This window comes from Pseudomonas sp. AC247 (genome assembly GCF_979258015.1).
In genome coordinates this window covers 1244793-1297500 of sequence record NZ_OZ409829.1, presented here as the reverse complement: position 1 = coordinate 1297500, position 52708 = coordinate 1244793, and the positions used below count along the sequence as shown (strand labels likewise).

General features: G+C 61.2%; 45 protein-coding genes (2 of these 45 only partly in view). 27 read left to right on the top strand and 18 right to left on the bottom strand.

The window, feature by feature from the left end; translation table 11 throughout:
- Both rhtA and ACZZ0B_RS06160 read left to right on the top strand, forming a co-directional pair.
- Nucleotides 1-99: the end of a threonine/homoserine exporter RhtA gene (rhtA, locus tag ACZZ0B_RS06165; protein ID WP_440096389.1), read on the top strand. The gene continues 789 nt to the left of window position 1, outside the view; the window shows 99 of its 888 coding nt (coding positions 790-888); its start codon lies off the left edge, out of view; the stop codon is at nt 97-99.
- Between the two features lie 168 nt (nt 100-267).
- Nucleotides 268-549, top strand: coding sequence for a hypothetical protein (locus tag ACZZ0B_RS06160; RefSeq protein WP_158833364.1), 282 nt, complete (start codon nt 268-270; stop codon nt 547-549).
- A gap of 1 nt (nt 550) precedes the next feature.
- Here ACZZ0B_RS06160 and ACZZ0B_RS06155 read toward each other — a convergent pair whose 3' ends face one another.
- Nucleotides 551-1114, bottom strand: coding sequence for a TetR/AcrR family transcriptional regulator (locus ACZZ0B_RS06155; protein WP_008079357.1), 564 nt, complete (start codon nt 1112-1114; stop codon nt 551-553).
- A gap of 92 nt (nt 1115-1206) precedes the next feature.
- Here ACZZ0B_RS06155 and ACZZ0B_RS06150 point away from each other — a divergent pair, with 92 nt between their 5' ends.
- Both ACZZ0B_RS06150 and ACZZ0B_RS06145 read left to right on the top strand, forming a co-directional pair.
- Entirely contained in the window at nt 1207-1935 is a 729-nt protein-coding gene (locus tag ACZZ0B_RS06150) for an SDR family oxidoreductase (protein ID WP_008079355.1), read from the top strand.
- Between the two features lie 39 nt (nt 1936-1974).
- Nucleotides 1975-2571 (top strand): 2-hydroxychromene-2-carboxylate isomerase, encoded by a 597-nt coding sequence (locus tag ACZZ0B_RS06145; RefSeq protein WP_440096392.1) that lies wholly within the window; start codon nt 1975-1977, stop codon nt 2569-2571.
- Between the two features lie 49 nt (nt 2572-2620).
- Here ACZZ0B_RS06145 and ACZZ0B_RS06140 read toward each other — a convergent pair whose 3' ends face one another.
- The 4 genes from ACZZ0B_RS06140 to ACZZ0B_RS06125 form a co-directional block, all read right to left on the bottom strand.
- Nucleotides 2621-4429 (bottom strand): aminopeptidase P family protein, encoded by a 1809-nt coding sequence (locus ACZZ0B_RS06140; protein ID WP_463544609.1) that lies wholly within the window; start codon nt 4427-4429, stop codon nt 2621-2623.
- 55 nt (nt 4430-4484) lie between these two features.
- Nucleotides 4485-5651, bottom strand: coding sequence for an aminotransferase class V-fold PLP-dependent enzyme (locus ACZZ0B_RS06135; protein WP_463544608.1), 1167 nt, complete (start codon nt 5649-5651; stop codon nt 4485-4487).
- Nucleotides 5652-5856: 205 nt separating this feature from the next.
- Complete coding sequence (locus ACZZ0B_RS06130) at nt 5857-6471, bottom strand: LysE family translocator (RefSeq protein ID WP_008079348.1); 615 nt, start codon at nt 6469-6471, stop codon at nt 5857-5859.
- Nucleotides 6472-6572: 101 nt separating this feature from the next.
- Nucleotides 6573-6830, bottom strand: coding sequence for a hypothetical protein (locus ACZZ0B_RS06125; protein ID WP_463544607.1), 258 nt, complete (start codon nt 6828-6830; stop codon nt 6573-6575).
- A 388-nt stretch (nt 6831-7218) separates the two neighbouring features.
- Here ACZZ0B_RS06125 and msuE point away from each other — a divergent pair, with 388 nt between their 5' ends.
- From msuE to ACZZ0B_RS06105, 4 genes are all read left to right on the top strand, one after another.
- Nucleotides 7219-7782: an FMN reductase gene (msuE, locus tag ACZZ0B_RS06120; RefSeq protein WP_008079345.1), complete on the top strand. Its 564-nt coding sequence runs from the start codon at nt 7219-7221 to the stop codon at nt 7780-7782.
- Nucleotides 7783-7792: 10 nt separating this feature from the next.
- Nucleotides 7793-8938, top strand: coding sequence for an FMNH2-dependent alkanesulfonate monooxygenase (gene ssuD / locus ACZZ0B_RS06115; RefSeq protein WP_008079343.1), 1146 nt, complete (start codon nt 7793-7795; stop codon nt 8936-8938).
- A gap of 124 nt (nt 8939-9062) precedes the next feature.
- Nucleotides 9063-10250, top strand: a complete 1188-nt coding sequence (locus tag ACZZ0B_RS06110; RefSeq protein ID WP_045123338.1) for an acyl-CoA dehydrogenase family protein — start codon at nt 9063-9065, stop codon at nt 10248-10250.
- Nucleotides 10251-10274: 24 nt separating this feature from the next.
- Complete coding sequence (locus ACZZ0B_RS06105) at nt 10275-11378, top strand: sigma-54 interaction domain-containing protein (protein ID WP_440096398.1); 1104 nt, start codon at nt 10275-10277, stop codon at nt 11376-11378.
- Here ACZZ0B_RS06105 and ACZZ0B_RS06100 read toward each other — a convergent pair.
- Entirely contained in the window at nt 11375-11740 is a 366-nt protein-coding gene (locus ACZZ0B_RS06100) for an antibiotic biosynthesis monooxygenase (protein WP_008088129.1), read from the bottom strand. The two genes, ACZZ0B_RS06105 and ACZZ0B_RS06100, sit on opposite strands and share 4 nt — an antisense overlap.
- Before the next feature lie 93 nt (nt 11741-11833).
- Between ACZZ0B_RS06100 and soxR the strand changes: the two genes are divergently transcribed.
- The 4 genes from soxR to ACZZ0B_RS06080 all read left to right on the top strand — a co-directional run bounded on the left by soxR (nt 11834) and on the right by ACZZ0B_RS06080 (nt 14957).
- Nucleotides 11834-12286, top strand: coding sequence for a redox-sensitive transcriptional activator SoxR (gene soxR, locus ACZZ0B_RS06095; protein WP_463544606.1), 453 nt, complete (start codon nt 11834-11836; stop codon nt 12284-12286).
- A 154-nt stretch (nt 12287-12440) separates the two neighbouring features.
- On the top strand, nt 12441-12899 hold the full coding sequence (locus ACZZ0B_RS06090) for a VOC family protein (protein ID WP_463544605.1): 459 nt from the start codon (nt 12441-12443) through the stop codon (nt 12897-12899).
- Nucleotides 12900-13113: 214 nt separating this feature from the next.
- The gene (locus ACZZ0B_RS06085) at nt 13114-13989 is read left to right on the top strand and encodes an alpha/beta fold hydrolase (RefSeq protein WP_463544604.1); all 876 of its coding nucleotides are present in this window, start codon (nt 13114-13116) and stop codon (nt 13987-13989) included.
- A 17-nt stretch (nt 13990-14006) separates the two neighbouring features.
- Nucleotides 14007-14957, top strand: coding sequence for a LysR substrate-binding domain-containing protein (locus ACZZ0B_RS06080; RefSeq protein WP_463544603.1), 951 nt, complete (start codon nt 14007-14009; stop codon nt 14955-14957).
- Nucleotides 14958-15083: 126 nt separating this feature from the next.
- Here ACZZ0B_RS06080 and leuD read toward each other — a convergent pair whose 3' ends face one another.
- Together leuD and leuC are read right to left on the bottom strand one after the other, a co-directional pair.
- Nucleotides 15084-15698, bottom strand: coding sequence for a 3-isopropylmalate dehydratase small subunit (gene leuD, locus ACZZ0B_RS06075; protein ID WP_463544602.1), 615 nt, complete (start codon nt 15696-15698; stop codon nt 15084-15086).
- Nucleotides 15695-17113 carry a 3-isopropylmalate dehydratase large subunit gene (leuC, locus tag ACZZ0B_RS06070; RefSeq protein WP_463544601.1) on the bottom strand — a complete coding sequence of 473 codons (1419 nt, stop codon included), beginning with the start codon at nt 17111-17113 and terminating at the stop codon, nt 15695-15697. The genes leuD and leuC overlap by 4 nt, the downstream gene beginning before the upstream one ends.
- Before the next feature lie 370 nt (nt 17114-17483).
- Between leuC and ACZZ0B_RS06065 the strand changes: the two genes are divergently transcribed.
- The 8 genes from ACZZ0B_RS06065 to ACZZ0B_RS06030 are packed head-to-tail and all read left to right on the top strand — an operon-like array spanning nt 17484 to nt 23747.
- Entirely contained in the window at nt 17484-18683 is a 1200-nt protein-coding gene (locus ACZZ0B_RS06065) for a PepSY-associated TM helix domain-containing protein (RefSeq protein WP_008088143.1), read from the top strand.
- On the top strand, nt 18680-19222 hold the full coding sequence (locus tag ACZZ0B_RS06060; protein WP_008088145.1) for a hypothetical protein: 543 nt from the start codon (nt 18680-18682) through the stop codon (nt 19220-19222). The genes ACZZ0B_RS06065 and ACZZ0B_RS06060 overlap by 4 nt, the downstream gene beginning before the upstream one ends.
- Entirely contained in the window at nt 19219-19560 is a 342-nt protein-coding gene (locus ACZZ0B_RS06055) for a hypothetical protein (RefSeq protein WP_008088147.1), read from the top strand. Before ACZZ0B_RS06060 ends, ACZZ0B_RS06055 begins: the two co-directional genes overlap by 4 nt.
- Nucleotides 19557-20132 (top strand): DUF6162 family protein, encoded by a 576-nt coding sequence (locus ACZZ0B_RS06050; RefSeq protein WP_463544600.1) that lies wholly within the window; start codon nt 19557-19559, stop codon nt 20130-20132. Before ACZZ0B_RS06055 ends, ACZZ0B_RS06050 begins: the two co-directional genes overlap by 4 nt.
- A 35-nt stretch (nt 20133-20167) precedes the next feature.
- Entirely contained in the window at nt 20168-21097 is a 930-nt protein-coding gene (locus ACZZ0B_RS06045) for a metal ABC transporter substrate-binding protein (RefSeq protein ID WP_463544599.1), read from the top strand.
- Complete coding sequence (locus ACZZ0B_RS06040; protein WP_463544598.1) at nt 21094-21942, top strand: metal ABC transporter ATP-binding protein; 849 nt, start codon at nt 21094-21096, stop codon at nt 21940-21942. The genes ACZZ0B_RS06045 and ACZZ0B_RS06040 overlap by 4 nt, the downstream gene beginning before the upstream one ends.
- Entirely contained in the window at nt 21942-22841 is a 900-nt protein-coding gene (locus ACZZ0B_RS06035; RefSeq protein WP_007917717.1) for a metal ABC transporter permease, read from the top strand. The genes ACZZ0B_RS06040 and ACZZ0B_RS06035 overlap by 1 nt, the downstream gene beginning before the upstream one ends.
- A complete protein-coding gene (locus tag ACZZ0B_RS06030) occupies nt 22842-23747 on the top strand; it encodes a metal ABC transporter substrate-binding protein (RefSeq protein ID WP_463544597.1) in 906 nt (301 codons plus the stop codon).
- 200 nt (nt 23748-23947) lie between these two features.
- Here ACZZ0B_RS06030 and ACZZ0B_RS06025 read toward each other — a convergent pair whose 3' ends face one another.
- From ACZZ0B_RS06025 to ACZZ0B_RS06005, 5 genes are all read right to left on the bottom strand, one after another.
- Nucleotides 23948-24172 carry an MbtH family protein gene (locus tag ACZZ0B_RS06025; RefSeq protein ID WP_008088166.1) on the bottom strand — a complete coding sequence of 75 codons (225 nt, stop codon included), beginning with the start codon at nt 24170-24172 and terminating at the stop codon, nt 23948-23950.
- Between the two features lie 83 nt (nt 24173-24255).
- Entirely contained in the window at nt 24256-25668 is a 1413-nt protein-coding gene (locus tag ACZZ0B_RS06020; protein WP_463544596.1) for a diaminobutyrate--2-oxoglutarate transaminase, read from the bottom strand.
- Between the two features lie 143 nt (nt 25669-25811).
- Nucleotides 25812-26297 (bottom strand): GNAT family N-acetyltransferase, encoded by a 486-nt coding sequence (locus ACZZ0B_RS06015; protein ID WP_463544595.1) that lies wholly within the window; start codon nt 26295-26297, stop codon nt 25812-25814.
- Nucleotides 26298-26496: 199 nt separating this feature from the next.
- Entirely contained in the window at nt 26497-27819 is a 1323-nt protein-coding gene (locus tag ACZZ0B_RS06010; protein WP_463544594.1) for an ATP-binding protein, read from the bottom strand.
- Nucleotides 27819-28499, bottom strand: coding sequence for a response regulator (locus ACZZ0B_RS06005; RefSeq protein ID WP_007908710.1), 681 nt, complete (start codon nt 28497-28499; stop codon nt 27819-27821). Before ACZZ0B_RS06005 ends, ACZZ0B_RS06010 begins: the two co-directional genes overlap by 1 nt.
- 153 nt (nt 28500-28652) lie before the next feature.
- On the opposite strand from ACZZ0B_RS06005, the gene dsbD reads away from it, so the two are divergent.
- Genes dsbD through dsbG form a run of 3 tightly spaced genes read left to right on the top strand, consistent with a single transcriptional unit; the run spans nt 28653 to nt 32013 of the window.
- Complete coding sequence (dsbD, locus tag ACZZ0B_RS06000) at nt 28653-30386, top strand: protein-disulfide reductase DsbD (RefSeq protein ID WP_463544593.1); 1734 nt, start codon at nt 28653-28655, stop codon at nt 30384-30386.
- Nucleotides 30386-31267: a TlpA disulfide reductase family protein gene (locus ACZZ0B_RS05995; protein WP_158833315.1), complete on the top strand. Its 882-nt coding sequence runs from the start codon at nt 30386-30388 to the stop codon at nt 31265-31267. Before dsbD ends, ACZZ0B_RS05995 begins: the two co-directional genes overlap by 1 nt.
- Nucleotides 31243-32013 carry a thiol:disulfide interchange protein DsbG gene (gene dsbG / locus ACZZ0B_RS05990; protein ID WP_008088180.1) on the top strand — a complete coding sequence of 257 codons (771 nt, stop codon included), beginning with the start codon at nt 31243-31245 and terminating at the stop codon, nt 32011-32013. The genes ACZZ0B_RS05995 and dsbG overlap by 25 nt, the downstream gene beginning before the upstream one ends.
- Nucleotides 32014-32076: 63 nt before the next feature.
- On the opposite strand, the gene ACZZ0B_RS05985 is transcribed toward dsbG, so the two are convergent.
- Complete coding sequence (locus tag ACZZ0B_RS05985; RefSeq protein WP_463544592.1) at nt 32077-32889, bottom strand: alpha/beta fold hydrolase; 813 nt, start codon at nt 32887-32889, stop codon at nt 32077-32079.
- A 183-nt stretch (nt 32890-33072) separates the two neighbouring features.
- The gene (locus ACZZ0B_RS05980; protein ID WP_463544591.1) at nt 33073-46071 is read right to left on the bottom strand and encodes a non-ribosomal peptide synthetase; all 12999 of its coding nucleotides are present in this window, start codon (nt 46069-46071) and stop codon (nt 33073-33075) included.
- 370 nt (nt 46072-46441) lie between these two features.
- On the opposite strand from ACZZ0B_RS05980, the gene ACZZ0B_RS05975 reads away from it, so the two are divergent.
- Nucleotides 46442-46996 carry an RNA polymerase factor sigma-70 gene (locus tag ACZZ0B_RS05975; protein ID WP_008088195.1) on the top strand — a complete coding sequence of 185 codons (555 nt, stop codon included), beginning with the start codon at nt 46442-46444 and terminating at the stop codon, nt 46994-46996.
- Between the two features lie 93 nt (nt 46997-47089).
- On the opposite strand, the gene ACZZ0B_RS05970 is transcribed toward ACZZ0B_RS05975, so the two are convergent.
- From ACZZ0B_RS05970 to ACZZ0B_RS05960, 3 genes are all read right to left on the bottom strand, one after another.
- Nucleotides 47090-48103, bottom strand: coding sequence for a GNAT family N-acetyltransferase (locus ACZZ0B_RS05970; RefSeq protein WP_158833306.1), 1014 nt, complete (start codon nt 48101-48103; stop codon nt 47090-47092).
- Between the two features lie 87 nt (nt 48104-48190).
- Nucleotides 48191-48988 (bottom strand): substrate-binding periplasmic protein, encoded by a 798-nt coding sequence (locus ACZZ0B_RS05965; RefSeq protein ID WP_008088199.1) that lies wholly within the window; start codon nt 48986-48988, stop codon nt 48191-48193.
- Between the two features lie 92 nt (nt 48989-49080).
- Nucleotides 49081-49704, bottom strand: a complete 624-nt coding sequence (locus ACZZ0B_RS05960; protein WP_463544590.1) for a TetR/AcrR family transcriptional regulator — start codon at nt 49702-49704, stop codon at nt 49081-49083.
- Nucleotides 49705-49888: 184 nt separating this feature from the next.
- On the opposite strand from ACZZ0B_RS05960, the gene ACZZ0B_RS05955 reads away from it, so the two are divergent.
- The 3 genes in view from ACZZ0B_RS05955 to atuC are tightly spaced (at most 12 nt apart) and all read left to right on the top strand, a layout consistent with a single transcriptional unit that may run on beyond the window.
- The gene (locus ACZZ0B_RS05955; protein ID WP_463544589.1) at nt 49889-51673 is read left to right on the top strand and encodes an acyclic terpene utilization AtuA family protein; all 1785 of its coding nucleotides are present in this window, start codon (nt 49889-49891) and stop codon (nt 51671-51673) included.
- 12 nt (nt 51674-51685) lie between these two features.
- Nucleotides 51686-52555, top strand: a complete 870-nt coding sequence (locus tag ACZZ0B_RS05950) for an SDR family oxidoreductase (RefSeq protein WP_008088204.1) — start codon at nt 51686-51688, stop codon at nt 52553-52555.
- Between the two features lie 3 nt (nt 52556-52558).
- On the top strand, nt 52559-52708 hold the start of the coding sequence (gene atuC, locus ACZZ0B_RS05945; protein WP_463544588.1) for a geranyl-CoA carboxylase subunit beta. Its footprint extends 1467 nt past the window's final position; only the first 150 of its 1617 coding nucleotides appear in the window; the start codon lies at nt 52559-52561; the stop codon falls past the right edge of the window.

The following is a 52708-nucleotide window of genomic DNA, read 5'->3' as shown; positions in this document are numbered from 1 at the left end:
CTGTCACAATGGATGGCGATTCTGTGCATTATTCTGGCGTCCGTTGGAGCCACGCTGACCATGGGCAGTAGCGCCAAGCCTGCCATTGCGGCAGATTGAAACGGGATTTGACGAAGGTCTGGCAATTGGCGCTGATTTAGGCCATGTTTAAGCGTCTAACTCAGTGCCAGATATGGATTTTTTCGGACAGGGATTTCAGAACGCTTCAAGCGCGATCGAATGCAGGCAGACCCGAACGTCAGACTCGAGGCTGTCATAAGGACGGTAATGAAACGAATTTTGATAGTGATCGCCATACTGGCAGTAGCAGGTTGTGCGGCGACCTCGGAAACTCAGGTAAAACGCGGAAAAAAAGGGTTGCACATCAACTGCTCGGGGCTCTCGTCCTCCTGGGACAAGTGTTATGCCAGCGCTGCCAATTCCTGCGCGCCAAAGGGCTACAAGGTGATCGCCAAATCGGGTGACGCCGTGGAAGAACCCGGCGACTACCCGTTTGGCCTCAACCCTGCCGGCTATACCAGCCGCAGCATGATCGTCATCTGCAAATAGATCAGTGCGGCTGGGCGATCTGACGACCAATCTCTTCATGGCTGGACGTAAGCACCGCTCGCTGCATGTCCGGCGTGGCCAGCATGCGTGCGACGACCAGTGCACCAACACACTGGGACAGGACCGACCACGCCAGGCTGTCACTCTCAAGTATCTGCGCCCAACTCTGCTGCAGTCGACAGATCCACAGCTCGGCTTGCTCTCGCACTTGCAGGTCAGACCGGGCAATTTCTGCGCCCAACGCCGGCAACGCACACCCCGCCTCAGGCTGCTCGACATGGGCCATGCTCAGATAGTGTTTGAGGCAACGCTCCAGACGCTGGCGGTCCTGCACGCCCTGTCCACCCAAGCGTTCCAGACTCTGACCCAACTCCCGCTCGACAATGGCCGTGAACAGCGCGTCCTTTGACGAAAAATGGCTGTAGAACGCCGCGCCACTCAGACCGATCGCCTTCATCAAACCATCCACACCAACGGTGGAAAAACCGGATCGCTTGGCCGACAAAGCACTGCTTTCGAGCAACTTCTCGCGGGTTTCCAGCTTGTGACTGGCGGAGTAACGCATGTGTTTGGCCTCGACATTGACTCGCTTGACGTTGTCGAAATCCTAGCATAACGTTCGTTCACTTAACGATCGTTTACTAAAGGGATCTGCCCATGAATAACAAGAAGGTCGTATTGGTTGTCGGCGCTGGCGACGCCACGGGCGGGGCGATTGCAAAGCGCTTTGCCAAAGAAGGCTTCATCGCCTGCGTCACGCGGCGCAGCGCCGACAAGTTACAGCCGCTGGTGGAGGCCATTCAGGCCGACGGCGGCGAAGCGCATGGATTCGCCTGCGACGCGCGCAAAGAAGAAGACGTTATCGCGTTGATCGAAGACATCGAAACCCGCGTCGGCCCGATTGAAGCGTTTGTCTTCAACATTGGCGCCAACGTGCCCTGCAGTATTCTCGAAGAAACCGCGCGCAAATATTTCAAGATCTGGGAAATGGCCTGTTTCTCGGGTTTCCTCAATGCACGTGAAGTGGCCAAGCGCATGGTCGCCCGTCAGCGCGGCACGATTCTATTCACCGGCGCCACCGCCGGGCTTCGCGGTGCCTCCGGGTTCGCCGCGTTTGCCGGTGCCAAACACGGGATTCGCGCCTTGGCACAAAGCATGGCGCGAGAGCTGGGCCCAATGAACATCCACGTCGCCCACGTGGTGGTCGACGGCGCCATCGATACCGACTTCATTCGCAACAGTTTCCCCGAGAAGTACGCCACCAAGGATCAGGACGGTATTCTCAATCCTGAACACATCGCCGAAAACTATTGGTATCTGCACAGCCAGCCACGTGACGCCTGGACGTTCGAACTGGACCTGCGTCCATGGAATGAACGCTGGTAAGCCCTCCCCCTGCATAACAATAAAGAGAGTGCAGCAATAATGACGAAAACCGTGGAGTTCTATTTCGACCTCGGCAGCCCTGCCACGTATCTGGCCTACACCCAACTGCCGAAAATCTGCGCACAGACCGGCAGCGAGTTGATCTACATTCCAATGCTGCTGGGGGGCGTGTTCAAAGCGACCGGCAACGCATCACCGGCGATGATCCCGGCCAAGGGCCGCTACATGTTTGAGGATCTGGATCGCTACGCCAAGCGGTATGACGTACCGCTCACGTTCAATCCGCACTTCCCGATCAACACGTTGATGTTGATGCGCGCGGTCACCGGCATTCAATTGCATCATCCAGAACGCTTTCAGGCCTTTATCGATTGCCTGTTCCACGCTCTTTGGGTTGAAGGACGCAGCCTGGATGAACCCGAGACCGTCGCGGCAGTATTGACTGAACAAGGTTTTGACCCGCAGACCGTACTGGCATTGGCCAATGACGAATCAGTCAAAGCCGTGCTCAAGGAAAATACCGAAACAGCAGTTAAACGCGGCGTCTTCGGCGCCCCCAGCATGTTTGTCGGCCAGCAGTTGTTCTTTGGTCAGGATCGACTCGACTTCGTCGAACAGGCATTGCGCCAGAGCTAGAACGAAGCCACGATCCGGGCGCTGGCAACAGCGCCCGGGCGACAATCGCTTAAATAGCGGCAGTGCGGGTATTCAGCCACTCCAGCGCAGCGCCGTTGAGCAATGGACTCAAACGCTCACGCACTTGCGCGTGGTAGGCATTGAACCACTGCTTCTCCTCCTGACTCAGCAACGCCGGCAACAGGCACCGCGTGTCGATCGGGCAGAGGGTCAAGGTTTCAAACTTGAGGAAATCGCCAAACTCGCTGCTACCGGCCTCGCGGTTCATCGCCAGGTTCTCGATGCGCACACCCCAACGCCCAGGGCGATAGGTGCCCGGTTCGATCGAAGTGATCATCCCCGGCTGCATGGCGGTCTGCGGCGCCGGCGCTGCTTGATAGGCGATGACCTGCGGGCCCTCGTGAACATTGAGGAAATAGCCAACGCCGTGACCGGTGCCGTGACCGTAATCGACGTTATCCGCCCAGATCGGCGCTCGCGCGATGGCATCCAGTAGCGGCGACAGAATGCCTTTTGGGAAATGTGCTCGGGACAGGGCAATCACGCCCTTCAACACCCGTGTGCAATCGCGTTTCTGCTCTTCGGTCGGCGTACCGACCGGCACCATCCGCGTGATGTCGGTAGTGCCGCCGAGGTATTGGCCACCCGAGTCGATCAACAGCAGGCCATCGCCTTCGATCACCGCGTGTTCTTCTTCAGTGGCGTGATAATGCGGCATCGCGCCGTTGGCGTTGAACGCAGCGATGGTGTTGAAACTCAACGACACATAATCCGGACGACGCTCACGCGCTGCGGTGAGTTTTTCGTCGATGGTCAGCTCGGTGATGCGTTCGCGCCCCCAGGCCGATTCCAGCCAGGCGAAGAATTCGCACAGCGCCGCACCGTCCTGCTCCATCGCCTTACGGATGTGCTGAGCATCCGCTTCACTTTTTTGCGACTTGGCCAAGGTGGTCGGGTTCAGACCTTCGACCAGCGTTACTTCACTGTCGAGATTATCCAGCAGGCCACGGGTGACCCGCGCCGGATCCACCAGCAAGCTCTCGCCACTCGGTACCGCACCCAAGGCCTCTGCGACTTCGCTGTAATCACGCAGCGTCACGCCATCCTGTTCCAGCACCGCGCGCAAATCTGCATCAACCTTGCTCAACGCCACGAACAAAGTGGCTTGCTGTTGATTGATCAGCGCAAACGAAACAAACACCGGGTTGAACGAGACATCACCGCCGCGCAAGTTGAACAGCCAGGCGATGTCGTCCAGGGTCGCGATGAAATGCCAATCAGCGCCACGTTCCTGCAAGGTTTTGCGCAAGCTGGCGAGTTTTTCGCCACGGCTCACCGTCGCCTGCGGCGGCAGATGCTGATAGATCGCTGCGCTCGGCAGGCTCGGGCGATCACTCCAGACTTCATTCAGCAGATCGATGTCGGTACGCAAACGAGCGCCCCGCGCTTCCAGTTTGCTGCTCAACGTGCGGGCCGAGGCCACGGCCATCACCGCACCGTCCACCGCGACCACGCCACCTTCTGGCGTCTGTTCGGCCAACCAGTCCAGCGGGCTCGGTTGGCCCGGTTGCAACTTGACCAGTTCGATGCCGCTGCCGTTGAGCTCCTTGGTCGCCTGTTCCCAGTAACGACTGTCGGCCCAGACCCCGGCGAAATCGTCAGTGACAATCAACGTGCCGACCGAACCGTGGAAACCCGACAGCCACTGCCGGCCCTGCCAGTAACCCGGCAAATATTCCGACAAATGCGGGTCGGCGGACGGCACCAACAACGCATGAATGCCTTCGCGGCGCATCAACTCACGGGTGTGCGCCAGGCGCTGGGGCACCGATCCTTCGGTCGAGGTCTGGGTACTCATCATGTCTCCTGCTAATCACTTATTCGTTATTGTTCGTAGCCGTCAGGACGGCTGGTTAAAGCCCTGTCGCCCAGAATGCCGGAGCACTGGCGCAGGCGCTCTTGATCAGTTCGCAAGCCTTGTCGATGTCCTCGGCAGTGGTGAAACGGCCGAGACTCAGGCGAATGGTGCGCCCGGCCAGATGCGCGTCGTGGCCGAGTGCCAACAGCACGTGGGAAGGCGCGTTGCTCGCCGAGTTGCAGGCCGAGGTCGCGGAAAACGCAATCGAATGAATCAACGCAGCGCTGTTGAATTCGCCCTCGCTGAAAGTCAGGCTCAAGGTGTGCGGAATGCGCTGGCTGGCGCTGCCATTCAGGCGCACACCCGGCAGGCTCGACAGTTGTTCGAGCAAGCGTTCGCGCAACGCGACGATCGAAGCTTTTTCCTCATCGAACGCAGCAGCCGCCAAGGCAAACGCCGAACCCATTCCAGCAATCTGATGAGTTGCCAGCGTCCCGGAGCGCAATCCACCTTCGTGACCGCCGCCGTGAATCTGCGCCTGCAAACGCTGTTGCGCCCGCGGGCCGACGTACAACGCGCCAATACCTTTGGGGCCGTAGAGTTTGTGCGCCGAAAACGACATCAGGTCGACCGGCAACTGCGCCAGATCGATCGCCACTTTGCCGGCACCCTGCGCCGCATCGACATGAAACAGCGCCTCGCGGCTGCGCACGACCTCGCCAATCGCCTGAATGTCGTTGAGCGTACCGAGTTCGTTGTTAACCAGCATCAGTGACACCAGAAAGGTGTCCTCGCGCATCGCTTCGCTGACCGCCTGCGGCGTGATCAGCCCGTCGGCGTCCGGCACCAGATAGGTCACGGCGATGCCGCCGTCCTGCAACTGGCGGGCGGTATCGAGGATGGCCTTGTGTTCAATCTGGCTGGTAATGATGTGGCCGCCGGGCACACCGCGTGCCTGCGCTACACCTTTGAGGGCGAGGTTATTGGACTCGGTTGCACCGGAGGTCCAGACAATCTGCTCGGCATTCGCGCCGACCAGTTCGGCGACTTGCCGGCGGGCCTGCTCGACCGTGTGCCGGGCCTGCTGGCCGAAGGCGTGGGAGCTGGAGGCCGGGTTGCCGAAGTTACCGTGAAACCCCAGACATTCGATCATCACCTGGATGACCCGCTCGTCCACCGGGGTGGTGGCGGCGTAATCGAAATACAACGGACGTGTGTTCATAAAAGACTCGCAGAGCGTGTTCCGGGATCAGGAGGCTCGTGTCTGCAAACGGCACTGCGCAGCCTTGTGAGCTGCGCGTCGGTTCGAGAGCGTCATCAATACCTGATCGGATGCCGTTAAAGAAGAACAACTTCATTTAAAAGTGCGTAGGAACGCTCCTGAAGTCGAGCTTAACAGGCATCGGCCCGGCGGTTGAAGCAATGCATCAGCTAAAGCTTTCGAGAAGTAACGGATACAGCGAAATCACCAACAACACCGCCATGCCCCAGTTGAACACGCGCAACCAGCGCGGCTCCTTCAGGACATTGCGCAGCAAGGTGCCGCAGGCTGCCCAGAGGCCGACACTCGGCAGGTTGATGATGGCGAACACTGCTGCGATCACCAGCACATTGGTGAAATAACCCTGCATTGGCGTGTAAGTGCTGATAGCACCGATGGCCATGATCCACGCTTTCGGATTGACCCACTGAAACGCCGCAGCGCCGAGATAGCTGATCGGTTTCGCTTCGCCCTGCGCGCTGTCGCCGACCGGCCCGGAGTGGGCGATTTTCCACGCCAGATACAACAGGTACGCCGCGCCGACGTAACGCAGCACCGTGTAAAGAATGGGATATGTCTGGAATACCGCCCCGAGGCCGAAACCCACCGCCACAACCAATACGAAGAAGCCGCAGGTGATCCCGAGCATATGCGGAATGGTTCGGTTAAAGCCGAAGTTCACCCCAGATGCCAGCAACATGGTGTTGTTGGGCCCCGGTGTGATCGAGGTGACGAGGGCGAACAGGGCAAAGCCCAGCAACAAATCAAGCGAAAGGGTCATGGCAGACAATCCATCAGGGTCATTCAGGTGTTGACCCTATCCCACGCCGCCCGGCAAACCCACGGACAGTTGGGTAAAACTTCTGGCAGTACAGTTTGTTATCAGCTTGGCCGACCGTGCAGCTGTACGGCACGCTCAGCGCTCATTTCAGCTTTTTTGTCGAACTGTGTCTGACCGAGCAATCGGGCTTTCTTGGCGTGGTATTCGTCGAACGACAGACCGCTACGGTTCAACGCCTCCATCGCCAGCTCCTGGGATTCTTCGGCGGTATAGGGCCGCAGTTCCGGGGAAACATGACCGGCACAACCGGCGAGTACGGAAACAGCGAGCATCAGCGAAATAGTCAGTAAATGATTCATGGGAGCGTCCTGGCGAGCAGTGTGGGTCGATGGAGAAAGGCTACGCCCGGGCACGCTCGCGCAGAAATCAACGCTTTCGATAGTGGCTATCGGGTTTTGCGCATCTAACGCCACATATTTCTAATCGATCTATAAATATCTAATAACAGTCTTTTGCGGAATAACAGCAAGCCTTTATAACTCCCTCGTATGCGCTCATCACTGTTGCTCCAGCAACTGTTGCCCAGGCAACAGTGGTTCAACAAAGCATCCTTAAATCTGCACAGCTGATCGCCCGCGCAATGCGCAAAGCCCCGTAAACCGGGCCCCACAGGAATTGGTACAGCGCTTGCTCAAGCCTAGTGACTTACTCACTGCTCGCTGAGCAACTGTTGAAAAGGAACTGATCATGTCGCGTCCCCTGAAAGTCGTCGCTGTGTCCGGCGGTACCTGGCGTCCATCGCGCACGCTGGTGCTGACCCAAGCCCTGCTGTCCGAACTGGGCGGACATTTACCGATCGAGAGCCACCTGATCGAACTCGGCGACATAGCCCGTGCGCTGGGCGGCGCCCTCTCGCGTCAGGAACTGAGCGCTGAGGTCGAGGCCGAGCTGCAAGCCATCGAACAGGCCGATTTGCTGATCGTCGCCGCACCGGTTTATCGCGGTTCCTATCCGGGCCTGCTCAAGCACTTGTTCGACCTGATCGACCTCAATGCCTTGATCGACACCCCGGTGCTACTCGCCGCCACTGGGGGCAGCGAACGCCATGCGCTGGTGCTCGATCACCAGTTGCGACCGCTGTTGAGTTTCTTCCAGGCGATGACGTTGCCGATTGGCGTGTACGCCACCGAAGCCGATTTTGCTGATTACCAGATCACTAGCGAAGCGCTGAAAGCGCGCATCCGTCTGGCCGCTGAGCGCGCCGCGCCGCTATTCGCCAGCCAGATCAAACCGTTGCTGAAGATCGCTTAAGGAGCTGTTCATGGATGTTTTCTGGTTCTTGCCGACCCACGGCGACGGTCACTACCTGGGCACCACCCAAGGCGCGCGCCCGGTCACCCTCAATTATCTGAAACAAGTGGCGCAGGCCGCCGACAGCCTCGGTTACCACGGCGTGCTGATTCCCACCGGGCGCTCCTGCGAGGACTCGTGGGTGATTGCCTCGGCGCTGGTGCCTTTGACGGAACGCTTGCGGTACCTGGTAGCGATTCGTCCGGGGATTATTTCGCCGACGGTTTCGGCGCGTATGGCGGCGACGCTGGACCGATTGTCCAACGGCCGCTTGTTGATCAACGTCGTGACCGGTGGCGATCCGGATGAAAACCGTGGCGACGGCAGCTTCCTCAGCCACAGCGAACGCTACGAAGTCACCGATGAATTCCTGAAAATCTGGCGCCGTGTATTGCAGGGCGAATCGGTGGATTTCGAGGGTAAACACCTGAAAGTGCAGAACGCCAAAGCGCTCTACCCGCCCGTGCAGAAGCCTTATCCGCCGCTGTACTTCGGCGGCTCGTCTGACGCTGCGCATGACTTGGCGGCCGAACAGGTCGATGTCTATCTGACCTGGGGTGAGCCACCGGCCGCCGTCGCGGAAAAACTCGCCGACGTGCGCGAGCGCGCGGCACGGCACGGGCGCACGGTGAAGTTCGGCATTCGCCTGCACGTGATCGTGCGTGAGACCGCCGAAGAGGCGTGGAAAGCCGCCGACAAATTGATCGAGCACATCAGCGACGAAACCATCGAGGCCGCACAAAAGTCGTTCTCGCGATTTGATTCCGAAGGCCAGCGGCGCATGGCCGCGTTGCACGATGGCCGCCGCGACAACCTCGAAATCGCCCCCAACCTGTGGGCCGGGGTCGGGCTGGTGCGCGGCGGTGCCGGCACCGCACTGGTCGGCGATCCGCAACAAGTGGCGGCGCGGATCAAGGAGTACGCGGACCTGGGCATCGAAAGCTTCATTTTCTCCGGCTACCCGCACCTCGAAGAGGCTTACCGCTTTGCCGAACTGGTGTTCCCGCTGCTGCCCGAACCGTACGCAAGCCTGGCCGGGCGCGGTGTGACCAACCTGACCGGACCGTTCGGCGAAATGATCGCCAACGACGTACTCCCCACAAAAGCCACGGCATAAACAAATCCCCTGTAGGAGCTGCCGCAGGCTGCGATCTTTTGATCTTTTTTTAAAAAAATCAAAGGCAAAAGATCGCAGCCTGCGGCAGCTCCTACAGGGGGTGTTTGAATTCAGGAGTGTTGGTGTGACTGCCAAACCGCAAAGTACGTTGCTATCCCCGTTGCAAACCGCCCGCCAACTGGCCGCCGAGTTTGCCCTCACCGCTGTCGAACGCGACGAACGCGGTGGCACGCCGAAAGCCGAGCGCGATGCCCTGCGCGACAGCGGCCTGCTGGCCCTGAGCATACCCACTCGCTACGGCGGCCTCGGCGCGAGCTGGAGCGAAACCCTGCAAATCGTCCGCGAGTTCGCCAAGGTCGACAGCTCGATCGCCCACGTCTTCGGTTTTCACCACCTGATGCTCGCCACCGTGCGCCTGTTTTCGCGGCCGGAACAATGGCAGCCGTGGTTCGAACAGACCGCCCGCCAGAACTGGTTCTGGGGTAACGCGCTCAACCCGCTGGACACCCGCACGGTGGTCAAGGATCTCGGTGGCTGGCGCGAGTTTTCCGGCAAGAAGAGTTTCTGCTCCGGCGCCAGCGACTCGCAGATGCTGATCGCCTCGGCGGTCGATGAAAGCGCCGGCGGCAAATTGCTCATCGCCGCGATCCCCAGCGGCCGCAGCGGCATCACCCTGCACAACGACTGGAACAACATCGGCCAGCGCCAGACCGACAGCGGCAGTGCGACGTTTGAACGGGTGCGGGTCGAAGAGTCGGAATTGCTTCTCGACCCCGGCCCGTTGAGCACGCCGTTCGCCTGCCTGCGACCGCTGATTGCGCAGCTGACATTCACCCATATGTTCCTCGGGATTGCCGAAGGTGCCTTCGAAGAAGCGCGCCAATACACCCTCAGTGAAACCCGCCTCTGGCACAAATCCTCGGCGCGCAGCGTGCGTGAAGACCCTTACGTGCTCGCGCATTACGGCGAGTTCTGGGTCGCCCTCGAAGGTATTCGCTTGTTGGTCGAACGCGCGGCGGCGCTGCTCGACGAGGCCTGGGCCAAAGGCCCGAACCTCAGCGCCGAAGAGCGCGGCCAGGTCGCCACGGCGATCGCCACCGCCAAAGTCGCCGCCAGCCGTCAGGGCCTGGACATCTGTAGCCGACTGTTCGAAGTGACTGGCGCGCGCTCGACCCACGCCTCGCTGCGCCTCGACCGGCACTGGCGCAACCTGCGCACGCAAACCCTGCACGATCCGCTGGATTACAAACTCCATGAGCTGGGCGACTGGGCGCTGAACCAGTCGCTGCCGGTGCCGACGTTCTATTCCTGATTCTTTCCTTTGTGGAGCGAGCCCATGCAACTGCTGACCCTACCGCCCTCACCCGCCCTGGCGACGTCGATCCGCGCCACTGCGCAGGTGTTCGAAGACCCGAAGTCCCAGGCCCTGCTCGCGCATCTGCAACAAGTCGCGCCGAGCGAAGCCAGCGTGTTGATCATCGGCGAGACCGGCACCGGCAAAGAGTTGGTCGCGCGGCATATCCACAACTTGAGCCATCGCCGCCATAGGCCTTTCATTGCGGTGAACTGCGGGGCATTCTCCGAATCGCTGGTGGAGGCAGAATTGTTCGGTCATGAAAAAGGCGCCTTCACGGGCGCCTTGAGTGCCAAGGCCGGCTGGTTCGAGGAAGCGGACGGCGGTACCTTGTTTCTCGATGAGATCGGCGATCTGCCGATGGCGATTCAGGTGAAGTTGCTGCGGGTCTTGCAGGAGCGCGAAGTGGTGCGGCTGGGCTCGCGCAAAAGCATTCCGATTGATGTGCGGGTATTGGCGGCGACCAACGTGCAACTGGAAAAAGCCATCAACGCAGGGAATTTCCGCGAGGATCTGTATTACCGACTGAACGTGGTCAATCTGGAGCTGAGCCCGTTGCGCGAACGCCCCGGCGATATCCTGCCGCTGACCCGGCATTTCATCGAAGCCTACAGTCAGCGCCTCGGGTACGGGCGGGTCAGCATCAGCCCCGGTGCCGAGCACAAACTGCGCGGCTACAGCTGGCCGGGCAACATCCGCGAGCTGGAAAACGTCATCCATCACACTCTGTTGATCTGCCGCAACGGCGTGATCGAGCGTGATGATTTACGCCTGTCCAATCTGCGCATCGAACGCCCGGACGACCAGCACGCCAGTGTTGATGACTCTCCGGAAGCACTGCTTGAGCAAGCCTTTCAAAAACTCTTCGCGCAGCAGGCCGGTGCGCTGCACGAAAAGGTTGAAGACGCTTTGCTGCGCGCCGCTTATCGTTTCTGCCATTACAACCAGGTACACACCGCCGCGCTGCTCGGGCTGAGCCGCAACGTCACGCGCACGCGACTGATCAAGATCGGCGAACTGGCGGTGAACAAACGGCGCCTCACGGAAAACCTGCACGGCGAGCGTTTGATTCAACTGTCGATCTAACCGACCAGGTTGCAGTGCAGCGCATCGTCGTGACTGCGGGCGATGCTGCTCAGCACCTGGAAGGAATTGAAGGTGATGGTTTTCGCCTGATGCGTGTGAATCAGTTGCCAGAAATCCTGCTCACCGCTTTCAAAGCTGCGTAACGCCGCCTCCCCCGCTTCGCGGGTCTGCCATTGCAGAAAGCTCAATACGCGGCGGCCGTCATCGCTGGCCTGCACGCTGGCACTGACAAAGCCCTCATAACGCTGGGCCAGACGCTCTGACTGTACAGACAGCGCATTGACCAATGCCGGTTGCTGGCGCGGCTCGATCTCGAATTCGATCAACTGAGTGAAACTGCGGTTTTTCGCTGATGCTTGCATGAAAATCCCCACTTGGCGGTAAGGCGAATCTTGCGACTCGAAGGCCTGCAGGGTAAAACCTCTAGTTAAGTCAAGGTCAAGAGCTGTTTTCAGATGATCAGCAAAGAAAACCTGCACAAACAGTTAACCGTCGGCGAAGTCGCGGCACGCAGTGGCGTGGCGGTGACGGCGCTGCATTTCTATGAGTCGAAGGGGCTGATCAAAAGCCAGCGCAACGCCGGCAATCAGCGGCGTTATCCGCGTGAGGTGCTGCGGCGGGTAGCGTTGATCAAGTTCGCGCAACGCCTGGGGATTCCGTTGGCGGAGATTGGCGAAGCGCTGAAGATTCTGCCTGATGATCGCGCACCGACGGCGGCAGACTGGAAAGTTTTGTCCGAGCAGTGGCGGCGGGAACTGGATGAGCGGATCGAGCAATTGACGCTGCTGCGCGATCGGCTGAATGGCTGTATTGGCTGTGGCTGCCTTTCAATGCAAGCCTGCCCGCTGCGCAATCAGGGCGATGTGCTTGGCGAACAAGGGCCCGGGCCGCATTTCCCTAAAGTTTGATGGAAAACCCTGTGGCGAGGGGATTTATCCCCTCGCCACAAAAGCTGGCTTCCTTCGCTCAATTTTGGTGCTGCTCGTCGGGCAAAAGTCAGCACTGCGCGGACAGTTCTATAGTGATTCTTCACCTCGCAAAACAACAATCAGGGAGTACGTCATGAGCGTCAAACCCATTCCCGAGGGGTATCACAGCATTACCCCGTATCTCGGCATTCACAAAGCCGCCGAGGCCATCGATTTCTACAAAAAGGCTTTCGGTGCCACCGAAGTCATGCGTTTATCCATGCCGGACGGCGGTATCGGCCATGCCGAACTGCGCATCGGCGACAGTGCAATCATGCTCGGTTCGCCGTGTGATCAAGGGCCGTTGAGCAGCCCGGACAATGCCGTGTCGGTCGGTTTGCATTTGTATGTGACGGATGTCGACAAATCCTTTCAGCGAGCGCTGGATGCCGGGGCGACGACGGTGTCGGAGGTCAAGGATCAGTTTTACGGTGATCGCAGCGGGACGTTGAAGGACCCGTATGGGCACCTGTGGTTCCTGGCCTCGCGCAAGGAGGATTTGACGCAAGAGCAGATCAGGCAGCGGGCAATTGAGATGTTTCAGCAAGGTTAGGTTTTATAGTGTTTGTAAAGGCGCTATCGCGAGCAGGCTCACTCCTACAGGGGAATGCATTTCAACTGTAGGAGTGAGCCTGCTCGCGATGGGGCCGGTACTGACCCTGCAAATCACACTTCATGAACCGGCCCATCACGCTTTGCGCCTTGCCCCAAACCCCGGACACTTTCAGGATGCAGGCAACAAGCCCCCTGAAACAAGGATCAGCCCGATGTTTGCCGGATTCCTCAAAGACCAGCGTCACGTCAACGGCGTCGACATTGCCTGCCGCGTCGGCGGCAGCGGGCCGGGCCTGTTGCTGTTGCACGGCCACCCGCAGACCCACGTCATCTGGCACAAGATTGCCGAACAACTGGCCGAACACTTCACCGTGGTCGCCGCCGACCTGCGCGGTTACGGCGACAGCAGTCGCCCCGACGCTGACGAACTGCACCTCGGTTACTCCAAGCGCGAAATGGCCCGCGACAATGTCGAATTGATGAAAGCACTGGGTTTCGAGCAGTTCTCGATCCTCGCCCACGACCGCGGCGCACGGGTCGCTCATCGCCTGGCGCTCGACCACCCCGCCGCCGTGCAACGCATGCTGTTGCTGGACATCGCGCCGACCTTGTCGATGTACACGCAAACCAACGAAGCCTTCGCCCGCGCCTACTGGCACTGGTTCTTCCTGATTCGCCCGGCACCCTTGCCGGAAACGCTGATCGAAGCCAACCCGGAAGGTTATCTGCGCAGCGTAATGGGCAGTCGCAGCGCCGGCCTCAAACCGTTCACCGATGAAGCCTTCAGCGAATACCGGCGCTGCCTGCAACAACCCGGCAGCGCACGCGGCATCTGCGAGGATTACCGCGCCAGCGCCGGCATCGATCTGGAACACGACCGGGCCGACATCGCTGCCGGACATCACCTGAGTTTGCCACTGCGCGTATTGTGGGGCGCCGAAGGCACCGTCGGCCGCTGCTTCGATCCGCTGAGGGAATGGCAGCAAGTGGCGACGAATGTCTCCGGCCAGGCCCTGCCCGCCGGCCACTACCTCGCCGAAGAAGTCCCCGAACGGGTGCTCGCCGAAGCGCTGGCCTTCCTGCGCTGAGCAAAACCCCCAATGCTATGCTCGCGGCTCCTGCCGCCAGTGTGCGTGTTGCCATGCCCCAGAACAAAGACACCGTGCCCCTGCCCGAAGACCTGCGAGTGCTGCTCACCGTGATCCGCCAGAACGGCTTTGCCGCCGCGGCCGATGAGCTGGGCCTGTCACCGGCCTACGTCAGCAAACGTATCCAGATTCTCGAAACCACCCTCGGCACTCGCCTGCTGCACCGCACCAGCCGTCGCGTTTCGCTGACCGAGGACGGTGAACGGGTGCAACGCTGGGCGTTGCGCATTCTCGATGACTTTCAGCAACTGCACGACGAACTTTGCGACGCCCACGACAGCCCGCATGGGCGTTTGCACCTGTGCAGCAGCTTCGGTTTCGGGCGCAATCACGTGGCGCCGGCGGTGTCGTTGCTGGCCGAACGTTATCCGGACCTGGAGATTCGCCTCGACCTGTTTGACCGGGTCGTGGACATCATCAATGAAGGCTTCGACCTGGAGATCCGTGTCGGTGATGACCTTCCCGGGCAGCACATCGGTCGACAACTGGTGAGCAATCGGCGCGTGTTGTGCGCGGCGCCCGGCTATCTGCAACGGCGCGGTACCCCGCTGACGCTGGAGGACTTGCAGCAGCATGACTGTCTGGTGATCAAGGAACGTGACAACGCCTTCGGCATCTGGAATCTGGACCGTGCAGGCGGCGAGGAAAGCGTGCGGGTCAGCGGGCCGCTGTCATCGAACAACGGCGAGATTGTTCTGCAATGGGCGCTGGATGGGCGTGGGATTTTGCTGCGTTCGTTGTGGGATGTGAAACCGCTGCTGGAGCAAGGGTTGCTGGTGCAGGTGTTGGAAGATTACGGGCAGAGCGCGAATGTCTGGGCGGTGTACCCGACACGGTTGGCGCATTCGGGGAAATTACGCGCGTGTGTGGAATTCTTGCAGGAGCACTTCAAAAGCCTGTCCCTGTAACCCCAAACACCACAAAACCCTGTAGGAGTGAGCCTGCTCGCGATAGCGGTGTGTCAGAAAAAACAATTCTGACTGATCCACCGCTATCGCGAGCAGGCTCACTCCTACAAGGAGATCAGCGGTGGGTCAGGAGAGCCACGGGTTGGCAGCCAGGTGTTGGCGTTCGAATGCGCTGATCTGATCGCGGCGTTGCAAGGTGCTGCCGATCGCGTCCAGCCCCAGCAACAGCGACGTTTTGCGCAGCGCATCAATCTGGAAATCGATCACACTGCCATCCGCGAGGCTGATCCGCTGCGCCTGCAGATCGATACTGAGCCGCGCTGTTTCAGCCTCGCCGACAAGCGTTCCGATTTGCTGCACCTGCGCCTCTTCCAGGGTGATCAACAGCACGCCGTTACGCTGGCAATTGTCGTAAAAGATCCCGGCAAAACTGCTGCCGATCAACGCGCGAACGCCAAGTTGCTGCAACCCCCACACCGCGTGCTCACGACTGGAACCGCAGCCAAAATTCGGCCCGACCACCAAAAAACTCGCGCCTTGCCACGTCGCTTGATTCAACACGAAGTCGGGGTTGGGCGTGCCATCGGGCAAAAACCGCAGATCGAAAAACACGCCGCGATCCAGCCCTTGCCGGTCGATGCCCTTGAGAAACTGTTTGGGCATGATCACGTCGGTGTCGACATTGGCCGCCAGAAACGGCGCGGCCTGACCGCTGACCTGAGTGAAGGGTTGCAGGCTCATGGGCGTTCTCCAAAGTGGCGGATGTCGGTGAGTCGACCGCTGATCGCAGCGGCGGCGACCATTGCCGGGCTCATCAGATGCGTGCGCGCTCCGGCGCCCTGCCGGCCCTCGAAATTACGGTTGGTGCTGGATGCGCAGCGGTCGCCGGGGGCGAGCACGTCATCGTTCATCGCCAGGCACATCGAGCAACCGGACTGACGCCATTCAAAACCGGCGTCGATGAAAATCTGCGCAAGACCTTCCGCCTCTGCCTGCGCCCGCACCTCACTGGAACCGGGCACGATCATCGCGCGTACATGCCCGGCGACCTGTTGCCCGCGCACGACGCTGGCAGCGTCGCGCAAATCTTCGATCCGCGCGTTGGTGCACGAGCCGATAAAGGCGTGGCTGATGACAATATCGCTGAGCGCCATGCCCGCTTCGAGGCCCATATAGTTGAGGGCGCGGCGCATGTCCTGACGCAGGATCGGATCGCTGATCAATTGCGGATCCGGCACTCGCGCACCGATGGCAGCGGCCTGATCCGGGCTGGTGCCCCAGGTCACCATTGGTTCCAGCCCACTGGCGTCGAGGTGTATTTCGCGATCGAACACCGCGCCGGGATCGCTGCGCAATTCGCGCCATTTTTCCACGCCGCGATCCCACAACTCACCTTGGGGCGCGCGCGGTTTACCTTTCAAGTAGCTGAAGACTTTCTCGTCCGGCGCCATAAAGGCCCCGCGCGCACCGGCCTCGACGGCCATGTTGCAAATGGTCATGCGCGCTTCGACGCTCAAGGCATCGATGGTCGAACCGCAGAATTCGATGGCGTAACCGGTGGCCCCGGACGCGCCGATCTGGCCAATCAGCGCCATGATCACGTCTTTCGAAGTCAGGCCCGGTGCCAGTTCGCCGTCCACCGTGACGCGCAGGCTTTTCAGGCGTTTGTAGACCAGCGTCTGCGATGCCAGCAGGTGCTCGATTTCCGAGGTGCCGATGCCGAAGCCGAAAGCTCCCAGTGCGCCATAGGTCGTGGTGTGGCTGTCGCCGGCAGCGATGACCATGCCTGGCAGAATAAAACCCTGCTCCGGGGCGATCACATGTTCGATGCCTTGGCGCTTGTCGAGGATGTCCAGCAGTTCGATGCCGAAGTCCCGGCAGTTTTCCGCCAGATACGACACTTGCCGGGCGCCGCCGGCATCGGGCATCGCGGCGATACGCTGCGGCGTAGTCGGGTTGACGTGATCGACCACCGCCAGCGCCGTGCCCGGTCGCCAGACCTGGCGCCCGGCAGCGCGCAGGCCGCTGAAAGCCTGCGGGCTGGTGTACTCGTTGATCACCTGACGATCGATATACAGCAGGACATGGCCCTGATCGTCGAGACGGCACACCGTGTGCGAATCGATATGTTTGTCGTAAAGGGTTCTGGGACTCATCAGGGCGTTCACTCAAGCAATCCGGGTGATTGCCATCATAGGCAGGCGCTGCCGCCCATCAATTGCCAGACAGTGATCGCGCGGATCATGAATCGTGTTCAATCCCCCCCTGTAGGAGCTGACGAGTGAAACGAGACTGCGATCTTTTGACCTTGAAAAATAGAATCAAAAGATCGCAGCGTGCCGCAGCTCCTACAGGAGAGATTGCGAAACATTTGCTTTCATATCGCCTTTCGGGATTTGCGTCGCTCATTCGTCCTATAGAGATGCAGGCCGTTCGCGTAGGCAAAAGCCACGAGCGGTCATTCGGGGACTGCTGTGCTGCGAAGCCCGTAGTGCCGCGCCCTCCCACCGAAACAGACGTCCAATCATGTCGAAGAAATCCCGCTCCAAACTGTGGTTCCTCGTTCATAGCTGGCTGGCGTTGCCGATCTGGTTTTTTGTCCTGATCGTCTGCGTCACCGGTACCTTGGCGGTGGTCAGCCAGGAAATCGTCTGGCTGGCGAACCCGCAAATGCGCGCCAGCCAGCCGACGGATGATGCGCCGCGACTGAGTTACGATCAGGTGCTGGCCGCCATCAAGAAAGCCGAACCTCGCACGGTGGTCGAGAGCATCAGCCGTCCCGACGAGTCGCACTTTGCGCTGGATGTCCGGGTCAGCTACCCGGATGGCCGTGAGCAGACCGTTTACGTCAATCCGTACACTGGGGTGATTCAGGGCGGCGCGCCGGATTTCAACTTCAAAGCCTTTACCCGCGCCTTGCATGGCTGGTGGCTGGTGCCGTTCACCAATGGTTACAGCTGGGGCTGGTACCTGGTGTCGTTCCTCGGTTTGCCATTACTGGCGTCGCTGATTACCGGGCTGGTGGTTTATAAACGCTTCTGGAAAGGATTCTTTAGCCCTACCCTGCGTTTTCGCCACGGTGCACGGATTTTCTGGGGTGATTTCCACCGTCTCAGCGGAATCTGGTCGATCTGGTTTATCGGCGTGATCTCGATCACCGGGACCTGGTTCCTGATCGAAGCGCTGCTGTTCGACAACCACATTTCCATCTCCAGCGAACCGGTCATTCCGGCGATGGCACGTGAAGCGGTGCCGATCTCGGCCGACGGCACACCACCGCCGCGCATCAGCCTGGATCGCGCCATTGAAGTCGCCCAAGAGAAAATTCCCGGCCTGGAAATCAGCTTCGTCAGCCTGCCGGCCAACGCCTACACCCATCTGAACGTCGGCGGCCGCGGCTGGTATCCATTGATGTTCCAAACCGCGACGCTCGATCCATACAGCGGTGAAATGGCTGCTTCGCGTTTGTTGAGCGACCGTACCTCACTGGAATTCGTCACCGAATCCATGCGCCCCCTGCACACCGGCGACTTTGGCGGGCTGTGGATCAAATTGATCTGGTTCTTCTTCGGCCTGCTGCTGAGCATGATGGTCCTCAGCGGCTTGTTGATCTGGACCAAACGCACGGCGCTGGCGACGGCCAATGCCCTCAAGCGTGAATCGAAAAAAAACCGCGTGCAGGCGCAACCGGCCCTGCGCCGAGAAACGTCGGAGGTCGACCTGTGAGCAAGTCCAACACTGCACCTCAACCGTCGCGCCTGCGCCTGTTCTGGCACAAATGGCGCTTCCACATCAACGTGCTGTTGCTGCTGATTCCATTGGGGTTCATGCCGAAATACTTCGCCGATGCGGCGCTGTTTCGCGGCGATGTCGGCCTCGGTGAACGCGAAGTCGGCGAAGTCGCGGTCGGCCCCTGGAGCCTGCGCCTCGCCGAGTTGCGCAATCAGGCGCCCCAGCTGGAAGGTCCGGCCGGCTACATGAAAAGTTTCAACGCCGCGCTTTGCGATGCCTGCATCGACACAGTCAAAGCCACTTACCTGCGCATTGGCAAACCGCGCAGCCTGCGCGCCGCCGGGGTGATTTTTTTCGGCGCGCCGTACCGCATGGGCGCGCAGTTGCCCGTACCGGAAAAAACCAAAGCCGACGCCGAACTGTGGATCACCATGGAAGGCTGGGACGGCAGCATGCATCAGGCCTCGATTCCCCTGAGCCAGGCCTCCCCCGCCACCATTGCCTGGCTGACTCAACAAGGAGCCAAACCATGACCCGCTCGCAACGCCCTTCCCGCCTGCGACTGAGCGCCGCGTTGCTGGTGCTCAGCGCCGGTTTCACTGGCAGCGCGCTGGCGCATAACCCGATGTGCGAATGCAAAGCCATCGACGCCGACCAGATCAAATGCACCGGCGGTTTTTCCGACGGCAGCGGCGCCCCCGGCGTGACCCTCGACGTGATCGGTTACGACGAAACCATTCTGGTACCGGGCAAGCTTGGCAGCGATTCAACGCTGACCTTCAAAAAACCCGGCGCCGAGTTCTACGTGCTGTTCGACGCAGGCCCGGGCCACGTTGTCGAAATCGACCAAGCGGATATTGAGGCCCCATGAGTACGCCCACCACGCAAGTCGTCCGCCCGGCCGGTGCCGGCCATGAAACCCTCAATGTGTTGCTGTTGTGTCTGTTGATTCTGGCGATTGCCGGTTCGGTGGTGGCGTGGCGCGGGGTTTCCCATGAGCCGGAGCCGGTCGCCAGCAATCAGTTCGACGCACGCCGCGATCTCAGTGCATCAGAGCAAGGCATTTATGCCGACCTGCGGGTGACCCTCGACGAAATCCGTCTGCTGCGCGAAGAACAGCAAACCTTGCCGACGCCGCAAAATCTGGCTGACGAAGGTTTTGCGCCATTTGCTCAGGATGCGAGTTCAGTCAGTCGCGGCGGTCATGCCTGGCAATTGCTGGCCGACACTGCCTACTTTGGCCATAGCCAGGCACCCACCGTCGCCGGTTCGTTCGTGATGCTGTTGAGCGCCGATCACAGCGCTGCACCGGACATCTGGCTCAACCGCGATGCCGATCTCAAAGTGCCGACCGAACTGACCGCCGCCGCCCTGTCCGCGTCGGGCTGGAAACAGATCGTCGCGCAATACGATGCCGGGGTTACCCGCGAACATCGCCATTGATTCCTCGCCCTCACCCGAGAGAAGACCGTTTGCCCATGTCTATTTCATCGCCTCGCCGTCCCTTGTTGCGTATGTTTCTGGTCGGCCTCTGCGCCTGCCTGCTGAGCCCGCTGGCCAGCGCCGATCAGGCCAAGCGCCTGCGCATCGGCATCACCCTGCATCCTTATTACAGCTATGTGGCGAACATCGTCGGCGACAAGGCCGAGGTCGTGCCGCTGATTCCCGCCGGTTTCAACCCGCATGCTTACGAGCCGCGCGCCGAAGACATCAAGCGCATCAGCGGGCTGGACGTGATCGTGCTCAACGGTGTCGGCCATGATGATTTTGCCGACCGCATGATCGCCGCCAGCGAAACACCGAACATCAAGACCATCGAAGCCAACGAAAACGTGCCACTGCTGGCCGCCACCGGGGTCGCTGCGCGCGGCGCCGGCAAAGTGGTCAACCCGCACACGTTTTTGTCGATCAGCGCCTCGATCGCCCAGGTCAACAACATTGCCCGCGAGCTGGGCAAGCTCGACCCGGACAACGCCAAGACCTACACGCAAAACGCCCGCACCTACGGCAAACGCCTGCGGCAGATGCGTGCCGACGCGCTGGCCAAGCTGACCCAGGCGCCGAACGCCGAGCTGCGCGTCGCCACCGTCCATGCCGCTTACGACTATCTGTTGCGTGAGTTCGGCCTGGAAGTAACCGCCGTGGTTGAGCCGGCGCACGGCATCGAGCCGAGCCCGAGCCAGTTGAAAAAGACCATCGATCAACTGCGCGAACTGGATGTGAAAGTGATCTTCTCGGAGATGGATTTCCCCTCCACTTACGTCGAAACCATTCAACGTGAATCCGGGGTGAAGCTGTACCCGCTGTCGCACATTTCCTACGGCGAATACACCGCCGACAAGTACGAAAAGGAAATGACCGGCAACCTCAACACCGTGGTGCGGGCGATTCAGGAGTCCGGCGCATGACCTCAAAAGAAACCCTGATCGCCGACCACACCGAATCCCCTGTAGGAGCGAGCCTGCTCGCGATGGGGCCAGGTCAGCCGGCATCATTGTTGGATGACACTCCGCTATCGCGAGCAGGCTCGCTCCTACAGGTTTCGGGGCCGACGCTGGATTTTGCGCAGGTTTGTCTGACGCTGGGGCGTACGACGATTCTCGACAAGGTCACCTTCCAGGTGCAGCCCGGCAGCGTCCACGCACTGGTCGGCCCCAACGGTGGCGGCAAGAGTTCGCTGATCAAAACCCTGCTCGGGCAGATGCCGCATCAGGGCCAGCTCAGCCTGCATTGGCCGCGCGAGCCCGGCACCATCGGTTATGTGCCACAGGCACTGGAATTCGATCGCGGTTTGCCGATGACCGTCGACGATTTCATGGCCGCGATGTGCCAGCGTCGTCCGGCATTTCTTGGTTTGAGCAAACACTACGCCGGCGCCATCGGCGATGCGCTGGAACGTGTCGGCATGCAGGACAAACGCAAGCGCCGCATGGGCGCGCTGTCCGGCGGTGAACGGCAGCGGGTTTTGCTCGCACAGGGTTTGATTCCGGCGCCGCAATTGCTGGTGCTCGATGAGCCGATGTCCGCGCTCGACGAAGCCGGGATTCAGGTGTTCGAACGCCTGCTCGGCGATTGGCGCGCGGCCGGCATCACGGTGTTGTGGATCGAGCATGATCTGGAAGCCGTCGGTCGTCTGGCCGATCGCGTCACTGGCCTCAACCGTCGCGTGTTGTTCGACGCCTCGCCTCGCGAGGCGTTGACCCCGGAGCGTCTGCTGACACTGTTTTCGACCCATCCACGGAGCGCGAGCTGATGAGTTACGAAGCCTTTCGTTTGATGGTTCAAGGCTGGGCCTCGTCCGGTTACCTGCCGGAAGCGCTGGCCTACGGTTTTGTCGTCAATGCGTTGCTCGCCGGTCTGTTGATCGGCCCGGTACTCGGCGGCCTCGGCACGCTGGTGGTGGTCAAGCGCTTCGCGTTTTTCTCCGAAGCAGTCGGTCACGCCGCGCTGACCGGTGTGGCCATTGGCATTCTGCTTGGCGAACCCTACACCGGGCCGTACGGCAGTCTGTTCGGTTACTGCCTGTTGTTCGGCATCCTGCTTAATTACCTGCGCAACCGCACCGGTCTGGCGCCCGATACCTTAATCGGCGTATTCCTCTCGGTGTCGCTGGCCTTGGGTGCGAGCCTGCTGCTGATTCTCGCCGGCAAGATCAACGTGCACATTCTCGAGAACGTGTTGTTCGGTTCGGTATTGACCGTCAACGGCAATGATCTGGCGGTGCTGGCCATCGTCGGTTCGCTGGTCATGGCCCTGGCGCTGCCGCTGTACAACCGCATCATGCTCGCCAGCTTCAACCCGCAACTGGCGGCGGTGCGCGGCGTCGCGGTGAAGACCCTGGATTACCTGTTCGTGATTCTGGTGACGCTGATTACCGTCGCGGCAGTGAAAGTCATCGGCGCGATTCTGGTCGGTGCGCTGCTGGTGATTCCCGCCGCTGCGGCACGCTTGCTTAGCCAGTCGCTCAAGGGCTTTTTCTGGTGTTCAGTGTTGATCGCTACTGTGAGCACCTTGTGCGGGATTCTCGCGCCGATCGTCTTCGATCTGCCAATTCCGTCCGGCGCCGCGATCATTCTGGTCGCCGGCATCGCCTTCGCCCTCGCCGCCATCGCGCGCGGTGTCGTCCCGAGCCTGAAAGGGAATCTTGGATAAATGACTTTTTCAATGCGCAAACTGACTTTGGCCATGGCCCTGTGCGGCGTTGTCTGCACGCCACTGCTCGCCGCCGAAAACGCTAAACCGCTGCGGGTGCTGGCGTCGCTGCCGATCACCTACGGCCTGGGTGAAGTGCTGCTCAAGGGCACCGATGTCAACCTCGAACGCGCGGCACCGGCGAACCTGCCGGGCAGTCGCCAGACCGCCTACTTCACCGGGCGTGGCGCGCCGGCGCTGAGCAAACTCGCGACCGGTGCCGACGCGGTCATCGGCGTACGCTCGCTGTGGGCTGACGATCCGCTGTATCCGATTTCTCGGCGCAGCAATATCCGTATCGTTGAAGTCGACGCGGCACGGCCGGTCGACGGCGCCCTGCCCGGCATCGCTGTGCAGCCAGGTCTGAAGATCGATGGCTTGAACAGTCAGCCATGGCTTTCCAGCAACAATATGGGGCGCATGGCCGACGTCATGGCGGCGGATCTGGTGCGCCTGGCACCGGGCGCCAAACCTGCGATCGAAGCGAACCTGGCGACGTTGAAACAGCGTTTGCTCAAGCTCAGTGCCGACAGCGAGGCGCGGCTGGCCAGTGCCGACAATCTGAGCGTGATGAGTTTGAGCGATCACTTCGGTTATTTGATTGGCAGCCTGAATCTGGAATTGGTCGGCCAGGATCCGCGTCCGGATGCGGAGTGGACGCCGGAGGATCTGAAAAAGCTGACAGCCACGCTCAAGGACAATGACGTGGCGGTGGTGCTGCATCATCGCCAGCCTGCGGAGGCGGTGAAAGCGGCGATTACCGAGTCGGGTAGCCGGCTGGTGGTGTTGAGCACCGACGCGGCGGATCCGGTGGCGGAGCTGGAGGGGAATGTGGATCTGCTGCTCAAGGGGTTGAGCGGGGCGTAATTTCATCCGAGACCGCGTTATCGTTCATCGCTGGCAAGCCAGCTCCCACAGGGTTCGCGGTGAACGCAGATTTTGTAATCCCCCCGATACCTGTGGGAGCTGGCTTGCCAGCGATGAGGCCCTGATCATCAACACAAATCCAGGGCATGAAAAAACCCGCTGACCATCACTGGTTCAGCGGGTTTCTTTTTGCCGGGCGCTTATTGCGCCACGGCCTGCGCTTCCATCTTCTGGCGCAGGCTCAGCGGACGCATGTCGGTCCAGACTTCTTCGATGTAGGCCAGGCATTCCTTTTTCAGGCCGCTCTTGCCCACGGTGCGCCAGCCTTCCGGCACGGCTTTGTAGTCCGGCCAGATCGAGTACTGCTCTTCGTGGTTGACCACGACCTGAAAGAGGATGTCCTCGCGGTCGAATACTGACGTCATGCTGGTTCTCCATCGTTGTAAGGGTGGGCTGCACAACGGGTGCAGCCGGGTATGTAGAAAGAACGTTCGGCGCGGCGAAAAATTTACACGGCGGCGGTCGCGGCCACCAAGGCACGGCCGAAGATCTCGGCAACACGGTCGATTTCAGCAGCGGTGATCACCAGCGGCGGCAGGAAACGCACCACTGCGCCATGCCTACCACCGAGTTCCAGAATCAATCCACGCTTGAGGCATTCGCGTTGCACCAGCGGTGCCAGAGCCGCGAACGCCGGCGGATGACCGAGGGCATCCGGCGCACCGTTCGGGTCGACCAGTTCAACACCGAGCATCAGGCCACGGCCACGAATGTCGCCCAGCTGCGGGAAGTCACGCTGCAGGATGCGCAGGTGCTCGCTCAGGCGTGCACCCATGGCCGCGGCGTGCTCGCAGACCTTGTGCTCGACCAGATAACGCATCACCGCAGAACCGGCGGCCATCGCCATCTGATTGCCACGGAACGTGCCGGCGTGTGCGCCCGGTTGCCAGGTGTCGAGCCAGTCGCGATAAACCACCACGGCCAGCGGCAGGCTGCCACCGATGGCTTTGGACAGCACCACCACGTCAGGCGTGATGCCGGCGTGTTCGAAGGCAAACATCTTGCCGGTACGGGCGAAACCGCTCTGGATCTCGTCGACGATCAACGCCACGCCAGCCTTCTCGGTAATTCGGCGCAGGCCGCGTAGCCACTCGATGTCGGCGGGTATCACCCCACCCTCGCCCTGCACGGCTTCAACGATCACGGCGGCGGGCAGTTGCACGCCGGCTTCGGGGTCGTTGAGCAGGTTTTCCAGATAACTCAAATTGGCTTTGACGCCCGCAGCGCCACCGAGGCCGAACGGGCAACGGTAGTCATACGGGAACGGCATGAACTGCACGCCGCTGCTGAGCAACGCGCCCAACGGCCTTTTCGGCCCCAGGCTGCCCATCAGGCTCAAAGCGCCCTGGCTCATGCCGTGGTAACCACCGGAGAACGACAGTACGGTGCTGCGCCCGGTGGCGGTGCGCACCAGTTTCAGCGCCGCTTCCACTGCGTCAGTGCCGGTCGGGCCGCAGAACTGGATTTTCGCCTCCGCCGCGAGGGCAGACGGCAGCAGGCCGAACAGGTCCTGAACGAATTGATCCTTGACCGGTGTGGTCAGATCGAGAGTGTGCAACGGCAGTTCATCGGCCAGCACTTGCTGGATCGCTTCGATCACCACCGGGTGATTGTGGCCGAGCGCCAAAGTGCCGGCACCGGCCAGGCAATCGATAAAGGTGCGACCTTCAACGTCTTCGACGTACAGGCCTTTGGCACGTTTGAGCGCCAGCGGAATGCGCCGTGGATAACTGCGGGCGTTGGATTCCTGTTGCGCCTGACGCGCGAGCAACGGCGACTCGTTGAACTGGAACAGCGTTTCCGCTGGCGCCGAGCTGACCCGGGCCGACGACTCTTCGATAAGGCTGGTGGCGACTGACATCTCTCGACCCCTCAATACGCTATGGATAGTGACCAAAACAGCACACCGCACAGGTGCGCATTCCGGTCGCGGAGCGCACTTGCAGGTTTTCCTGTTCTGGAAACGCTTAAGCGTCCCGAGGATTTAGACCCTTGATCGAGTTGTCAGGCCGAGGTGTCGAACGACTGGGTCATTGCCAGGGTCTGCAAGCCGTCGCGGGCAGCCGGTTGCGCCGATTCGCGATAGCCCAGGCGCCGATAAAAAGCCTGGCCGGTGCGGGTGCTGTTGAGATTGACATGCTGAACGCCGCGAATGCGCAGCCAGCCGTGCAGATCGTTCATCAACGCCCGCCCTGCGCCACGACGAAACCATTCCGGCTGCACGTAGCAGAACGTGATTTCCCCGCAGGCGGCGGCCATGCCGACGCCCACCGGTTTATCCCCGAGCAGCGCAACATTCACATAGCACTGCGGATTGGCCAGCCAGGCACTGATCTGTTCGGCAGACAGTTGCGCAAGCCAGGCGCTGACTCGTCGGGGATCGTTGCGGTGATCGAACGCACAACCGACGCGGATCGAGCGTTCGATGATGCGGCTGATGATGCCGCTGTCGGCCGGGAGGGCCGAACGAATACAGATGGGTGCTTCCATGGCGCTGTTCCCTCAATCCATTGAGTCAAAGCAGGGGCCGACCTTAACCCCGCCCCGCCCGGATAGCGAACGCCAAGAAGTTACATTTGATGAGAACCCCCTGTAGGAGCTGCCGAAGGCTGCGATCTTTTGATCTTGTTTTCCAGGATCAAGATCAAAAGATCGCAGCCTTCGGCAGCTCCTACAGGGGGGAGTGAAATCAGACCGTTTGCAGGGGCATGGTCAGTTCGACGCGCAGGCCGTCCGCGCGGCTGTCGAAATGCAGCGCGCAGTCGCAACGCTGGACGATCGCCTGGACAATCGCCAGGCCGAGGCCGCAGCCGGTGCTTTGGCCGTTGCGCCAGAAGCGCTGGGTCAGGTGCTGCAAATCATCCGGGGCAATGCCCGGACCATGGTCGCGCACGACAAAACGTACGCGGTTGCCGATGGTTTCCAGGCTCACCTCGACTGCGCAATCCTCCGGTGTATGGCGCAGCGCGTTGTCGAGCAAATTGCGCAGCGCGGCAATCGCCAACACCGCTGGCATCTGCAACGGAGCCTCAGAAAGCTGCGCCGGCAATTGCAGTTTGATCCGCAGTCGTTCGCCGCCGGTAGCATCCTGAATCGCCAGTCGGGCGACCTGTTCGGCACTGCATTGCGAACCGTCGTCGAACGACAGACTGCCTTCGACTCGCGCCAGCAGCAGCAATTGCTCAAGGGTCCGATGCAGGCGATCAGCGCCCTCTTCCGCCCGCGCCAGCGATTGATCGCGAGCGCTGCCTTCGGTCATGCGCGCCACTTGCAGGTGGGTCTTGATCGCCGTCAGCGGGCTGCGCAGTTCGTGCGCCGCGTCACCGGTCAGCCGCCGCTCACGCTCGATGGTCTTGCCTATACGCTGGAACAATTGATTCTGCGTATCCAGCAGCGGTTTCAATTCGCTGGGAAACGCCTGCAATTGCAGCGGCTCAAGCGAGTCGGCATTGCGTCGCATCAGCGCTTCACGCAAGCGATTGAGCGGCGCCAGCCCCTGGCCGATGCCCAGCCACAACAGGCACAGGCACCCAAGCAACGCCACGCCGACCGGCACCGACGCGGCCAGCAGAATCGACATGTTCAGGGCCTCGCGCTCGATCTGCCGATCCGCCGTGGTAATCCGCACATCGCCGCGTGCGAGGGTGAAACTGCGCCACGGCGCGCCGTCGATGATCTGGTCGTGGAAGCCCATTTTCTCGGCTTCCAGCGCTTGCTCGGGGTTGTTATGACTGCGGGCGAGAATTTCCCCGCGCAACGAACTGACCTGACAGGCCATGCCGCCAGGAATATTCAATTGTTCAGCGCTGAAATGCGTGCCCTCGCCTTTGCTCGGCAGTGTCGGCAACTGTTCCAGCAGCCCGGCGACCATGCGCGCCGACGCCACCAGACGCTGGTCGAGGGAAAACATCATCTGATTGCGCAGGTCACTGAGCATCCAGGCCGCCGCCAGCGCCCAGATCAGCGCGAACGCGGCGCCGAGGGTCAGGCTCAGGCGCAGTCGCAGACTCATCACTTGCCTTGATCTCCGCCATCTGCCGGGCCGAGCCGATAACCCAGGCCGCGCACGGTTTCGACGATGCCCTTGCCGAGTTTGCTGCGCAGGTGATGGATGTGTACGTTGAGGGCGTTGCTTTCCAGCTCGTCGTTGAAGCCGTAGACGCTGTCCTTCAGTTGCTCGGTGGAAAGCACCCGCCCACGATTGTGCAGCAGGGCCTGGAGCAACGACTGTTCGCGGCGCGACAAATCCACCGGTTGCCCGGCGAGGGTGGTTTCGCGGCTGCTCGGGTCATAAGTCAGCGCGCCGTGTTCGATCAGATTGACGCTGCGGCCCGCCACGCGGCGCAACAGGGTTTGCAAGCGCGCGAACAGTTCACGCAGATCGAACGGTTTGAGCAGGTAATCGTCAGCGCCGGCCTGCAAGCCATCAACGCGGTCGGTAACCGAATCGCGTGCGGTCAGAATCAGTACCGGGATTTCCAGGCCGCTTTGCCGCAATTGTTGCAGCAACTTGAGGCCATCTTCGTCGGGCAGGCCGAGATCGAGCACCATCACGTCAAATTCGGCGACCTTGAGCATCGCCCGCGCCTTCGATGCCGTGTTGACGTGCTCGACGGTCAACCCCTGCGCCGTGAGACCGGCAACGATCCCGCTGGCGATCAACTCATCGTCTTCGCAAACCAGTACGTGCATGGTGAGTCCCGTAGAAAAAAGCCGATTAGGCAGTTGGCCGATTAAGCTGACATTATGCCCCGAACGTCACAGCGACAAGGGCATGGCGGTTAATCATCGGTTAATCGCCACCGCCCATTGTGCACCTCACTTGCACAGGGACAAGGCTCCTCCATGCGTCATTTTTTTCTTTTGTTTGCTCTGCTGATTTCGAGCCTGGCCCAGGCTGGAAACAACCCATTTGAGTCAAAACCGGAGTTTCTGCCGGTCGATAAAGCGTTCGTGCTCACGTCCGAGCGTCTGGAGTCGGGTGAAACCCAGCTGTTCTGGCAAATCACCGACGGCTATTACCTGTATCAGAAACGCCTGAAATTCGACGGTCTGAGCGCCGAACAACAACCGGCATTGCCCGAAGGCGAATCGCACAGCGATGAGTTTTTCGGTGAGCAACCGGTTTACCGCCAAGGCCTGGAAGTCAAAATCCCCGCCTCGGCCAGCGGCCAGATCAAGGTCAGCTATCAGGGCTGTGCCGATGCCGGCCTGTGCTATCCGCCGCAGACCCGAGTGATTGACCTCGGCGGTAAAGCCGCCGTCGCGGCAAGCGCCGAAGCACCTGATCAGGCCTTGGCCAGCAGCCTGCAACAGCGCGCACTGGGCTGGAGTCTGCTGGTGTTCTTCGGCCTCGGCCTGCTGCTGGCGTTCACCCCTTGCACGCTGCCGATGCTGCCGATTCTCGCCGGTATGGTCGTCGGCAGTGGTGCCACACCGCGTCGCGGTTTTGCGCTGGCCGGCAGTTATGTGATTTGCATGGCGCTGGTGTATGCGGCGATGGGCGTGATTGCCGCGCTGCTTGGCGCGAACCTGCAAGCATGGTTGCAGAACCCTTGGCTGCTCGGCACCTTTGCCGCGATCTTCGTGGTGCTGGCGTTGCCGATGTTCGGCTTCTTTGAACTGCAACTGCCGGTGGCGCTGCGTGATCGCCTCGAACACGCTTCGCGCAGTCGCAGTGGTGGCAGCTTGGTCGGCGCCGGCGTGCTCGGCGCGCTGTCGGGCTTGCTGGTCGGCCCCTGCATGACCGCGCCGCTGGCCGGCGCGCTGTTGTATATCGCGCAGAGTGGCAATGCCCTGCACGGTGGCTTGATTCTATTCTCGCTGGGCATCGGTATTGGTGTGCCGCTGTTGTTGCTGGTGACCGTCGGCAATCGCTTCCTGCCCAAACCCGGCGAGTGGATGAACCTGCTCAAGGGCGTGTTTGGTTTCCTCTTTCTCGCCACGGCATTGCTGATGCTGCGGCCGGTGCTGGACCCGTCGTTGTGGCTGGGCTTGTGCGGCGCGCTGTTGTTGATTGCCGCTTACAGTGCCTGGAAACAATCCGAAGGCTTTGGCCGTGTTGCACAGATGTTCGGCGCAATGGCGCTGCTGCTGGGTTTGTGGGGCAGTTTGCTGGTGATCGGCGCGGCGGGCGGCAGTGATGATCCGTACCAGCCGTTGCAGGTTTATAGCGCCGGCCGCACGACCAGCGCTGCACCCAATGGCCATGAAGCGTTCACCACGATCAACACTCCCGAAGCCCTGCAACGCGAACTGGATACAGCGAAAACCAAAGGCCAATGGGTCTTGCTCGACTATTACGCCGACTGGTGCGTGTCGTGCAAAGTCATGGAAAAACAGGTGTTCGGCAAGGACAAGGTCATGCAGGCATTGAGCGATGTGCGCCTGCTCAGGCTTGATGTCACCGCCGACAATGCCGCCAGCCGCGAACTGCTCAGCCGTTACAAAGTGCCGGGGCCACCGAGCTTCGTCTGGATCGGCACGGATGGCGTAGAGCGTCGCAGCCAGCGCATCACCGGCGAAGTCGATGCCGACACGTTCCTGCAACGCTGGGCCACCACCCGAGACGCCAATTAATGCTGACGTTCACCCTCGGCACCTTTGCCATTGCGCTCAACCACCTGCTGCTGATCAGTGCTCTGGCGCTGGCGACCTTTGTCGGCTGGCGGGTGGCCAAGCGCGGCGGTGACAACCCCGAGTCGGCGCTGTTCAGCCTGTTTCTACTGGGCATGCTCGCGGCGCGCGTGGCGTTTGTCGTGCTGTACTGGGCGCACTATCGCAATGACCCGTGGCAGATCATCGACCTGCGCGATGGCGGTTTTCTCGCCTGGCCGGGGGTGATCGTATTGCTGCTGGCGGCGTTGTATCGCGGCTGGCGCCGGCCCGGTTTGCGCCGGCCGCTGGGCTTTGGCGTGGTCAGCGGCGTGGCGTTCTGGTTGCTCGCAACCCTGTCACTGAATATCTATGAACAAGGCACCCGGCTGCCGGACATCTCCCTGCGCAACGCGGCCGGGGAAACCATCCAGCTCAGCGACTATCAGGGCGGCCCGTTGGTGATCAACCTGTGGGCCACGTGGTGCCCACCGTGTCGCCGCGAAATGCCGGTGCTGGAAAACGCCCAGCAGCAACGACCGGATCTGACCTTCCTGTTCGTCAATCAGGCCGAAAGCATGCAGAGCGTGGCGACGTTTCTCGAAACCCAGGGCCTGAGCCTCAATAACGTGCTGTTCGACCGCAGTGGTCGCCTCGGTCAAGCCGTGGGTTCCATGGCATTGCCGACTACGCTGTTCTATAGCCCTGACGGTCGGTTGCTGAGCAGTCACCTTGGTGAGCTATCGAACGCCAGCCTGGCCCGTGCCCTGGAAAACTTTGGCACGCCAACCCCGAATTCGAACCCGGCCACCGCACCGGCCACCTCTGCAAGGAAACTGCCATGCCCCGCCTCCGCCACCTGCTGACGCTGACCCTGGGCACCGCCCTGCTGCACTTGCCGTCCGTGCAGGCTGCTGAAGAATTGCCGGCGGCGATCAAACAGATCGAAGCCAAAGGCGCGAAAATCGTCGGCCAGTTCGATGCGCCCGACGGTCTGCGCGGTTATGCGGCGCAATACCAGAACCGTGGCATGGCGCTGTACCTGACCCCGGATGGCAAACACGTTCTGCTGGGTAATCTGTACGACGCCGACGGCAAGGACCTGAGCAGCGAACCCTTGCAAAAACTGGTCTACGCACCGATGGCCAAGGAAGTCTGGGCCAAGTTCGAGGCGAGCAACTGGATTCAGGACGGCAACAAGGATGCACCGCGCACGGTGTACCTGTTCAGCGACCCGAACTGTCCGTACTGCAACATGTTCTGGGAACAGGCGCGGCCTTGGGTCAAGGCCGGCAAAGTGCAACTGCGGCACATCATGGTCGGGATCATCCGTGAGGACAGCCCGGGCAAATCAGCGGCGTTGCTGGCGGCGAAAGACCCGAGCAAGGCGCTGGAAGATCATGAGAAGGCTGGCAAGGGCAGCTCGCTTAAAGCGCTGAAGGATATTCCGGTGGCGGTGCAGAGCAAACTGGCGGCCAATATGCAGTTGATGGAAGACCTCGATCTGCAGGCGACGCCGGCGATTTTCTACATGGATGCCAAGGGTGAGCTGCAACAACAGCAAGGGGCGCCGTCGCCGGACAAGCTGGCGCAGATTCTCGGGCCCAAGTAAGCAAGATCAAAAGATCGCAGCCTGCGGCAGCTCCTACATGGGCTGTCGCAGGCTGCGATCTTTTCAATGGCGCTCAGCCAGGAAGGCGAACAACACCTCCGTGACAAACTCGGGATTCTCCAGATTGGAGATATGCCCCGCCTGCGGCACCAGCACCCACGGGCAGCCAATCAACTCAGCCATTTCCTGTGCTTCCGACGGTGGTCGCGGTTTGTCCTGATCGCCGCACAGCACCAGCGTGGTTGCAGCGCTCAACTCGCCCAGACGTGGCAACAGATCATCGCGGCCAAAGGTGATACGCCCCATCGGCACGATGCTTTCGCGCAAGCGGTCCGACGAATACGCCGCCAGTTTTGCACGGAAATCCTGATACAACGCCGACTGCGGATCGATGCCCGGGCGGAAAAAGATCGGCACAACGATGTCGAGCAGTGGCTCGCTGATTTCACCGGTTTCTTCGATTTGCTTGAACAGCGAGAAGTAATACTGACGGGTAGGCTCCGGTTCGACGCCGAGGTAGGTGTCCATCAGCACCAGGCCGTTGATCCGCTGCGGTGCCGCCAGCGCCAGACGCACGCCCCACATGCCGCCGACCGACAAGCCGACCAAGGTAACCTGATCGATGTTCAGATGATCGAGCAAGGCCTGCGCCTGCCTGGCGATGTCGTCCAGCGAGCGGGTGTTTTCAGGCAACCGCCCCGACTCGCCATGACCCCACAAATCCAGCGCAATCACCCGATAGTGCGGCGACAACGCGGCGATCTGCGGTGCCCACATGGCCTGATCCCACAGATAACTGCCGGCCAGCAGGACTGCCGGGCCGGTGCCTTGATCGATGTAATGCAGTGCTTGTCCGTCAACCGTTAAAAAAGGCATCGATTCACCTGCGCGGTAAAAAACAGAACCGGCAGACTGAGCTGCCGGTTGCTGATCGTCAATCGGGCAAATGTCTAAAAATGTGCCGGCCCCGATCGCGAGCAGGCTCGCTCCTACAAGGGAACGCATTCCAATGTAGGAGTGAGCCTGCTCGCGATGAGGCCAGTACAGATACCGAAAAAACTACAGACCCTCCAGCTCCGCCATCAGATCATTCAAGCGGTCGACTTTCTCCTCGGTGATGTCACTCGCCGCCAGTCCATCAATGTACTCGGCCAATTCCTCCACCGTGCTGCACTCGAACATCGCCCGCAGCGGCACGTCGCGTTGCAGCGACTTCTGCACCCGCGAGGCAATCTGCGTGGCCAGCAACGAGTGCCCGCCCAGCTCGAAGAAGTTGTCGCGCACACCGACCTGCTCGACCTTCAGCACCTCGGCCCAAATATCCGCCAGCGTCTGCTCGAGGTCATTGCGCGGAGCCAGGTAATCCTGGCTCTGCAACTGGCCGATCTCCAGCGCGGGCAAGGCTTTGCGGTCGAGTTTGCCGTTGGCGTTCAGCGGCAGCTGATCGAGCCACAACCAGTGCAGCGGCACCATGTATTCCGGCAATTCGGCGCGCAGGCGCTGTTTGATCCGCTCCAGGCGTTCGCTTGGGTTGAGTGCCGAATCGGCCGCCACCAGATAACCGACCAAGTGCTTGCCATTGACGCCTTCCTGCACACCGACCGCGCCATCGCGCACTTCCGGCTGTTCGTGCAGGCGCGCTTCGATCTCACCCAGTTCGATGCGGTAACCGCGAATTTTCACCTGATGGTCGACGCGGCCGACGTACTCCAGCACACCGTCGCTGCGACGCCGCGCCAGGTCACCGGTGCGATACAGACGCTCGCCCGGCACGCCGAACGGGTTCGGCACAAACACTGGCGCGGTGCGTAGCGGATCGCTGACATAACCGCGACCGACGCCCGTGCCAGCCACGCACAACTCGCCCACCGCACCCAACGGCACCAGCTCCAGCGCGCCATCGAGCAGATACAGCAAGTTATTGTCGGTCGGTGTCCCGATCGGCAAATAACTGCCGCGCGTCGAGGCCATGTCGACACGGAAGAACGCCACGTCATCGGAACATTCCGCCGGGCCATAAGCGTTGACCAGACCGATGTCCGGGTAACGCAGCAACCACTGATGCGCCAGTTCCGGTGGCATCGCCTCACCGGTCGGCAACATCCAGCGCAAACCATCCAGACTCAAGCGATCCGAGGCGAGCATGCCCTGAATCAGCGATGGCACGCTCTCCAGCACGGTGATGCCCTGCGCCTGCACATGCACCAACAAACCTTGCGGATCGTGGGCAATCGTATTCGGCACGATGTCCACCCGCGCACCGAACAGCGGTGCGGCGAGGAACTGCCAGACCGAAATATCGAAGCTTTGCGAAGCGGTCTGCGCGATCACGTCGGCGTCGCTCAAGTTCAAGTACGGCACCTTGCTCAACTGGTTGTTGAGCATGCCGCGCTGCTCGACCATCACGCCTTTCGGCAGGCCGGTCGAACCCGAGGTGTAGATCACGTAGGCGAGGTTGTCCGGGCCACTGTAAATACCCAGGTCCTGCGCCGAAATCGCCGCTGCTTGAACCTCTTCCCAAACCAACAAGCGTGGGCGATTGGCGCAGCTGAATTCATCCAGCAACGTCTGCGCCTGTTCAAAGCAGGCTTTAGAGCAGACCAGCACCGGCGTGCGGCTCAGCTCGATGATGCGTTGCAGACGCTGGCTCGGCAGGCCCGGATCCAGTGGCAGATAACCCGCGCCAGCCTTGAAGCTGCCGATGATCATGCCGAGCAGATCGAGATTGCGTTCGCCGAGCAACGCCACCGGTTGATCCATCTGCACCCCGGCCGCGACCAGGGCATGGCCGAGACGGTTGGCGTTGTGGTTCAGCTCGGCATAGCTCTGTTGCTGATCAAGACACGTCGCGGCGATGCGCTGTGGATGGGCGGCGACCTGCGCTTCGAACAGCGCAACATAGCTCTGCTCCAGCGGATAATCGTGGGCACTCTGGTTGCAACCATGCAGCAGGAAGTCCTGTTCCTCGGCACCCAGCAGCGGCAGATCGGCCATGTCGCCATGGAAGCCGTCGACCAGTGCCAGCAGCAAACGCTTGAACTCGCCGAGCATGCGCTCGATGGTCGATTCATCGAAATAACGCTGGTCATACGACAGGTGCAAACCGAGGTCATCGCCCGGGTAGCACACTGCCGTCAGCGGGAAGTTGGTGTGGGTTCGGCCCGAGTCCGACGTCGCGTTCAGGCTCTGCGCGCGGTCCAGCACCGAGACTTCCACCGGGGCGTTTTCGAAGACGAACAGGCTGTCGAACAGCGGCTGGCCTTTCGGCAGTTCGCTTTGTTCCTGGATGTTCACCAGCGGCAGGTATTCGTACTCGCGCAACTGCATGTTGCTGTCGAGCAAAGCGCTGAGCCACTGACGCACGCTGCTGCGTTCATCGTCCGCCGGCATCTGCACCCGCAGCGCGATGCTGTTGATGAACAGGCCGACCGTGCGCTGCATCTCCGGCATTTCCACCGGACGCCCGGCCACGGTCACGCCGAACAGCACATCACGATCACCGCTCATACGGCGCAGCACCAAGGCCCACGCTGCTTGAGCAAACGTGTTGATCGTCAGTTGATGCGCCTGCGCCAGTTCACGCAGACGCGCACCGTCCTCGACATTGAGGCGGGTGTAGCGGTCACCGACGACCATCCCGCCGCTTTCACCGGCGTGTTCGCGCAGGAACGGCCGGTCACTCGGGATCGGCGTGGTGCGCTCGAACCCTTGCAGGTTCTGCTGCCACCACTGCCGCGCTTCGGCGAGGCTCTGGCGTTGCAGCCAGCCGATGTAATCGCGATAACGCGGCGGCACGGCGAGTTGCGCTTCACGACCCTCGCCCATCGCAGTGTAGATCTCGAAGAAGTCGTTCATCAGCAACGAGCGGCACCAGGCATCGATGAGGATGTGGTGGTTGCTCATCATGAACCAGTAGCGCGCCGCGCCGACCTTGATCAGGCGCAGGTGAAACGGCGCCTGATTGAGCAGATCGAAACCGGCCTCGCGCTCGTTTTTCAGCAACGCTTGCAGCTGCGGTTCCTGCTCGGTTTCGGCGACGGCGCTCCAGTCCAGATATTCGATTGGCGTGCGACCTGGTGTGTGAATCACTTGCAGCATGTCTTCGCCAACGTTCCAGCAGAACGAGGCGCGCAGCGCTTCGTGACGGGCGATCACCGCTTGCCAGGCTTGGGCGAAACGCTCGGCATCGAGTTCGCTGTTGATGCGGTAGCGATCCTGCATGTAGTACAGACCGGTGCCCGGTTCGAGCAAGGTGTGCAGCAACATGCCTTCCTGCATCGGCGTCAGCGGATAGACGTCTTCGATGTGCGCGGCCGGCACCGGCAACGCATCGAGTTGCGCCTGAGTCAGTTTCGCCAGCGGGAAGTCCGACGGCGTCAGACCACCGGCCTCGTCTTGCAGGCAATGGCTGATCAGGCTTTGCAGCTCGCCGAGGTAGGCATCGGCCAGATCGTTGATGGTTTGCGCGTCATAACGCTCGGCACTGAAGGTCCAGCGCAGGAGCAATTCACCACCGTAAACCTGACTGTCGATGCTCAGCTCGTTCGGCAATGGCGCGTGCGGATCGTGGGCGGCACCGACCGACTCATCCAGCGGACGGAACAGCGCATCGCTGCCGAAGCTCTGGTCGAACTGGCCGAGGTAGTTGAAGGTGACCGGCGCATGCGGCAGCGCGGCCATGCTGCGCTGGCTGAGGTCATCGGCGAGATAACGCAGCACGCCATAACCCAGGCCTTTGTGCGGCACAGCGCGCAATTGTTCTTTGATTGCCTTGATCGAAGCGCCCTGCCCGGCGGCTTCTTCGATGTTGTGCGGGGTCAGGCGTAATGGATAGGCGCTGGTGAACCAGCCGACGGTGCGGGTCAGGTCGATCTCGTCGAACAGGGTTTCGCGGCCGTGGCCTTCCAGCTGAATCAGCGTCGACGGTTGCTCACTCCAGCGGCACAACACGCGGGCCAGCGCGGTCAGCAGCAGATCGTTGACTTGCGTGCGATAGGCGGCCGGCGCCTGTTGCAGCAACTGTTTAGTGTGTTCGGCATCGAGGCGCACGCTGACGGTTTGCGCGTGGCGATTCTGCTGGCCGCCCTGCGGGTTTTCGCAAGGCAGGTCGGCGTTTGAGCCGGCCAGTTGGGTCTGCCACCAGTCGAGTTCTTCGCGCAGGGATTCGCTGCCGGCGTAAGCCTGCAAACGTGCCGTCCAGTCCTTGAAGGCACTGGTTTTCGCCGGCAGTTTGACCGACTGCCCAGCGTCGAGTTGGCGGTAAACGGTTTGCACATCGTCGAGCAACACACGCCATGAAACGCCGTCGACCACCAAGTGATGAATCGCGATAAACAGGCGTTGCTGTCCTTCAGGGCCGTCGACCAGCAAGGCGCGAACCAGCGGGCCACTTTGCAGATCGAGGCTGCGTTGCGCATCGGCAAACAGCGCTTCGCACTTGTCCATCGAGGTAACGCGCACTTGCCACAACACCGCCGCATCGGAGACCGGTTGGTGCATCGCTTGCCACGCGTCGTTGACTGCGCTGAAGCGCAGACGCAAGGCGTCATGCTGCTCGATCACCGCCAACAGCGCCTGTTCCAGACGGTGCGGTTCCAGCGGCACGGTCGGCTCCAGCAACAACGCCTGGTTCCAGTGCTGACGCTCAGGAATATCGGTGTCGAAGAACCAGTGCTGAATCGGCGTCAGCGCTGATTCACCCACCACCAGACCCTGCTCGGCCGTCACCTGCTCGGTGCGACTGGCTACCGCCGCGAGGGTCTGCACGGTCTGATGCTGGAACAGGTCCCGCGGACTGAAATGAATACCTTGCTGCCGTGCACGGCTGACCACTTGAATCGACAGAATCGAATCGCCGCCGAGTTCGAAGAAGTTGTCGTTAAGGCCGACCTGTTCGACGTTGAGCACCTCGCACCAGATCTGCGCCAGGGTCTGCTCCAGTTCGTTGCTCGGCGCGACGTAGTCCTGACGATTCAACTCAGGATCCGGCGCCGGCAACGCACGACGATCGAGTTTGCCGTTGGCGGTCAGCGGCATGCTCGCCAGCAGAATCAGGTGCGTCGGCACCATGTAATCCGGCAGTTGCGCCTTGAGGTGCGACTTGAGGGCGTCGCGCAGTGCAGCCTGTCTGGCTTCGCTTTGCTCGGCAACTTCGGTGACCAGATAGCCAACCAGTTGTTTGCCGCTCGGCGCATCGAGGGCGAGCACCACGGCTTCGCGGATCGAATGGTGATCGAGCAGGCGCGTTTCGATTTCGCCCAGCTCGATACGGAAACCACGAATTTTTACCTGATGGTCGATCCGGCCGAGGTATTCAACCAAGCCATCGGCACGCTGGCGCACCAGGTCGCCGGTGCGATACATGCGCCCGCCATCGGTGGCGAACGGGTCAGCGACAAACCGTTCGGCAGTGATGCCCGGACGGTCGTGATAAGCCTGCGCCAGACCGGCGCCGCCGACGAACAATTCGCCGGTCGCGCCTTGCGGCACCAGCGCCAGATCGGCGTCGAGAATGTACGCGACACGCGCGCCAATCACGCTGCCGATCGGCACACTGCCGGCGCCCTCTTCCAGCACCTCCGGCGCCAGACTGGCGAGTGGCATGACCACGGTTTCGGTCGGGCCATAGGCGTTGAAGAACATCGCCGGTTTGAACGCTGCACGAATCCGCTGCAGATGTTCGCCGGTCAGCGCTTCGCCACCGGTGATGATCATCCGCACCGGCAGGATTTCGTTTTGCGTCGACAGGAACTGCGCCAACTGGCTGCCGTAGCTCGGTGTGAAACCGAGCACGTTGATTTTATGCGTGCGGATCAAGCCGCAGATTTCTTCCGCGTCCCACTGACCTTGCGCACGCAACACCACTTGCGCGCCGCTGAGCAGCGGCACCAACAGACGCTCAGTCGCAGCGTCGAAGTTGATCGAATAGAAGTGCAGCTCGCAGTCGTCCGGGCGCATGCCGAATCGCTCGATCACGGCTTGGCAGTGCATGGCGATTTCGCCGTGGGAGACCACCACACCTTTCGGTTTACCGGTCGAACCCGAGGTGTAAATCAAATACGCCTGATGCTGCGGCAGGCTGATAAACGGCAGCTCAGTGGCCGGGTAATCGGAGAGTGCCGCGCTGTCGTCTTCCAGGCACCAGCGCGCCACGCTCGGCGGCAGATCGCCAAGGGCTTTGAACATTGCCCGATCACTGAGCAGCAGGCCGATGCGGCTGTCTTCGATCATGTAGTGCAGACGGTCGAGCGGGTATTCCGGGTCCAGCGGCACATAGGCGCCGCCGGCCTTGAGAATCGCCAGCAGGCCGATGACCATTTCCAGCGAACGCTCCAGCGCCAGGCCTACGCGCACTTGCGGGCCGACGCCACGCTCACGCAAGGCCCAGGCCAAGCGGTTGGCGCGGGCGTCGAGTTCGGCATAGCTCAGGGTCCGCCCGGCGAAGGTCAGGGCCGGCGCGTCTTTGCGCGCCAGCGCCTGCTCGGCGAACAGGTGATGGATGCACTGATCGAGACGATGCTCGCCCGGCTCGATGCCGAGGCTGTCGAGCAGGTGCTGTTGCTCCGGCGCATCGAGCAGCGGCAATTCGCTGAGACGTTGTTGCGGATCGGCGATCAGTGCTTCGAGCAAGTTGCGCCAATGCTTGGCCATGCGTGCGATGGTCGGCTCGTCGAACAGATCGGTGCTGTAAGTCAGGCAGCAACCGAGGCGATGGTCGAGATCGGTGACTTCCAGGTTGAGGTCGAACTTGGTCGCCCGCGCATCGTTGGCCAGATATTCGACGGTCATGCCGGCGAGCATGCGGCTCTGCTGGAATTCCCAGCGCTGCACGTTGCACATCACCTGAAACAGCGGGTTGTACGCGGCGCTGCGTGGCGGCTGCAAGGCTTCAACCAGATGATCGAACGGCAGATCCTGATGCGACTGGCCTTCGATCACCGTGTGGCGCACCTGCTCGAACAGTTCGCCGACCGACATCATGCCGTCGAGCTGGCAACGCAGCACCTGGGTGTTGAGGAACGCCCCGATCAGCCCTTCGCTTTCCGGACGAATGCGGTTGGCCACCGGCGCGCCGATGCGCAGATCGGTCTGACCGCTGTAGCGGTAGAGCAGCGTGGCCAGTGCGGCAGTCATGGTCATGAACAGGGTCAGACCGTTTTGCGCATTGAATGCACGAACCCGCGCGGCGAGGTCGTCGCTCAGATCAAAACGGAACAGCTCGCCCTGATGGCTCTGCACCGGCGGACGCGGACGGTCGCCCGGCAGCTCCAATAGCGGATGTTCGCGACCGAGTTGCGCGGTCCAGTAGTCGAGTTGACGCTGACGCTCGCCGGATTCCAGCCAGTTGCGCTGCCAGACGCTGTAGTCGAGGTACTGCACCGGCAGCGGCTCGAGCGGCGAATCGCGATCATCAACAAACGCTTCGTAGAGCGCACTGAGTTCGCGGGCGAAGATATCCATCGCCCAGCCTTCGGTGACGATGTGGTGCAGTGTCAGAACAAAGTAATGCTCGTGCTCGGCAGTCTTCACCAGACAGGCACGCAGCAGCGGGCCAGTTTCCAGGTCGAACGGCAGATGCGCTTCTTCATCGGCCAGTTGCTGAACCTTTTGCTCGCGCACGTCGGCGGCGAATTTGGAGAAATCCTTCCAGCCCATGCGCACGCCGGTTTCGGTATGCACCTGCTGACGGGCAACGCCGTCGACACTCGGGAACGTGGTGCGCAGGGTTTCGTGACGCAAGATCAGCGCTTGCAACGCCGACTCGAAGCGCTCGACATGCAACACGCCACGCAGGCGCGCCATGCCGCCAACGTTGTACGCCGGGCTGTCCGGTTCCATCTGCCAGAGGAACCACATGCGCTGTTGCGAGTACGACAACGGCACCGGTTGGCTGCGGTCGACCTTGTCGATCGGCGGCTGTTTGTTGGTGCGGCCGCTGGCCTGGATCAACCGGATCTGTTCGGCGAAATCACCGAGTTCGCTGTGCTCGAACAACGCGCGCAACGGCAACTCGACGTCACAGGCCTGACGGGTACGCGAGATGATTTGCGTGGCCAGCAGCGAGTGACCGCCGAGGGCGAAGAAGTCGTCGCGCAGCCCGATTTGCGCCAGACCCAGCACTTCGCGCCAGATCGCGGCGATCTGCTGTTCCAGCTCAGTCACCGGTTCAACGTGTTCACGTACTTGCCACTGCGGCTCGGGCAAGGCACGGCGGTCGAGTTTGCCGCTTGGGCTGAGGGGCATTGCGTCGAGACGCATCAGTTGCGCCGGGACCATGTATTCCGGCAGTTCGGCGGCCAGAGCGGTTTTCAGGCGAGCGCTTTGCTCGTCAGGATTTTCACTGGCATCGGTCGCGGTGAAGTAGCCGATCAGCTGCGCGCCGGCAGCGGTTTCGCGCACCAGCACCACGGCTTGGGCGACGCCGTCCTGGGCGAGCAGACGTGCTTCGATTTCTTCCGGTTCGACACGGAAGCCACGCAGTTTGACCTGCTGATCGAGGCGGCCGAGGTATTCGATGACGCCATCGGCGGTCCAGCGCGCGCGGTCGCCAGTGCGGTACAAACGCGCGCCCTGCTCGCCCAATGGATCGACGACAAAGCGTTCAGCGGTCAACGCTGGACGACCGAGGTAACCGCGAGCCAGACCGATGCCGCTGATGCACAACTCGCCCGGCACGCCGGCCGGCACGGGATTGAGGTCGGCGTCGAGCACGCGGCACATCACGTTGCCCAGCGGCCGGCCGATCGGCGAGCGTTCGCCATCGGCCGTGGTGCAATGCCAGTGGGTGACGTTGATCGCGGTTTCGGTCGGGCCGTAACGGTTGTGCAATTGCACCGCGGGCAGTTGCGCCAACACACGGTTGCGCAGTTCGGCTGGCAGCGCTTCACCGCCGGAGAATACCCGGCGCAGGCTGGTGCATTCAGCGCTCAATGGTTCGTCGATGAACAGCGAAAGCAACGGCGGGACAAAGTGCAGCGTGGTCACCCCATGCTCTTGAACCAGTTGGGCGATTCGATGCGGATCGCGGTGTTCACCGGGACCTGCAATCAGCAGACGTGCGCCAGTGATCAACGGCCAGAAGCATTCCCACACCGACACGTCGAAACTGATCGGCGCCTTTTGCATCAGCACATCGGTTTCATCGAGCGCGTAAGTGTTCTGCATCCATTGCAGACGTTCGGCCAGTGCTGCGTGAGTGTTGCCGACGCCTTTCGGCTGGCCGGTGGAACCCGAGGTGTAAATCACGTAGGCGAGGTTGTCGCCGTGCAGGTGCAAGCCCGGTGCCTGGCTCGGCCAGTTCTCCAGGTGCAGCGCGTCCATGGCGATCACGCTGACGCCGTCGCTGGCCGGCAAACGCTCGAGCAATTCTGTTTGCGTCAGCAGCAGTTCGACGCCGCTGTCGCTGAGCATGTAGGCCAGACGATCAGCCGGGTAATCCGGGTCCAGCGGAACATAGGCGCCACCGGCCTTGATGATCGCCAGCAGGCCGATCAGCAGTTGTGGCGAACGCTCGGCGGCGATGGCCACGCAAACGTCGGGGCCGACGCCTTTGTCGCGCAAATAGTGTGCGAGGCGGTTTGCCTGAGTGTGCAGTTCCGCGAAGTCGAGGCTGCCACCGTCCCACACCAGTGCGGTCCGTTCCGGGGTCTGGCGGGCCTGTTCATTGAGTAGCTCTGGCAGCCATTGTTGCGCCGGGGTGCACGCTGCGACGCTCCAGTTTTTTTGCTGGTCGTGTTCGCCGGCGGTCAGCAGTTGCAGATCGCCGATGGCTTGCTCCGGGCGTTCGCAAACTTCGCGCAACAGGTTGCTGAAGTGCTCGGCCAGACGCGCAATGGTCGTGGCATCGAACAATTCGCTCGCGTAGTCGAACGACAAGGTCAGGCGACCGTTACGGTCTTCTTCGCTGTGCAGTTGCAGGTCGAACTTGGCTTCGCGGCTGTGCCACGGCAGCTCTTCGGCGAGCAGACCCGGCAGGCGTTTCAGCGCGCTGAGGTCGCGTTGCTGATGGTTGAACATGACCTGGAACAGACCTTGTTCGCGGGCCTGCGGGAAGGCTTCGAGCAACTGTTCGAACGGCAGATCCTGATTCGCTTGGGCACCGAGCGCGGCCTGGCGGGTCTGCGCCAGCAGTTCGACGAACGACAGGCGCGAATCGATCTCGGCGCGCAGCACTTGGGTGTTGATGAAGAAGCCGATCAGGCCCTGGGTTTCCAGGCGCGGACGGTTGGCATTTGGCACGCCAATGCGGATATCGCGCTGACCGCTGTAGCGATACAGCAGGCTCTGGAATGCCGAGAGCAGCAGCATGAACGATGTCGACTGGTGCGCTTGCGCGGTGTTGCGGATCGCCTCGCTGAGGCTGGCGCCCAAGCGTACTGTATGGCGCTCTGCGCTGTGAACATGCTGCGCCGAACGCGGAGAGTCAGTGGCCAGTTCCAGGGTCGGATGCTCGTCACCCAACTGGTTTTTCCAGTAGGCCAGTTGCCGCTCGCCCTCGCCTTGCGCCAGCCATTGGCGCTGCCAGCTGCCGTAGTCGGCGTATTGGGTTGGCAACGGCGCGAGGTTGGCGGTCGCGCCTTGCGAAGCGGCGGCGTACAGGCGCGAGAACTCGTCGATCAACACGTTCAGCGACCAGCCGTCGGCGATGATGTGGTGCATCGTCACCAGCAGTTGATGATCTTCGTCATCGATGCGCACCAGCGTCACCCACAGCAGCGGGCCTTTTTCCAGGTCGAACTGGGTGCGCGCTTCGTCTTCGCGAATCTGCACGGCGCGGGCTTCGCGCTCATGCGCCGGCAGGTCGCTGATGTCGATCAGTTGCAGGTTGAATTCAGCGGCGGCATCGACGCATTGCAGGGCCACGCCATCGCGTTCGAAAAAGCGTGTGCGCAGCGATTCGTGGCGCTCGATCAGTTGCTGGAAGCTGGCGCGCAAGGCGTCTTCGTCCAGTTCACCACGCAGGCGCAAGGCACCGGGAATGTTGTAGGCGCTGCTCTGCGGGTCGAGTTGCCAGGTGATCCACAGACGGTTTTGCGCCAGCGATTGCGGCATCGGCTCGCTGCGCGACAACGCGGTGATTGCACCTTGGGCGCTGCCGCCATCCTGTTGCTGTTGCGCCACGGCAGCGGCGAATGCCGACAGCGTCGGCGCTTCGAACAGCAGACGCAGATTCAGCTCAAGGCCAAGTTCTTCGCGAACCTTGGCAATCACTTGCGTGGCGGCGATCGAGTTGCCGCCGAGCAGGAAGAAGTGATCGTCGGCGTTGACCTGTTTGACGTTGAGTTGCTCGGCCCAAATGCTGCCGATCAGCGCTTCGAGTTCGCAGGCGCCGGTGGCCGACTCTGCGGTTGCGGCTGTGGTCGCCGGGAACACCGCGTAGCTGTCGAGGCTGCCATCAGCCAGGCGATTGCGGCAGGCCGAGCGTTGCAACTTGCCGCTGGAGGTTTTCGGCAGCGCGCCCGGATTGAGCAGCACCACCACGCTCGGCGCTTCCTGATACGCCTCGGCCACGGCTTGTCGAATCGCCTTGATCAACGCTTCCGGCGGCAGGATTTTCTGCACGCTGCGGCTGATTTCCGCGGCGATGCCGATGCCCTCTTCGCCATTCTGGTTGACGGCGAATGCCGCGACGCGGCCCTTGCGCACCACCTCCACTTCGTTCTCGACGGTCTTCTCGATGTCCTGCGGATAGAGGTTGTGGCCGCGCACGATGAGCATGTCTTTCAGACGACCGGTGATGAACAGCTCACCGTCGCGCATAAAGCCCAAGTCACCGGTGCGCAGCCAAGTGCGGCCGGCGTGCTGAACGAACGTCTTGGCGCTGGCTTCGGGGTTGCGCCAGTAGCCGAGGGCGATGCTCGGCCCGGCCGCCCAGACTTCGCCGACGGCGTTGTCGACCAGTTCTACGAGCGTGTTCGGCTCGACGATCAACACCGCGTGCTCGGGCTGGCTGATGCCGCAGCTCATGATCGGGCTGCCTTCGCCCGGCTCGGCGCGGTTTTGCGCCAGCGCCTGATCGTCCACGCGCAGTGCCGGGATGCCGGTGCCGCGCGGGGTACCGGCGACGAACAGCGTGGCCTCGGCCAGACCGTACGAGGCCATGAAACTGTCGTCGCTGAACCCGCTCGCGGCGAACTTCTCGGCGAAGCGTTCAAGGGTGTCGAGGCGGATCGGCTCGGAGCCGGAATAGGCCACGCGCCAGCGGCTCAGATCGAGGCGTTCGAGCGCCGACTCGCTGACGCGTTCGCTGCACAAACGGTAGGCGAAGTCCGGCCCGCCGCTGATGGTGCCGCCGTATTGGCTGATCGCTTCGAGCCAGCGCAAGGGCCGACCGAGAAAGTATGCCGGCGACATCAGGACGCACGGCACGCCGCTGAAAATCGGCTGCAGCAGACCACCAATCAGCCCCATGTCGTGGTACAGCGGCAACCAGCTGACGATGACATCGTCGGGGTTCACATCGATGCCAAAGCCATGACGGATCAGCAGTTCGTTGGCGACCAGGTTGCCGTGGCTGACCTGCACGCCTTTGGGCAAAGCGGTAGAGCCGGAGGTGTATTGCAGGAAGGCAATGTGGTCCTGCGGCAGGTTCGGCTCGAGCCAGTTTTCGGCAAGCGCATTGTCGAGGGTATCGACGCACAGCAGCGGCGGCGCGCCTTCGATCTGCTGCAAGGCGTCGCGCAGGTCGGCGCTGGTCAGCAACAGGCGCGGTTCGGCGTCGGCAATGATCGACAGCAGACGCTCCTGATGGTGACGACGGGCGGATTCCGGCGGATAGGCCGGCACCGCGATCACGCCTGCGTACAGGCAACCAAAGAAGGCCGCGACGTAATCCGGGCCGCTGGGAAACAACAAGACTGCACGATCGCCGAATTCGGCTTCGGCCTGCAACGCGGCCGCAATGGTGCGCGCGCGTTGATCCAGTTCGCGATAGCTGAGTACCACAGCCTGCTCTGCGTTTTCGGCGAGAAAACGCAGGGCCAATTGGTCCGGTGTCAGGGCCGCACGGCGCTGGAGGGCTTGGACCAGAGTGCTGGGGATTTCGAACGCGTCGGTCATGAGGTTTCCTGCCTGAATTCGGCTTGCGAGTGGAATCGGGTTGCTGTGTCACGCCCCTCTTGGGCATGCAGGGCGCGGTCTGTGCCGACCGCGCAAGGCTTGGGAATGCTGTCTGGCCGGGCTCGGTACCCGGAACCATTCACCAATGAGAACGGATGACGTCTTGAAATAATTAGTCGGCAGGCTGGATCGCCAATGGGGCCGGGATGCGGCGGCGTGTCGCAGTTCTCACAACGCACCGATTTGGATCATTAGTTCTTTTTCTCATTTGACAATCATTATCATTCAACATAATTTGTCGCTCGATGTGTAGGACGGCCCCGTCCCCCCAAGGCGTCCCACTAACCTATTTGGCAGCAAGGTGATTTCCATGACGGAACAAGTATCCACAAGCAGGTGCGATTCACCGCTACTTCAGGCATTCGTCGACAATCGACTGATTCTGGTCAAAATTGCAGCCCGCATTACCGGCTGCCGGTCACGTGCCGAAGATGTGGTGCAGGATGCGTTTTTCCGACTGCAGTCGGCGCCGCCGATCACATCGTCGATCAAGGCTCAACTGAGTTATCTGTTCCAGATCGTGCGCAACCTCGCCATCGATCACTACCGCAAACAGGCGCTGGAACAGAAATACTCCGGCCCTGAAGAGGAAGGGCTGAACGTGGTCATTCAGGGTGCTTCGCCGGAAACCTCGCACATCAATTTCTCCACCCTGGAACACATCGCCGACGCGCTGACCGAGCTGCCAAGCCGGACCCGTTATGCGTTTGAGATGTATCGCCTGCACGGTGTGCCGCAGAAAGACATTGCCAAGGAACTGGGGGTCTCGCCGACCCTGGTCAACTTCATGATTCGTGATGCGCTGGTGCACTGCCGCAAGGTCTCGGGCAGCCGTCGGGATGCGGTGATTGCCGGTCGCCGCTGAGACCGCTTCTTCAGATAGAAAAAGATCGCAGCCTGCGGCAGCTCCTACATGAGGACCCGGTCGCAGGCTGCGATCTTTTGCTTTCAGGTCACTTCAAGCCAGCTTGCACCGATCAAAAAACCGCTCACGCCCCAGAATCATCAACGCCGCGCGCTTGTGCGGGAAGTCGAATTCCTTCTCGCAGTGGAAGCACTGGTTCTGCATGTGGCCAATCATCTTGGCGTTATCGGCCCGCGGCTCAGCGACCACGCGTTGCGTGCGCGGATCATCCAGAAACAGGTAATGCACCAGCGCCGACAACCAGCTCGCGACTTTGTGCGGGCCGCGATGATCTTCTTCACCGACCAGCATGTGAATGCCACGATCGTAATTGTCGGCGTCGTAGAACGGCGCGATGCGATCTTCCTTGGCCCAATAGGCTTCGAAATAGGCAAACGGCTGATCATCGAAGCAGCCGATCAAGGTCAACGTGTGCGGGTCGGCGTCGAGTTTGCTCAGGTATTCGCGGTGCTTCTCGATGCTGCCCTCTTCCTGCCAGAAACTGGCGACGCGCGGGCTGTTTTGCCAGCGGTTGAAACGCGGCAGATCCTCTTCGATTTCGACAGTACGCAGGGAAATCCACGCGCCCAGTCGCGCATCGAAACGCCGATAGACTTCACCGCGCGGTTTCACCGGTCGCAGTGGATGGCGCTTGCCATCGCTGATGACCATTTGCTGCGGGTAGTTGCCGGTAAGCGAAGTGCCGAGCCACGGTTGCGGCAATTGCCAGAACAGCGTGCGTTCGCAGCGATATTCGCCAGCGACCTCAGTGCTCACCAGCAAACCGCTGAGCAACGCTTCGGTCGGCGGCTGATCCAGCTGCCAGGTCAATTGCTGGCATTCGGGATCACGGGCAAACAGCCAATAACAGGCCGCCCACAGGGCTTGCCCTGGTGGCAAGGCAAAACGCTCATCGAGCTGGATTGGCCCTTTGGCCTGACGATCCAGGCGCAAGCGAATCAGCGGCTGCCCGTCGAGGCTCAGACTGAGGCGGCTTTCGGTTGCATCAGCGATCAGATGACTGCCTGAGGGCAAGGCCAGGGCAGTCAGGTCATTCAGATTGGACATGGGTCGGGCTCACGATAATCGTCGACAGTTCAACGATGGGACGTGAGCCGGGCAGGGAAATTTAGGCCTGAAGCCCAAATCAGTCCCTCAGTGGCGCGGCACCGGGACCACGGCAATCTTGTACGGATCGAAGATTTTCAGCATCTCGCCGTTGTCGCGCAGGCCTTGCAGCAACTTGCCAAACGCTTCGCCCGTGATCGGCGCGGTCGAACGCAGGATCGCGTAGTGGTGGTAGACCTGATCGATGCGCTGGGAAACCAGCAATTCATCACGCACCTTTTCGTTGCGCAGCAGGTAATCACTCAGGTAAGAACGGGTCACCAGGGCAATGTCGGCGCGTCCGCGCAGCACCATCAACAGATTGCTGTCATGGGAATAGGTCAGCGTGGCGTTGAAATTCTGCGCAAGAAATTTCGGGTCGGCGTTGAAATTGGCGAATTCGTAGTGATACCCGCTGAACAGCGCCAGTCGCTTGCCGGTGAGATCGGCAAAATAGTTCTGCTGGCGGCCGTCTTCGCGTTGCGCAACGAAAATCTCCGCGTCTTCAAGGCCCATGTCGACGTCCGTGTGGGGTATCTCCTTCCAGCCCCACTCCGGGTTTTCGAAGATCGCCATGTCGATCCGGCCCTGCTTGAAATCACCGAAACGCCGAGGAATCGAGGTCGGTACCAACACAAACTGGTAATCGCTTTGCAGACGGTTCAAGGCCTCGACCAATTGCGGCAGCAGGCCGGTGTCGGCGCCGTTTTCCGGGCGAATGGTGTAGGGCGGAAAATGCGCCGCGCCGACCCGAACCAGTTGCGCTGCCTGAGCGGGCAATACCCATATTGCAGCCAGCGCTGCGAGCATCAACCCCGCAGCCGTCCGAATTGGCGAAGACTTCAAAACACCCCACTCCCCGAAAAAATACCGATCAATGCATTCAAGCTAGGCGGTTTCGCCCAGTTAGCCAGTTTCCCGACGCGATAGAAAGTGCCTTAACGTTCCTCAAGGACCAGAATCAACGCCTCGTCCGCCAACTGATCAAGGCTCAGACTGCCGCCAGCACGGAACCAGGTGGTGGTCCAGGACAGTGCGCCCGTGAGGAAACGTCGGGTAATAAATACGTCGCCACGGATAAACCCGGCTTCTTTTGCCTCACCCAGCACCTGCAGCCAGAGTTCTTCGTAGACGTCGCGCAGCGCCAGCACTTGCGCCTGGCCGTCTTCGGACAACGAACGCCATTCATAGACCAGCACCGCCATGGCTTCGCCGCTGCCGCCCATGATCGACTGCAATTCGCAGCGGATCAGCGCCAGTACGCGCTCGCGCACATTGCTGGCGTCGGCAAGCGCTGCACGCATCAAAGCGGTGTTGTAGCGAATGGTTTCTTCCATCACCGCGCGGAGAATTTCATCCTTGCTTTTGAAGTGATGAAAAATACTCCCCGACTGGATGCCGACCGCGCCGGCCAGATCGCGCACCGTGGTGCGCTCGTAGCCTTTGTTGCGGAACAGGTGAGCCGCCACTTGCAGCAGTTTGCCGCGGGCGCTGTCCGGGTCGGTCAACTGGCCTTGGTCGACCAATTGGCGCATGACCCTCAGGGCTTTTTGCTCGTCCACCCGTTCTCTCCTACAGTCGATCTGTCTGTTGCCCCCTGAAACCGCAGGGTTGCGCGCAATTTAAGCCGCCAGCCGCGACCAAGCAAGCGCTTGGGCAGAAGATAGTTTCAGCTGTTTACAAACCAAGCGCTTGCTTGGTAGCCTCCAGACACTTCTGTCGCAGGTTGCTGAGTCGGAGATAAAAATGCCCACTACCGTTCGCATCGGATGCGCCAGTGCATTCTGGGGAGACACCTCGACCGCCGCCGCGCAGTTAGTGGACGGCGGCAATCTGGACTATCTGGTGTTCGATTACCTCGCCGAAATCACCATGTCGATCATGGCCGGCGCGCGCATGAAAGATCCGCAGGCAGGCTTCGCCGGCGACTTCATCGAAGTGTTGACGCCGCTGCTGCCGCAATTGGCCGAGCAGAACATCCGCGTCATCAGCAACGCTGGCGGAGTCAACCCGCAAGCCTGTGCCGCCGCCCTGCAAGCTATCTGCGACAAGGCCGGCATCAAGCTGAAAATCGCCGTGCTGCTCGGCGATGACCTGCAACCACAGTTCAAACAACTCACTGGCATCACTGAGATGTTCAGCGGCGCCCCGCTGCCGCCGATGTGCGTGTCGACCAACGCCTACCTCGGCGCCCCGGGCATCGTCGAAGCCCTGCGCCTGGGCGCCGACATCGTCATCACCGGACGGGTGGTCGACAGCGCCGTGGTCAGCGCCGCTCTGGTGCACGAATTCGGCTGGTCGTGGCACGACTACGACAAACTCGCCCAGGCCGCACTGGCCGGGCACATCATCGAATGCGGCGCGCAATGCACCGGCGGCAATTTCACCGATTGGCGCGACGTGCCGGATTACGAGCACATCGGGTTCCCCATCGTTGAAGTCAGCGCCGACGGCCAATTTATCGTCAGCAAACCCGAGGGCTCCGGCGGGCTGGTCACGCCGCTGACGGTCGGCGAGCAAATGCTTTATGAAATCGGCGATCCACAGGCATACCTGCTGCCCGACGTGGTCTGCGATTTCAGCGAGGTCAAACTTCAGCAACAAGGCAAGAACGCCGTGCATGTTCACGGCGCCAAGGGCCTGCCGCCGACGGATAAATACAAAGTCAGCGCCACCTACCCGGACGGTTTTCGCTGCACCGCCAGTTGCTTGATCGCCGGTATCGACGCCGTTGAAAAAGCGCAACGCGTCAGTCAGGCGATCATCGACAAGACCGCCGAAATGTTCAGCCAGCGTGGCTGGGCGCCCTACAGCGAAACCCACATCGAACTGCTTGGCAGCGAAGCGACTTACGGCCCGCACGGGCAACGCCGCGACAGCCGCGAAGTGGTGATCAAACTCGCCGTACGGCATCCGAGCAAGCAGGCACTGGTGTTGTTCTCCCGAGAGATCGCACAGGCTGCGACCGGCATGGCACCGGGGCTGACCGGCATCGTTGGCGGACGGCCAACCGTGTACCCGCTGATTCGTCTGTTCTCGTTCTTGATCGATAAAAACGCCTGCACCTTGCAGATCGATCTGGCCGGTGAACATCATCCTTGCGCCCTGCCCTCATTGGCCGCACTCGACAGCGAAGATTTGCCGATTGCCCAACAACCGCCGAAACCTCAGGGTCGCGCCGATGCCAGTGTGCCGTTGATAAAACTCGCCGTGGCGCGCTCCGGTGACAAGGGCAATCACAGCAACATCGGCGTGCTGCCGCGCAAACCCGAATACCTGCCGTGGATCGCCGAAGCGTTGACCCCGGCAGTGATCGTCGACTGGATGAGCCACGTGCTCGACCCGATCCACGGCCGGGTCGAACGCTGGTATCTGCCCGGCACCCACAGTCTCAACTTTCTATTGGAAAACGCCCTCGGCGGTGGTGGCGTGGCCAGTCTGCGCATCGACCCGCAAGGCAAAGCCTTCGCCCAGCAATTATTGGAAATCCAGATCCCGGTGCCGCAGAGCATCGCCGAACAGCTCGACTAGAGGATGGTGTGCATGGCTTACGCGTCGATTTTCAATGCCGAGCTGTTCAGCGGCCAGACCATCATCGTCACCGGTGGCGGCAGCGGCATCGGCCGTTGCACCGCGCATGAACTGGCAGCGCTCGGCGCCAACGTGCTGCTGGTCGGGCGCAAACCGGAAAAACTGGAAAAAGTCGCCGCCGAAATCGCCGAGGACGGCGGCCGCGCGCACTGGCAGGCCTGCGATATTCGCGATGAAGAAGCGGTGAAGCAACTGGTCAAGGAGCTGATCGCCGAGCACGGGCCGATTCACGGCCTGGTCAACAATGCTGGCGGCCAATACCCGTCGCCGCTGGCCTCGATCAATCAGAAAGGTTTCGAAACCGTGCTGCGCACCAATCTGGTCGGCGGTTTTCTGATGGCGCGGGAAGTGTTCAACCAGTCGATGAGCAAACACGGCGGCAACATCGTCAACATGCTTGCCGACATGTGGGGCGGCATGCCCGGCATGGGCCACTCGGGCGCGGCGCGTTCAGGCATGGACAACTTCACCAAGACCGCCGCGTTTGAATGGGGTTATGCCGGGGTGCGGGTCAACGCCGTGGCACCGGGCTGGATCGCCTCCAGCGGCATGGACACTTACGAAGGCGCGTTCAAAGCGGTGATCCCGACCCTGCGCGAGCATGTGCCGCTCAAGCGCATCGGCACCGAATCGGAAGTCAGCGCGGCGATTGTGTTTCTGCTCAGTCCGGCAGCGGCGTTCATCAGTGGCAGCACGTTGAAAATCGACGGCGCGGCGAGTCTGGGTAGCCGTGCTTGGCCGTTGCACAAAGCCACTCACAGTGAGTCGTTCAACGGCTTTCACCGCGCGTACTTACCCGACGTGCTCAAGGACAAGGAGTAAGCCATGCCGCAGATCCAGTCCCAACTCGATCCGCACAGCGAGGCTTTTGCGCGCAATCGTGCGGCAATGCTCGTAGCCATCGAACACGTCCAGCAACTCGAACAGAACCTGCTGAACAAGGCTGCCGAAGCCAAAGCCAAATTCGACAAGCGC

Coding starts and splice junctions, on each gene's coding strand:
- ACZZ0B_RS05980 (WP_463544591.1), bottom strand. CDS start 46,071: ATGACCGACGCGTTCGAAATCCCCAGCACTCTGGTCCAAGCCCTCCAG.
- ACZZ0B_RS06150 (WP_008079355.1), top strand. CDS start 1,207: ATGAATAACAAGAAGGTCGTATTGGTTGTCGGCGCTGGCGACGCCACG.
- ACZZ0B_RS06140 (WP_463544609.1), bottom strand. CDS start 4,429: ATGAGTACCCAGACCTCGACCGAAGGATCGGTGCCCCAGCGCCTGGCG.
- ACZZ0B_RS06155 (WP_008079357.1), bottom strand. CDS start 1,114: ATGCGTTACTCCGCCAGTCACAAGCTGGAAACCCGCGAGAAGTTGCTC.
- ACZZ0B_RS06090 (WP_463544605.1), top strand. CDS start 12,441: ATGAGCGTCAAACCCATTCCCGAGGGGTATCACAGCATTACCCCGTAT.
- ACZZ0B_RS06010 (WP_463544594.1), bottom strand. CDS start 27,819: ATGAGTCTGCGACTGCGCCTGAGCCTGACCCTCGGCGCCGCGTTCGCG.
- ACZZ0B_RS06035 (WP_007917717.1), top strand. CDS start 21,942: ATGAGTTACGAAGCCTTTCGTTTGATGGTTCAAGGCTGGGCCTCGTCC.
- ACZZ0B_RS05995 (WP_158833315.1), top strand. CDS start 30,386: ATGCTGACGTTCACCCTCGGCACCTTTGCCATTGCGCTCAACCACCTG.
- msuE (WP_008079345.1), top strand. CDS start 7,219: ATGTCGCGTCCCCTGAAAGTCGTCGCTGTGTCCGGCGGTACCTGGCGT.
- ACZZ0B_RS06020 (WP_463544596.1), bottom strand. CDS start 25,668: ATGTCAGTCGCCACCAGCCTTATCGAAGAGTCGTCGGCCCGGGTCAGC.
- ACZZ0B_RS06065 (WP_008088143.1), top strand. CDS start 17,484: ATGTCGAAGAAATCCCGCTCCAAACTGTGGTTCCTCGTTCATAGCTGG.
- ACZZ0B_RS06130 (WP_008079348.1), bottom strand. CDS start 6,471: ATGACCCTTTCGCTTGATTTGTTGCTGGGCTTTGCCCTGTTCGCCCTC.
- ACZZ0B_RS05950 (WP_008088204.1), top strand. CDS start 51,686: ATGGCTTACGCGTCGATTTTCAATGCCGAGCTGTTCAGCGGCCAGACC.
- ACZZ0B_RS05975 (WP_008088195.1), top strand. CDS start 46,442: ATGACGGAACAAGTATCCACAAGCAGGTGCGATTCACCGCTACTTCAG.
- ACZZ0B_RS06160 (WP_158833364.1), top strand. CDS start 268: ATGAAACGAATTTTGATAGTGATCGCCATACTGGCAGTAGCAGGTTGT.
- leuC (WP_463544601.1), bottom strand. CDS start 17,113: ATGAGTCCCAGAACCCTTTACGACAAACATATCGATTCGCACACGGTG.
- ACZZ0B_RS06145 (WP_440096392.1), top strand. CDS start 1,975: ATGACGAAAACCGTGGAGTTCTATTTCGACCTCGGCAGCCCTGCCACG.
- ACZZ0B_RS06085 (WP_463544604.1), top strand. CDS start 13,114: ATGTTTGCCGGATTCCTCAAAGACCAGCGTCACGTCAACGGCGTCGAC.
- ACZZ0B_RS06105 (WP_440096398.1), top strand. CDS start 10,275: ATGCAACTGCTGACCCTACCGCCCTCACCCGCCCTGGCGACGTCGATC.
- ACZZ0B_RS05955 (WP_463544589.1), top strand. CDS start 49,889: ATGCCCACTACCGTTCGCATCGGATGCGCCAGTGCATTCTGGGGAGAC.
- ACZZ0B_RS06040 (WP_463544598.1), top strand. CDS start 21,094: ATGACCTCAAAAGAAACCCTGATCGCCGACCACACCGAATCCCCTGTA.
- ACZZ0B_RS06135 (WP_463544608.1), bottom strand. CDS start 5,651: ATGAACACACGTCCGTTGTATTTCGATTACGCCGCCACCACCCCGGTG.
- ACZZ0B_RS06080 (WP_463544603.1), top strand. CDS start 14,007: ATGCTCGCGGCTCCTGCCGCCAGTGTGCGTGTTGCCATGCCCCAGAAC.
- soxR (WP_463544606.1), top strand. CDS start 11,834: ATGATCAGCAAAGAAAACCTGCACAAACAGTTAACCGTCGGCGAAGTC.
- dsbD (WP_463544593.1), top strand. CDS start 28,653: ATGCGTCATTTTTTTCTTTTGTTTGCTCTGCTGATTTCGAGCCTGGCC.
- ssuD (WP_008079343.1), top strand. CDS start 7,793: ATGGATGTTTTCTGGTTCTTGCCGACCCACGGCGACGGTCACTACCTG.
- ACZZ0B_RS06005 (WP_007908710.1), bottom strand. CDS start 28,499: ATGCACGTACTGGTTTGCGAAGACGATGAGTTGATCGCCAGCGGGATC.
- ACZZ0B_RS06125 (WP_463544607.1), bottom strand. CDS start 6,830: ATGAATCATTTACTGACTATTTCGCTGATGCTCGCTGTTTCCGTACTC.
- ACZZ0B_RS06045 (WP_463544599.1), top strand. CDS start 20,168: ATGTCTATTTCATCGCCTCGCCGTCCCTTGTTGCGTATGTTTCTGGTC.
- ACZZ0B_RS05970 (WP_158833306.1), bottom strand. CDS start 48,103: ATGTCCAATCTGAATGACCTGACTGCCCTGGCCTTGCCCTCAGGCAGT.
- ACZZ0B_RS06050 (WP_463544600.1), top strand. CDS start 19,557: ATGAGTACGCCCACCACGCAAGTCGTCCGCCCGGCCGGTGCCGGCCAT.
- ACZZ0B_RS06030 (WP_463544597.1), top strand. CDS start 22,842: ATGACTTTTTCAATGCGCAAACTGACTTTGGCCATGGCCCTGTGCGGC.
- ACZZ0B_RS06025 (WP_008088166.1), bottom strand. CDS start 24,172: ATGACGTCAGTATTCGACCGCGAGGACATCCTCTTTCAGGTCGTGGTC.
- ACZZ0B_RS06055 (WP_008088147.1), top strand. CDS start 19,219: ATGACCCGCTCGCAACGCCCTTCCCGCCTGCGACTGAGCGCCGCGTTG.
- ACZZ0B_RS06015 (WP_463544595.1), bottom strand. CDS start 26,297: ATGGAAGCACCCATCTGTATTCGTTCGGCCCTCCCGGCCGACAGCGGC.
- ACZZ0B_RS05985 (WP_463544592.1), bottom strand. CDS start 32,889: ATGCCTTTTTTAACGGTTGACGGACAAGCACTGCATTACATCGATCAA.
- leuD (WP_463544602.1), bottom strand. CDS start 15,698: ATGAGCCTGCAACCCTTCACTCAGGTCAGCGGTCAGGCCGCGCCGTTT.
- ACZZ0B_RS06100 (WP_008088129.1), bottom strand. CDS start 11,740: ATGCAAGCATCAGCGAAAAACCGCAGTTTCACTCAGTTGATCGAATTC.
- dsbG (WP_008088180.1), top strand. CDS start 31,243: ATGCCCCGCCTCCGCCACCTGCTGACGCTGACCCTGGGCACCGCCCTG.